General features: G+C 34.0%; 44 protein-coding genes, 1 other RNA gene and 2 pseudogenes (1 of these 47 running past the window's edge). 37 read left to right on the forward strand and 10 right to left on the reverse strand.

Annotation, left to right across the window (positions count from 1 at the left end; all coding sequences use genetic code 11):
• Positions 1 to 251, forward strand: a transfer-messenger RNA (tmRNA) gene (gene ssrA, locus B6K90_RS19530); the annotation flags it as partial.
• A gap of 213 nt (positions 252 to 464) precedes the next feature.
• Here ssrA and B6K90_RS19535 read toward each other — a convergent pair.
• A complete protein-coding gene (locus B6K90_RS19535; RefSeq protein ID WP_167555438.1) occupies positions 465 to 1685 on the reverse strand; it encodes a helix-turn-helix domain-containing protein in 1221 nt (406 codons plus the stop codon).
• 304 nt (positions 1686 to 1989) lie between these two features.
• On the reverse strand, positions 1990 to 2571 hold the full coding sequence (locus B6K90_RS19540) for a TetR/AcrR family transcriptional regulator (RefSeq protein ID WP_088014439.1): 582 nt from the start codon (positions 2569 to 2571) through the stop codon (positions 1990 to 1992).
• 272 nt (positions 2572 to 2843) lie between these two features.
• Between B6K90_RS19540 and B6K90_RS19545 the strand changes: the two genes are divergently transcribed.
• Positions 2844 to 4286, forward strand: coding sequence for a DHA2 family efflux MFS transporter permease subunit (locus tag B6K90_RS19545; protein ID WP_407920543.1), 1443 nt, complete (start codon positions 2844 to 2846; stop codon positions 4284 to 4286).
• Between the two features lie 31 nt (positions 4287 to 4317).
• Positions 4318 to 5074, forward strand: a pseudogene (locus B6K90_RS19550) (SDR family oxidoreductase).
• A 193-nt stretch (positions 5075 to 5267) separates the two neighbouring features.
• Here B6K90_RS19550 and B6K90_RS19555 read toward each other — a convergent pair.
• Positions 5268 to 6698 carry an alanine/glycine:cation symporter family protein gene (locus tag B6K90_RS19555; RefSeq protein WP_088014441.1) on the reverse strand — a complete coding sequence of 477 codons (1431 nt, stop codon included), beginning with the start codon at positions 6696 to 6698 and terminating at the stop codon, positions 5268 to 5270.
• Positions 6699 to 6987: 289 nt separating this feature from the next.
• Between B6K90_RS19555 and B6K90_RS19560 the strand changes: the two genes are divergently transcribed.
• The 21 genes and pseudogenes from B6K90_RS19560 to B6K90_RS19665 form a co-directional block, all read left to right on the forward strand.
• Complete coding sequence (locus B6K90_RS19560; RefSeq protein WP_088014442.1) at positions 6988 to 7578, forward strand: TetR/AcrR family transcriptional regulator; 591 nt, start codon at positions 6988 to 6990, stop codon at positions 7576 to 7578.
• Positions 7579 to 7717: 139 nt separating this feature from the next.
• Positions 7718 to 9898, forward strand: a complete 2181-nt coding sequence (locus B6K90_RS19565; protein ID WP_088014443.1) for a YhgE/Pip domain-containing protein — start codon at positions 7718 to 7720, stop codon at positions 9896 to 9898.
• 296 nt (positions 9899 to 10194) lie between these two features.
• Positions 10195 to 10644, forward strand: a complete 450-nt coding sequence (locus B6K90_RS19570) for an Lrp/AsnC family transcriptional regulator (RefSeq protein ID WP_088014444.1) — start codon at positions 10195 to 10197, stop codon at positions 10642 to 10644.
• Positions 10645 to 10842: 198 nt separating this feature from the next.
• The gene (gene nikB / locus B6K90_RS19575; protein WP_088014445.1) at positions 10843 to 11784 is read left to right on the forward strand and encodes a nickel ABC transporter permease; all 942 of its coding nucleotides are present in this window, start codon (positions 10843 to 10845) and stop codon (positions 11782 to 11784) included.
• Between the two features lie 23 nt (positions 11785 to 11807).
• Complete coding sequence (locus tag B6K90_RS19580) at positions 11808 to 12713, forward strand: ABC transporter permease (RefSeq protein WP_235821856.1); 906 nt, start codon at positions 11808 to 11810, stop codon at positions 12711 to 12713.
• Positions 12714 to 12725: 12 nt separating this feature from the next.
• On the forward strand, positions 12726 to 14246 hold the full coding sequence (locus tag B6K90_RS19585; RefSeq protein WP_088014446.1) for a glutathione ABC transporter substrate-binding protein: 1521 nt from the start codon (positions 12726 to 12728) through the stop codon (positions 14244 to 14246).
• An 8-nt stretch (positions 14247 to 14254) separates the two neighbouring features.
• Positions 14255 to 15232: an ABC transporter ATP-binding protein gene (locus tag B6K90_RS19590; RefSeq protein WP_088014447.1), complete on the forward strand. Its 978-nt coding sequence runs from the start codon at positions 14255 to 14257 to the stop codon at positions 15230 to 15232.
• On the forward strand, positions 15229 to 16215 hold the full coding sequence (locus B6K90_RS19595; RefSeq protein WP_088014448.1) for an ABC transporter ATP-binding protein: 987 nt from the start codon (positions 15229 to 15231) through the stop codon (positions 16213 to 16215). The genes B6K90_RS19590 and B6K90_RS19595 overlap by 4 nt, the downstream gene beginning before the upstream one ends.
• 14 nt (positions 16216 to 16229) lie before the next feature.
• Positions 16230 to 17840, forward strand: coding sequence for a gamma-glutamyltransferase (gene ggt, locus B6K90_RS19600; protein WP_088014449.1), 1611 nt, complete (start codon positions 16230 to 16232; stop codon positions 17838 to 17840).
• Positions 17841 to 17852: 12 nt separating this feature from the next.
• Positions 17853 to 18419, forward strand: coding sequence for a chromate transporter (locus B6K90_RS19605; RefSeq protein WP_088014450.1), 567 nt, complete (start codon positions 17853 to 17855; stop codon positions 18417 to 18419).
• Entirely contained in the window at positions 18416 to 18946 is a 531-nt protein-coding gene (locus B6K90_RS19610; RefSeq protein WP_088014451.1) for a chromate transporter, read from the forward strand. The genes B6K90_RS19605 and B6K90_RS19610 overlap by 4 nt, the downstream gene beginning before the upstream one ends.
• 504 nt (positions 18947 to 19450) lie before the next feature.
• Positions 19451 to 20845, forward strand: coding sequence for a cytochrome ubiquinol oxidase subunit I (locus B6K90_RS19615; RefSeq protein WP_088014452.1), 1395 nt, complete (start codon positions 19451 to 19453; stop codon positions 20843 to 20845).
• The gene (cydB, locus tag B6K90_RS19620; protein ID WP_088014453.1) at positions 20842 to 21855 is read left to right on the forward strand and encodes a cytochrome d ubiquinol oxidase subunit II; all 1014 of its coding nucleotides are present in this window, start codon (positions 20842 to 20844) and stop codon (positions 21853 to 21855) included. The genes B6K90_RS19615 and cydB overlap by 4 nt, the downstream gene beginning before the upstream one ends.
• Positions 21855 to 23558 carry a thiol reductant ABC exporter subunit CydD gene (cydD, locus tag B6K90_RS19625; RefSeq protein ID WP_088014454.1) on the forward strand — a complete coding sequence of 568 codons (1704 nt, stop codon included), beginning with the start codon at positions 21855 to 21857 and terminating at the stop codon, positions 23556 to 23558. The genes cydB and cydD overlap by 1 nt, the downstream gene beginning before the upstream one ends.
• Positions 23559 to 23572: 14 nt before the next feature.
• Positions 23573 to 25306, forward strand: coding sequence for a thiol reductant ABC exporter subunit CydC (gene cydC, locus B6K90_RS19630; protein WP_088014511.1), 1734 nt, complete (start codon positions 23573 to 23575; stop codon positions 25304 to 25306).
• Positions 25307 to 25519: 213 nt separating this feature from the next.
• On the forward strand, positions 25520 to 26497 hold the full coding sequence (locus B6K90_RS19635) for a ring-cleaving dioxygenase (RefSeq protein ID WP_088014455.1): 978 nt from the start codon (positions 25520 to 25522) through the stop codon (positions 26495 to 26497).
• A gap of 270 nt (positions 26498 to 26767) precedes the next feature.
• Positions 26768 to 28249 (forward strand): flavin monoamine oxidase family protein, encoded by a 1482-nt coding sequence (locus tag B6K90_RS19640; RefSeq protein ID WP_088014456.1) that lies wholly within the window; start codon positions 26768 to 26770, stop codon positions 28247 to 28249.
• A 73-nt stretch (positions 28250 to 28322) separates the two neighbouring features.
• Positions 28323 to 28565 (forward strand): spore coat associated protein CotJA, encoded by a 243-nt coding sequence (locus B6K90_RS19645; protein ID WP_235821857.1) that lies wholly within the window; start codon positions 28323 to 28325, stop codon positions 28563 to 28565.
• Positions 28566 to 28567: 2 nt separating this feature from the next.
• On the forward strand, positions 28568 to 28831 hold the full coding sequence (locus B6K90_RS19650) for a spore coat protein CotJB (RefSeq protein WP_088014458.1): 264 nt from the start codon (positions 28568 to 28570) through the stop codon (positions 28829 to 28831).
• A 15-nt stretch (positions 28832 to 28846) separates the two neighbouring features.
• The gene (locus B6K90_RS19655; protein WP_088014459.1) at positions 28847 to 29416 is read left to right on the forward strand and encodes a manganese catalase family protein; all 570 of its coding nucleotides are present in this window, start codon (positions 28847 to 28849) and stop codon (positions 29414 to 29416) included.
• 621 nt (positions 29417 to 30037) lie between these two features.
• Positions 30038 to 30265 (forward strand): annotated as a pseudogene (locus tag B6K90_RS19665) (manganese catalase family protein); the annotation flags it as partial.
• Positions 30266 to 30348: 83 nt separating this feature from the next.
• On the opposite strand, the gene B6K90_RS19670 reads toward B6K90_RS19665, so the two are convergent.
• The 6 genes from B6K90_RS19670 to B6K90_RS19695 form a co-directional block, all read right to left on the reverse strand.
• A complete protein-coding gene (locus tag B6K90_RS19670) occupies positions 30349 to 30981 on the reverse strand; it encodes a YcnI family copper-binding membrane protein (RefSeq protein WP_088014461.1) in 633 nt (210 codons plus the stop codon).
• Between the two features lie 29 nt (positions 30982 to 31010).
• The gene (locus B6K90_RS19675) at positions 31011 to 32651 is read right to left on the reverse strand and encodes a copper resistance protein CopC (protein WP_088014462.1); all 1641 of its coding nucleotides are present in this window, start codon (positions 32649 to 32651) and stop codon (positions 31011 to 31013) included.
• Between the two features lie 381 nt (positions 32652 to 33032).
• Positions 33033 to 33884 carry a hypothetical protein gene (locus tag B6K90_RS19680; RefSeq protein ID WP_088014463.1) on the reverse strand — a complete coding sequence of 284 codons (852 nt, stop codon included), beginning with the start codon at positions 33882 to 33884 and terminating at the stop codon, positions 33033 to 33035.
• Positions 33885 to 33911: 27 nt separating this feature from the next.
• Positions 33912 to 34844, reverse strand: coding sequence for a TIGR03943 family putative permease subunit (locus B6K90_RS19685; protein WP_088014464.1), 933 nt, complete (start codon positions 34842 to 34844; stop codon positions 33912 to 33914).
• Between the two features lie 15 nt (positions 34845 to 34859).
• On the reverse strand, positions 34860 to 35897 hold the full coding sequence (locus tag B6K90_RS19690) for a permease (protein ID WP_235821858.1): 1038 nt from the start codon (positions 35895 to 35897) through the stop codon (positions 34860 to 34862).
• Between the two features lie 18 nt (positions 35898 to 35915).
• Positions 35916 to 37127: a HupE/UreJ family protein gene (locus B6K90_RS19695; protein WP_088014465.1), complete on the reverse strand. Its 1212-nt coding sequence runs from the start codon at positions 37125 to 37127 to the stop codon at positions 35916 to 35918.
• Between the two features lie 268 nt (positions 37128 to 37395).
• Here B6K90_RS19695 and B6K90_RS19700 point away from each other — a divergent pair, with 268 nt between their 5' ends.
• The 12 genes from B6K90_RS19700 to ytaF all read left to right on the forward strand — a co-directional run bounded on the left by B6K90_RS19700 (position 37396) and on the right by ytaF (position 55864).
• Positions 37396 to 44481, forward strand: a complete 7086-nt coding sequence (locus B6K90_RS19700) for an Ig-like domain-containing protein (protein WP_088014466.1) — start codon at positions 37396 to 37398, stop codon at positions 44479 to 44481.
• A gap of 729 nt (positions 44482 to 45210) precedes the next feature.
• On the forward strand, positions 45211 to 45804 hold the full coding sequence (locus tag B6K90_RS19705; RefSeq protein ID WP_088014467.1) for a TerD family protein: 594 nt from the start codon (positions 45211 to 45213) through the stop codon (positions 45802 to 45804).
• A 34-nt stretch (positions 45805 to 45838) separates the two neighbouring features.
• Positions 45839 to 46417 (forward strand): TerD family protein, encoded by a 579-nt coding sequence (locus B6K90_RS19710; protein ID WP_088014468.1) that lies wholly within the window; start codon positions 45839 to 45841, stop codon positions 46415 to 46417.
• 177 nt (positions 46418 to 46594) lie between these two features.
• Positions 46595 to 46801, forward strand: coding sequence for a helix-turn-helix domain-containing protein (locus tag B6K90_RS19715; protein ID WP_025671239.1), 207 nt, complete (start codon positions 46595 to 46597; stop codon positions 46799 to 46801).
• Between the two features lie 23 nt (positions 46802 to 46824).
• Positions 46825 to 48444, forward strand: coding sequence for a YceG family protein (locus B6K90_RS19720; protein WP_088014469.1), 1620 nt, complete (start codon positions 46825 to 46827; stop codon positions 48442 to 48444).
• A 13-nt stretch (positions 48445 to 48457) separates the two neighbouring features.
• Positions 48458 to 49543, forward strand: a complete 1086-nt coding sequence (locus tag B6K90_RS19725) for a toxic anion resistance protein (RefSeq protein WP_088014470.1) — start codon at positions 48458 to 48460, stop codon at positions 49541 to 49543.
• Between the two features lie 410 nt (positions 49544 to 49953).
• A complete protein-coding gene (locus tag B6K90_RS19730) occupies positions 49954 to 50949 on the forward strand; it encodes an iron-siderophore ABC transporter substrate-binding protein (RefSeq protein WP_088014471.1) in 996 nt (331 codons plus the stop codon).
• A gap of 13 nt (positions 50950 to 50962) precedes the next feature.
• Positions 50963 to 52024, forward strand: coding sequence for a FecCD family ABC transporter permease (locus tag B6K90_RS19735; RefSeq protein ID WP_235821861.1), 1062 nt, complete (start codon positions 50963 to 50965; stop codon positions 52022 to 52024).
• A 125-nt stretch (positions 52025 to 52149) separates the two neighbouring features.
• Complete coding sequence (locus tag B6K90_RS19740; protein ID WP_235821862.1) at positions 52150 to 53121, forward strand: FecCD family ABC transporter permease; 972 nt, start codon at positions 52150 to 52152, stop codon at positions 53119 to 53121.
• 93 nt (positions 53122 to 53214) lie between these two features.
• Entirely contained in the window at positions 53215 to 54045 is an 831-nt protein-coding gene (locus B6K90_RS19745) for an ABC transporter ATP-binding protein (protein ID WP_088014474.1), read from the forward strand.
• Between the two features lie 276 nt (positions 54046 to 54321).
• Entirely contained in the window at positions 54322 to 55032 is a 711-nt protein-coding gene (tatC, locus tag B6K90_RS19750; RefSeq protein ID WP_235821859.1) for a twin-arginine translocase subunit TatC, read from the forward strand.
• A gap of 190 nt (positions 55033 to 55222) precedes the next feature.
• Complete coding sequence (gene ytaF, locus B6K90_RS19755) at positions 55223 to 55864, forward strand: sporulation membrane protein YtaF (RefSeq protein ID WP_088014475.1); 642 nt, start codon at positions 55223 to 55225, stop codon at positions 55862 to 55864.
• 40 nt (positions 55865 to 55904) lie between these two features.
• Here the strand turns inward: ytaF and B6K90_RS19760 are convergent, their stop codons facing one another.
• On the reverse strand, positions 55905 to 56738 hold the full coding sequence (locus B6K90_RS19760) for a COG4705 family protein (protein WP_088014476.1): 834 nt from the start codon (positions 56736 to 56738) through the stop codon (positions 55905 to 55907).
• Positions 56739 to 56897: 159 nt separating this feature from the next.
• Here B6K90_RS19760 and B6K90_RS19765 point away from each other — a divergent pair, with 159 nt between their 5' ends.
• A protein-coding gene (locus B6K90_RS19765; protein WP_088014477.1) for a S66 family peptidase crosses the window boundary here: on the forward strand, positions 56898 to 57671 show its 5' portion. Its footprint extends 240 nt past the window's final position; the window shows 774 of its 1014 coding nt (coding positions 1-774); the start codon lies at positions 56898 to 56900; its stop codon lies off the right edge, out of view.

Here is a 57671-nt window from a genome sequence, read left to right on the forward strand (position 1 = left end):
TTTAGCTGCTTAATTGCACTAAAGGCTCCTCCTATGTATCGCCCATGTGCATAGCTTAGAGGGGTTCACTCATTAGTGGGCTACGCCGGACCTCGCCGTCTGAGGGGAAAGGAAGAGATCAATCAGACTAGTTATCAGGAAGCCTGTCATTGGGCCAAATGGTATGCGAAGTTCTAATACAGTGACTACGCTCGTAGAAGCTTAAGTGCCGATATTCTTGGACGTGGGTTCGACTCCCACCGTCTCCACCAATACATATTGTTTGGTGGTTTTTTTATGGTTAAAAATACGAAAAATTAGTACCTCATAAAGCGTATATAGGTTTTAAAAATAAAAAAGAAGACAAGAATACATAGTTCGTATTCTTGTCTTTTTTAGTACTTGAAAAAATCAATAAGCTGGCTCCCAAGTGGTTACCAGCAATCTATCTGCAAATAGTAAGAACTATTAAATATATATATGTTTTAAGCATTAATGATTAATTGGGCAATCTCCATCGCCTGTTCATTTAAATTCATCTTTTTATAATAATTAAATAATTCCTTCTTAGAACGCTCAACTAAAAAAGTAAAACCATTTTTAATAAACATTGGTAACGCTTTATTATTTAAATAATTATAGTACTCTTTTTCTTTGGATTTTAATAAATACAGTAAAAGTTTAAATAAATGGATATATAAATTATAATTATTCTTTTTCGCTATGAACAATCCAGTTTCAGCATCTTGTATTAACTCTTCTATGTTAGAATAACTGCCTTCAAAAGCGCTTCGAATATAGCCCCATAATGATAATAAATAGGGTAAACTTTCTGGATCTTTTAGTGACATAGAATCTTTATAATATTTACTTGCTTCTTTAAAGTTTTTACCTCTGTAATATTCATATGCTAAATTATGCAAAATTTTAGCCTTACGATCAGGTGCATTACATAATTCGCAGCTTCTGATCAAATTTTTAAAGCGATTGATAATCTCTTCATCTAAAGTTTCACATTGAACTTGGATAATCATTAACATTTCAGCATCAATCACTCTAAGATAGTTATTGATTTGTTTAAAAAAATGATGAGATTTTTCAGCATAGTAATAAGCTAACACAGGTGAATTTAAAGTGTGGTAAGCCGATGCTAAATGGTAATAAAATTCAGGGTTTTTATAAACTGTATTATCGATCGATTTTAAAATTTGGATTACTTTACCATATTCTTGCTTTGTTAAATAATAGATTCCTAAAATATGCTTCAATAAATTTCTTTCATATGAAGCTAATTTGTCTTCTTTTTTTTGTAGCTTTTTAATAATTTTAAATGCTTCATTGCATTTACTATGTGCAAGAAAATATTTGGCTCTTAGTAACTGATACATATCATTATACTCTGAGATTTGGATTAATTCTTCCATTTCAAATTCATAGTATATTTGATCCATCTCTTCAAATAACTGCATGATGATTACATCATGCCAGTGAAGTAAGCGATATTTTATATTCATAAAATTGGCTATTTCTAAATCCATATCAATGCCTAATCTTTTTGATAATAAATTAATAATTTCGGGGGCGTACTTTGTTTGTCCACATTCTATTTTACTTATATGGGTAACGGAGCAAATATTTTTTCCTAGTTGTTCTTGTGTTAGTTTGTATTTTTCTCGATAAAACTTAATAATTTTTCCTTCATACATAACTAAGTCCTCCTCCCACTCTAGGATGTTAAAAATAGTACCTAATACTAAAATTCTACATTTAACAACAAGAATAGTATATTTAGAAAACTGGTGTAGCATGTGAAGTAATACTTAAAGATATGTTAAGGAAAAATAAAAATACGATAAGAATTAAAGTGGAATAGGGGTTAAGACTAGAGCTAATTAATCAACTTTTTTTACATATTTTTCCAGTTCATTACAGATTTTTTCTAAAAAACCCACACTAAAAACTGTAAGCAAAATCGCTTACAGCTTTTTTAGGTTATTTAGTTTGTTCAAATTATTCCATCCGATTACCAATTCTAAAAAGTAAAGATAATTGTTTAGCAAGATACTGAGGTGTATAAGGCATATCATTTCTTAACCAAGATACAATAGTACCAATCAGAGCTGATGACCCGTACCAGATAATAATATCCTTTTGAATATCCGTCTTAATGTGTAAAGAATCAACTTCTCTTCTTTTCGTTATTGTTTCGGTAATGATTTTTAATAATTGCTCTGTAAATATTGGAGTTTTAGTAGATGCAAGAACTACTTTATAAAATTTTGCATTCTCAGCTATATGTTCAAGCAAGTTTAAAAGCTTCACCGAGTCAGTTTCTTCTATAGAATGATAGGTCTTTGAATCCTTCATAATTTGTCCAAGCTTCTCACCCATTTCCAAAGCCATGTTCTCCATCATATCTTGTATGTCACGATAATGTAGATAAAATGTAACACGATTAACTGTTGCGCGTTCAGCTATACTGTTAACTGTAATTTTGTTAATGTCCATCTCCTGAAGCAAATCAATAAAAGCGTCTTTAATTAATTGGCGCGTACGAATGATCCTAGGATCTACTTTTGTTTTATCCTTCATATCAAATCACCTTTTCCATGAAATTTACACTTTAATCAGATGTGTTTATTATGTTTAGTTTTAACTACAGAACTAAAAAGAGTGATAACTACAATACATTTCTAGAAATATTGTTGGTTGTAAGAATTAGATATCTAATTATAATGTAATTTATATCATGTTAATTATTAAACACATTGTAAATTATGTCCATGATAAAGAGAGAAAGGATTGATGGGGGATTGAGTAAAATTTCTGTATCAGACACAAATTCGATAAAAAAAGGTCCTATTATGTTTATTTTGATATTAGGTGCCTTTCTTGCAACACTAAACCAAACGCTTATGAGTGTTGCCATTCCTGAGCTAATGGTTGATTTTCATATCAAGGCAGCAACAGCACAATGGTTAACAACAGGTTACATGCTTGTAAATGGTGTATTAATTCCAATTACAGCTTATTTAATGTTACGTTTCACTACGCGTGAACTTTTCCAAGCTTCAATGATTATCTTTTTAGCGGGAACAATTGTTTCGGCTATTGCGACCGATTTTCCTGTACTGTTAACGGGACGCTTAATTCAGGCAGCAGGTGCAGGGATTATTATGCCATTGCTTACAAACGTTATTTTGACACTATTTCCTCCAGAAAAACGAGGAGGAGCAATGGGGATGGTTGGGCTTGCGATTATCTTCGCCCCAGCAATTGGCCCTACACTTGCAGGCTACGTTATGGAAAATTACAAATGGGAAACGATGTTTTATGGAATGATTCCATTTGCAATTATTGTTATCGTACTAGGGTTCATTTATTTACGTAACGTATCAGATCGAATCGTAACAAAATTTGATACTCTTAGTGTTACTTTATCTACTATTGGATTTGGAGCATTACTTTATGGTTTCAGCCGTGCTGGGACATTAGGGTGGTCAGATTCAGAAGTAATTAGCACGATTACTGCTGGGGTTGTTGCATTAGTGCTATTCGCATGGAGACAAATAATCTCGCAAAATCCTTTACTTGACCTACATGCATTCAAGTTTAATGTGTTCACATTAACGACAGTTATTAATATCGCAGTAACGATGGTTATGTATGCTGATATGATGCTACTACCACTTTATCTACAGAATGTTCGTGGCTACACACCAGTAGAGTCTGGACTTCTTCTACTACCAGGTGCCTTGGTAATGGGCTTTTTGATGCCAGTTACTGGAAAGCTATTCGATCGTATTGGTGCAAAATGGTTAGCGATTATTGGAATGATCATTACGATTGCTACAACCCTTGGTTTTACAAACTTAACTGACTCAACTAGCTACACTTATCTAGTTTTGATGTCTACGGGACGCCGAATCGGTATGGCTTTAATGATGATGCCGATTCAGACAGCTGGATTAAATCAATTGCCAAAAGAATTAAATGCACATGGAACAGCAATAACAAATACAATACGTCAAGTTGCCGGAGCTGTTGGTACGTCACTGCTTGTTACAGTTATGACAGACCGTACTAAAACTCATCTGCAGGATTTAATTCCCACAGCAGCTACAAAAGGCTTAACGCAAGCTCAACTAATTAAAGAGGCTTCAATTCAAGGAATTAACGACGCTTATTTTGTAATCGTCGGAATAGGTATCATCGGCTTACTACTGTCTTTCTTTATAAAGAAAGGCAAACAAGTAGTTTCGGATCAGGTGACAAACCATCTAAAAAAGGTAACAGTAAAAGCCTAAGTACAAAGCAGAACTAATTGGAGGAATTGATATAAGACTTCAAACAAAAGTAGCAATAGTAACTGGAGCTGGTTCAGGAATGGGGAAAGCCATTGCTGTCCTATATGCAAACGAAGGTGCAAAAGTAGTCGTGTCAGATATTAATTTAGAAACAGCAAATGTTACAGTAGAAGAAATAAGATCAAATGCGGGGATGCCATCGCCGTAATGGCAAATATTGCTCACGAATATGATGTTCAAAACTTAATTGATACTGCCGTAAATGCTTTTGGTACAGTGGATATTCTAGTTAATAATGCAGGAATCATTGATAATTTTGAACCTGCTGGCGACATTGAAGATGAGAAATGGGAAAGAATTTTTGCTGTCAATACTACGAGTGTAATGCGCGCAACTCGAAAAGTCTTACCGATTTTCTTAGTGAAACAAAGTGGGGTTATTGTTAATGTAGCTTCCGCAGGAGGACTTCAAGGAGCTAGAGCAGGAGCGGCTTATACAGCTTCTAAGCATGCAGATGTTGGTTTTACTAAAAATACTGGTTTCATGTCACAACTAATGGTATACGTTGCAATGCGATTGCCCCAGGTAGAGTCGAAACAAATATCGGTTCTTCCATGACAAATATTAACCATTTTGGTATGGAACGTATTCAAGTAGGTTTAGGAGTAAATCTACGTGTGGGTAAACCAGAAGAAATTGCAGCCATTGCTCTATTTCTTGCTTCCGATGAATCAAGCTTTGTGAATGGAACTGATATTACTGGAGATGCAGGTTGGACTGCTTTCTAATTTAAGATAATGAAGTGTAAAGACCGTCTGGATACTTCAGACGGTTTTTTATTGTTGTAAAATAATTATTGAGTAGATTAATCATTGCGCTATGTGAGAAAAATATGGAAATAAAGTGAATAAAACTTTTTGTGTCCTTACTATGAAAAAAATAGATACCCCTCATCTTAGAATGAAGGGTAGCAGATTAGTTTTATCCAATTTGTTTATTAGCTTCTTTATCGTCAACCCATGCCTCTAACTGATCACGACCCGGTAAGTTATCGATTTTATCAGCAGAGAAAACTGGATCCAATCCTTGTTTCTTTTGAGAAACATAATCTTTTAATAAAGCTTTTACAATTTTTGCTAAACGCGTAATAGCGTAAAGATTAACTAGTACCATTAATCCCATGAAGATATCTGCTAAAGACCAAATTAATTCAGCGCTATATAATGCTCCGAATAAAACCATTCCAATCACAGAAAAACGGTATACATAAATTGATTTTTTCGAATGCTTCATGAAGCTAATATTTGATTCACCGTAGTAATAGTTACCCATAATTGTACTTAATGCAAATAAGAAAACTGAAATAGCAACGAATGTTGCAGCGAAGTCTCCAATACTTACACGTAAAGATTCCTGTGTTAAAGGAATACCAGATAGCTCAGATGTTTTATAAACGCCTGAAACTAATACGATCATTGCTGTAGACGAACAGATGATAAATGTATCAACAATTACACCTAATGCTTGAATAAAACCTTGTTTTACTGGGTGAGTTACGTCAGCCGTTGCAGCTGCATTTGGAGCAGAACCCATACCAGCTTCGTTAGAGAATAATCCACGACGAATTCCGTGAAGTACTGCAGCACCCATTACACCGCCAAACATTTGTTTAAACGTAAAAATACCTTCAGAGAAAATTGCACCAAAAACATTTGGTAAAATATCGAAATTTGAAATCATAACCCATAAAGCTAAAATAATATAAACCCCAGCTTTAATTGGTACTAAAACAGTTGAGAATTTTGCAACTCGATGTACGCCACCAAAAATAATTAGTGCTGTAATAATAGCTAGTACAATCGCAGTTGTTTTTGTATTTACACCAAATTCATTATTGATAGAAGCAGCAATCGTGTTTGCTTGTACTGCGTTAAAAATAAGACCAAAAGATAAAGTAATTAAAATACTAAAAATAACTCCAAGCTTTCGATTACCTAAAGCTTTTTCCATATAATAAGCAGGTCCGCCACGCCATGAAGAACCATCTCTCACTTTATATAGCTGAGCTAATGTACTTTCTACAAATGCTGAAGCTGAACCAATTAAAGCCATTAACCACATCCAAAAAACTGCACCAGGTCCACCTAATGCCACTGCTGTTGCAACACCGGCAATATTCCCCGTACCTATACGAGCAGCCATTCCGATCATAAATGCTTGTAATGATGAAACAGTTTTTTTGCTTTTGTCTCTGTTTCGGCCATCAACTAATAATAATCGAATCATTTCAGGAAAGAATTTAAACTGAATAAATCCTAAATAAACCGTTAAAAATAGGCCGATTGCTACTAATAAAATAACAAGTAATTTAGCCCATAGATAGTCGTTGAGTAATGTAACCAATTCCGTCATGAATCCCTCTCCTTTGTAAGAATATTCGCGAAATTATTCGATAATTTCGACTACAAAATGTAATAATAAATTATTCTGTTAACAAAGGCAACAATTTTTTAGTTTTTGTTGATTAAAAAAAGTTAATATTAAAAAAAGATTAAAAAAGTAAGTGTTCACTTACTTTTTTGTTGACGAAATTCATTTCGGTTAATATACTAGAAAAGTGAATAAACACTAACTTTTTTGTAGCGCGATAAATACTAAGATTTAATGCCTTTTTAACAACGACTTTTTAAGGAGGTAAAAAGTGAATAAGGGAGAAAGAACAAAACATCATATCTTAGAGAAGTCTATCCAACTTTTTGCAAAAAATGGTTATGATGGTACGACAATTAATCAAATTGCAAAGGAAAGTAAAATTTCCGAAGCGACGATTTATAAGTATTTTAAAAGCAAACTGGATGTATTGATTACTTGTGTAAAACCTGATATTCAAGACGTTTGGATAGAAGAGGACTTTAGTAAACTTTCAATTGAGGAATTGCTTAGGTTATATGTTGAGAAAAGGATTAAATGGGTGGAAAAAAATCGAAATCAAATTGAGATCTTGATCAGTGAAACTTTACGACACCCTGAGTTATCAGAAATTTTCTTCCAACAGATCTATCGAAAAACACCAATTGAAGAAGAAATAGAATCGAGAATGCTTGCAAAAGAAACAAATTTCCATTTAGAAATTCCTATTCTAAGTTTAAGTATGATTACGACGATTATATCGATTCTTAATCTACAAAAGAGTGTTCTGGATAAAGATCCACTGCATATTACAGATGACGCTATTAATAAAATGGTGCAATTAATTTTATTTGGATTAATAGGAAATAAAAGTCCTGAATAAACATGAAAATGAGTTTAACGAGAGAATGGTTTAGTATTACCTTTTATTTTTTTTATAGAAGGAAGTATTAAACTATTTAAATGTAATAAATTGACCGTAATACAAATTTGGTCAATTGGTCTAAAAGGGGAGTGAGAATGTGTTTAAACAAGAATGGAAAAATATTTTAAAGAAACCTATGACAATTGCAACAATCATTGCGATTGGTCTAGTGCCAATGCTTTACTCATTAATTTTCTTATCTGCTTATTGGAATCCTTATAATAAAACAGAAAAACTATCTGTTGCAATTGTTAATAATGACAAGGGTACTGAGTTTAATGATAAAAAGCTTAATGTAGGGAAAGATTTTGTAGAAGGTTTGAAAGATAATAAGTCATTCAAATGGAAAATTACAAGTAAAAAACAGGCGATGGAAGGTTTAAATAATGAAAAATATTATTTAGTCATCGAATTACCTTCTAATTTCTCTAAAAATGCAGCTACGTTATTAGACGAAAAACCGCAGAAAATGAAATTAAATTATTACACGAATGCGGGTAAAAACTATGTAGGTGCACAAATTGGTACAAATGCGATCAAAGAAGTAAATGCTACTATCTCAAAAGAAATTACAGAACAATATGCTAAAACAGTTTTCGATAATTTCAAGGATATTGGAGATGGCATGACAAAAGCATCTGATGGTGCAGGTAAAATCAATGATGGCGCAGCAAAAATAACAGATGGAACAGATGTTTTAAATAAAAATTTAAAAAAATTAAATGACAGCATGATCACATTTGAAAATGGAAGTACAAAACTGAAAAGTGGAGCGACACAATTATCAGATGGTATTAAACAATCAAAAGATGGTGCAAATAAATTAAATACTGGTTTAAACGCTCTTCTAGAAGGAACTGGTACATTAAAAGCTGGTTCTAGTGATTTAAATAATGGACTATCGCAACTAGCTGAAGGTGGTAATAAAATCGAAGCTGGGTCTTCTAAGCTAGAAGTTGGAAGTAACCAATTAAATGCAGGAATAAAACAATCTTATGCTGGTGCAACCCAATTGCAAAAAAATGAAGCAGGATTTAATGAGAATCTTGGTGCTACTAATGATGCTCTTAAATCAATTGTTAAGGGATTGCAAGATGGTTCATTAAGTAAAGAAGATTTACAAAAATTACAAGCAATCTCAAATAGCTTAGATCAACTTTCAAAAGGAAGTCATCAAATTAAAACTGGTGTTGATCAAATTGCTGCAGCACAAGCTCAATTATATGAAGGTTCAAATAATCTAGTTGCTGGACAAAAAGAATTAAATACAAATTTAAGTTTATTTAATAGTAAATTGAAAGAAGCATCTAATGGAGCAAGTCAATTAGCTCAAGGAAGTAATGATTTATACAATGGTACAAAGGAATTAAGTGAAGGAAGTTCGTTACTTTCATTTGGCCTAGGTAAATTAAATACAGGTGGGGACCAATTAGTCCAAGGGATCAATCAATTAACTGATGGTTCTAAACAACTATCTGATGGAACGAATAAGTTATATAGTGGGTCTGGAGACTTATTAAAAGGAGCAACAGATCTAACAAAAGGAACAACTGAACTTCATAAATCCCTGAAAGATGGTGGAGATGAAGTCAATAAAGTTAAAACAAGTGATGAAACTGATAAATTCTTTGCAGAGCCAACAGAGCTAGTTTCTCATAAATTAAATAATGTAAAAGAATATGGTGTTGGATTAACACCTTATATATTATCTATTGGACTATTTGCAGGTGGGTTAATGTTCACTTCAGTTTATCCAATGAGAAAGAACTCTATTGCTCTGACTACTGGTTTAGCTTGGTTCTTTAGTAAATATAGTGTTCTTATTTTCGTGGGGATCATGCAATCGATCGTGGCAGATATGGTTTTAATTTATGGTATGGGCCTTGATGTGAAAAACGTGTGGTTGTTTGTAGTGTTTACAATTATCACTAGCTTGACCTTCTATTCATTAATACAATTTTTAACTGTTACATTAGGAAATATAGGACAATATTTAGTATTTGTCATGATGTTATTACAAATTGGTGGAACTTCGGGTACTTTCCCAATTTCATTAACACCAACATTTTTCCAAAAGATTCATCCGTATTTACCTATGACGTATGCTATAAAAGGATTCAGAGAATTAATCTCTAGTTCTGTTAGCAAAGGGTTTGTATGGAATCAAGTCTATTATTTATGTGGATTCGCAGTATTATTCATTATCTTAACAAATGTAACATTTGCAGTTCGTGTTAAACTATCAAAGAAAAACCAATTAAGCGAAATCGAAGCTTAAAAAGATAAAACAAAAAAAGGATTGAAGTCTAATAAAAAAAGATTTCAATCCTTTTTTACTATTAGTGAAATAAAAATCCAGTATCTTTAGGTCAATCTTTTATTGTAAAATTAGTAATGGAATATGGTAATAATGAAGGAAATAGTAGAGAATCCCTTTACATTGTAAGGAACTTATCGTTAAAATTTTAACGAGGTTAATCTAATATTTTTACATCATGAGCGCTTAACATTCGCTATTGCAAATAAAACAAAAACTAAGAAAGCGTTTTCATTTGATAGAAAAGTGGTGAATAAATGAAACTAACTGACATCGATAAAAAAATTCTAGAGATGCTCACTAAAAATGGTCGGATGTCATACGCCGATATTGGAAAAGAACTTAATTTATCAAGGGTTTCAATCCGTGAACGTGTGAATCAATTAATAAAAAACGGGGTTATTGAGAGGTTCTCAGTAGTTATTAATTCAGAAAAAGTAGGCAAAGGCGTATCTGCATTCTTTGAAGTAGATTGTGAACCAGCTTATTTAGTAGTCGTAGCCGAAACACTTGCAGATAATCCTGTTGTTGCGAGTTGTTATCAAATGACAGGTCCAAGCACTTTACATATGCATGTATTAGTTGATGATTTTGTCAGATTAGAACAATTTATAAATAATGAATTATATGCTTTAGAAGGAATAACAAGGGTAGAAAGTCATATTTTATTACGAAGATTTAAGAGTAGAAATGGCTTAAAATTATAGTTGTCATGGCGAGGGATTGGTAATCCCTCGTCTTTTTTTACTATTTTTTGTAAAAATTAATAAAAATATAGAATATTCTGTCTACCGGGGGTATAATCGAAAATAATTAAAATTTACATTGTTAGGTTATACGGTGAATAAAGTTAACAAACGTATGTGATTTTAGTTAATATACTTACAAATGGAGTAGGTGGAAAGATGGCGTCACTCATATTAAGAAGGTTGTTTCAATTGTTTTTATTATTGCTAGGTATCTCCTTTTTAGTCTTTGCTTCTATGCATTTAGCACCTGGTGACCCAGCTGCAATCATTGGCGGACCTACAGCAACAAAGGCTGATTTAAATGCCATTCGAGAAAGTTTGGGACTGAATGACTCGTTTTTTGTCCAATATTGGCATTATTTATCAGGTGTATTCCATGGGGATTTAGGATATTCCTTTCAAACGAAACAGTCGGTTGCAGAGGCAATTTCAATCCGTTTTCCTAATACTTTAAGTTTAGCAATCGCGAGTATGGTTGTTGCAGTAGTAATCGGTGTTATAACAGGGATTGTTTCTGCACTTAAGCAAAACTCGTGGATGGATGTAACAAGTACAATAATAGCCCTTGCAGGTATTTCAGTACCTAATTTTTGGCTAGGGGCCATCCTTATTCTTATTTTTGGAGTTAACTTACAAATTCTGCCTGTTGGGGGACTCGATTCACCAATTTGGACAGTAGAAGGATTTAAGCAAATCATTTTACCGGCCATTGCGTTGGGAACAGCCTCGGCGGCAATGATTGCAAGAATGAGTCGTTCATCTATGTTAGAGGTAATTCGAGCAGATTACATACGAACTGCAAGAGCGAAAGGTGTAAAAGAAAAATCAATTGTTTGGATTCATGCCCTAAAAAACTCGATGATTCCAGTTATAACTGTTATTGGTTTAAACTTCGGATTTCTTCTTGGAGGAACAATTATTACAGAACAAGTATTTGCGATAAATGGTGTTGGCAGACTAATGATTGATGCTATTGCTGCTAGAGATTTTCCAATGGTACAAGGAGCAGTATTACTTGTGGCATCTATGTTTGTAATCGTGAACTTACTTGTTGATATTTTATACGTATTTATCGATCCGAGAATTAGCTACGATTAATCGGCTAGAAGGGAGGAACAATTTTGTCTACAGAAGTTGTTATTAATAACATAAGTACTAAGCAAGCTACGATTAAAAAGAAAGAAAAATTTATTGTTCAAACGTTTAAAAGATTAATCAAAAATAAATTAGCCGTTTTTGGATTAATCATTATTATTTTACAAATTTTAATGGCCGTTTTTGCACCATTTATTACGATTCACGATCCGATAAAACAAAATTTAGCATCAACAGAGCTGCCATTATTCTCAAGAGGACATTGGTTAGGTACTGATAATTATGGTCGAGATATGTGGAGCCGAATTGTGTTTGGATCTCGAGTATCACTAGTTGTTGGATTTAGTGCTGTGGTTCTCGGTTTAATTGGTGGTATTACAATAGGTATGCTAGCCGGCTATTTTTCAAAACTAGATGGCTTACTTATGAGATTAGTAGATTTATTATTTGCTTTTCCAGGTATTCTACTAGCTATGCTAATTATCGCAATTCTTGGGACAAGTTTAGTGAATGTAGCAGTAGCGATTAGTATATGGTCAATTCCTTCATGTGCAAGAATCGTTCGTGGTTCAGTTTTATCGATTAAAAAGCAAGAATACATACAAGCAATGAAGACGTTAGGTGCAAGTAATTTACGTATTATGGTGAAGCATATTTTACCAAACTGTATGGCGCCAATCATTGTTTTTGCGACAATGAGGATGGCTACTGCTATTTTATCAACAGCTTCACTAAGTTATTTAGGTCTTGGAGCACAACCTCCAACAGCTGAATGGGGATCAATGATTTCCGGGGGGCAAGATTATATGTTTTCTTCCCCACATATGACAATCGTACCAGGAATCGCAATTATGCTGATTGTGTTCTCTTTTAATGTTGTAGGTGATGGGTTAAGGGATGCTTTAGATCCAAATATGAATATTAATGATTGAGGAGATGGGTTTATGAAAAAATGGATGTTTATCGTAATTAGTGCAATTTTTCTTCTTGCTGGATGCTCTAGTAAAACTTCTGGATCAAATAGCGCTAATGTTTCGCAAGAACTTACATATGCTTCAACATCAGATGTAGTAGGACTATCACCAATCTTAACAAATGATTCTGTATCAGCTAATGTCATTATGCAGGTTTATGAAACTTTATTTAAAAGAAATCCTAAAACAATGGAAATCGAACCTTTATTAGCAGAATCTTATACTAATCCTGATAATAAAACATGGGATATTACATTAAAAAAAGGAATTAAATTTCAAGACGGAACAGATTTTAACGCAGAAGCAGTAAAATACACGTTTGATAAATTTCGTGATCCAAAAACTGCTGCTCCACGTGCTTCATTATTAGAACCAATTCAATCAGTTAATGTAATTGATGATTACAAAGTAGAAATTAAAACGAAATATCCATATGGGCCACTTTTAGCTGCACTTGCTCATACTGCTGCATCAATCGTAAGCCCTGAAGCAGATAAAAATAGTGATTTAATGAAAACACCTGTTGGAACTGGGCCGTTTAAGTTTGTTAGCTGGACACCTGGTGACCAGATTGTACTTGAGGCAAACAAAGACTATTGGAATGGTGCACCTAAACTGAAAAAAGTTACGTTTAAAGTAGTACCTGAAGTTTCAACAGCTATTTCAATGTTACAAACAGGAAAAGTACAATTTATTGATGCTCTTCCAGCTGAACAAATTAAGCGTCTAGAATCAATTAAAAATGTAAAGGTTACAAAAGCAGAAGGAACACCTGTTTATTATTTAGGATTTAATATGAAAAAAGCTCCAATGAACAACTTAGCATTCCGTCAAGCTGTTGCTTATGGATTAGATCGTAAAGCGTATATTAATCAGTTAAACGGATTAGGTATTGAAGGTAATAGTGTTATTGGTCCAAAAGTTTTCGGATATGATCAATCTGAAGAAAAAGTTGGTTATTCTTATGATGTAGAAAAAGCTAAAAAACTGATTAAAGATAATGGATTTGAAGGAAAAGAAGTAAAGATGCTAGTACCAAATCGAGATATGTACATGAAAATGGCTGAAATTGCTCAATCTCAAATGACGGAAATTGGCTTGAAGGTTAAGCTTGAAACAATGGAATGGGGAACTTTCTTAGATGCAGCAACGAAAGGTCAATACGATGTAACATTCTTAGGATGGGCAAATAGTACAGCTGATGGTAGTGAGTTATTGTATCCAAACTTCCACTCTGACAATGTTGGATCATCAAATCGAATTTCATATAGTAATAAACAATTTGATCAGTTAGTTAATGAATCTCGTCAAACGATTGACCAAAATACACGAAAAGAAAAACTAAAAGAAGCAAATGAATTATTAGTAAAAGATGCTCCTATTATCGTTATGAATCAAGGTGTAGTGACATCTGCAGTTGATGAATCGGTGAAAGGCATTGAAATTGATCCTACTGGCCAATGGTCATTATACAACGTACACAGAGAGTAGGTAATAGTATGTCAACAGAGCTTCTATCTGTAAATAATTTAGTAACAACGTTCCGAACAGCTGATGGAGAAATCCCAGCTGTTCGAAACGTATCCTTTTCAGTTAATAAAAGTGAAACTTTATGTATAGTTGGCGAATCAGGTTGCGGAAAAAGTATTACTTCTTTGTCTATTATGGGATTGTTGCCAAGTAATGGATCAATAAAAAGCGGTTCAATTCATTTAGAAGGAACTGATTTAACTAAATTAACAACAGATGAATTAAGAAAAATAAGAGGCAATAAAATATCGATGATTTTTCAAGAGCCGATGACTGCGTTAAACCCTGTTATCACAATTGGTTATCAGCTGCGTGAGCCACTTATGATCCACCAAAAGCTATCTAAACAAGAAGCAAATCAAAAGGGAATTGAACTTTTAAAGCAAGTAGGAATACCATATCCTGAAAAAAGAATGACTCAATATCCTCATGAGTTAAGTGGAGGTATGAGGCAAAGGGTTATGATTGCTATTTCATTAGCGTGTACCCCTGGGCTTTTAATTGCAGATGAGCCAACGACTGCACTTGATGTTACGATTCAATCTCAAATATTAGATTTAATCCATGAGTTACAAGAACAACTTGGAATGGGTGTTATCATGGTTACACATGATATGGGAGTCGTAGCTGAAATTGCTGATAAAGTGATGGTCATGTATGCAGGAGAAAAAATAGAGGAAGGCCCGGTTGAAGAGATTTTTAATCATCCTAGTCATCCATATACCAGGGGATTATTAAGCTCTGTACCAAATGTAGATGATCCTGATTTTGAATTAGAAGCGATTCCAGGCTCTACACCAAACTTAAATGAACAAATAACTGGCTGCCGTTTTCATCCACGTTGTGAACATGCATTAGCACGTTGCAGAGTTGAAGTCCCAAAAGAATTTACAATAAAGGATGGACACACAGTTAAATGTTGGCTGAGTGAGGAGGATGCGATATGACTCTAACAAAAAGTAAATCTACTCTATTAGAGCTTCGAAATGTTAAAAAATATTATCCGATTCGCGGAGGATTACTAAAAAAAGTTCAAGGTCATGTCAAGGCAGTTGAAGAAGTGAGTTTAACATTATTAGAAGGTGAAAGCTTAGGAGTTGTAGGTGAATCTGGTTGTGGTAAATCTACATTAGGAAAAACGATTTTAGGTCTTGAAGATATTACTGACGGAAAAGTATTTTTTAAAAATACGGAAATCCAACATTTATCGAATAAAAGTCGAAATGATTTTAAGAAACAAATGCAAATGATTTTCCAAGATCCATATGCTTCATTAAATCCAAGACAACGAATTGGAGATGCGTTGGAAGAAGTTTTTGTCATCCATACGAATCTATCAAAACAAGAGAGAAAAGAGAGAGTACTCGGTTTGCTTCGTGAGGTAGGTTTAAATGAAAATCATTATGATCGATATCCTCATGAATTTAGTGGTGGACAACGTCAACGTATTGGAATTGCAAGAGCGATTGCCCTTAATCCATCGTTAATTATTTGTGACGAGGCAGTGTCGGCACTTGATGTGTCGGTACAAGCACAAGTATTAAAACTTTTAAAATCACTACAAGCAAAATATAACTTAACTTATTTATTTATCTCTCATGATTTAGGAGTCGTACGATATTTCTGTGATCGAGTTTTAGTAATGTATTTAGGGAATACAGTTGAGTTAGCACCAGCAGACAAGCTATATAATAACCCACTACATCCTTATACAAAGGCCTTACTATCTGCGATTCCACGGCCAAAGGTAGGAAAAAGACCTGAGAAAATTCGTTTGACAGGTGAAATTCCAAATCCAGCTAACCCACCATCAGGTTGTACATTCCGTACACGTTGTCCACTAGCAACAGAACTTTGTGGGCAAGTAAAACCAGAGTGGAAGGAAATTGAAGAAAATCATTTTGTTGCATGTCACCATGTAGATGCTTAAAGGAGAAGATACAAATGCAGTTTGATCATTTAAACAATCCATATTCAGCACAACGCCATACGACTTTTGGAAAAAATGGAATGGTAGCAACTTCACAACCTTTAGCGGCACAAGCGGGGTTAGATATATTAAAAAAAGGTGGTAACGCAATCGATGCTGCAATTGCCACAGCTGCTGCTTTAACGGTAGTTGAACCAACTTCAAACGGAATTGGTGGAGACGCATTCGCACTAGTTTGGGTAAACGGGGAGTTACATGGTTTAAACGGTAGTGGTCCTGCCCCAAAATCAATTTCGATTGAAAAGTTAAAAGAACAAGGTCTTGAGAAGATGCCAACTTACGGAGTTATTCCAGTTACAGTACCTGGAGTACCTGCTGCATGGGCTGCATTATCAAAACGTTTTGGTAAATTACCATTAGAAGAAGTTTTACAACCGGCTATTAATCTAGCAGAAGAAGGCTTCCCACTTTCACCTATTTTAGGTAAGTTTTGGAGTATAGCATACGAAAAGTTCAAAAAGCAATTTACTACACCAGAATTTGCTGAGTGGTTCAAAATATTTGCACCTAATGAACGTGCACCAGAGATTGGCGAGCTATGGTCATCTAAAGCACATGCAGAAACTTTACGCGAAATCGGAGCAACGTATGCTGAGAGTTTTTATCGTGGTAACTTAGCAGAAAAAATCGTTTCCTTTATGAAAGAACACAACGGATATCTTAGTTCAGAAGACTTAAGTGAATATAAAGTAGAATGGGTTAAACCAATCTCGACAAATTATCGTGGATACGATGTTTGGGAAATTCCACCGAATGGACAAGGGTTGGTCGCGTTAATGGCATTAAACATTGCCAAAGGTTTTAACTTTTCTACAAAAGATGACGTTGATACATATCATAAGCAAATAGAAGCTATGAAACTAGCTTTTACAGATGGAAAAGCGTTTATTACGGATTCAGAGCATATGGATATTGATGTAGACGAATTATTATCAGAAGAATATGCCGGGTCACGTCGAGAACTGATTTGTGAGAAAGCGATAGAGCCAGAAAACTATACGCCGCCTAAAGGTGGTACTGTTTATTTAGCGACTGCTGATGGAGAAGGGAATATGGTTTCCTTTATTCAAAGTAACTATATGGGATTTGGTTCAGGGATCGTAATTCCTGATACAGGTATTGCTCTTCAAAATAGAGGCCATGATTTTACTTTAAATCCGGAACACGCTAATGCACTTAAGCCAGGTAAAAGAACATATCACACAATAATCCCAGGGTTTTTAACAAAAAATGGTGAAGCGGTAGGGCCATTTGGAGTTATGGGAGGATATATGCAGCCACAAGGTCATGCACAAGTTGTCATGAATACTGTGGATTTTGGGCTGAACCCTCAAAGTGCATTAGATGCACCTAGATGGCAGTGGATGGAAGGGAAAAAAGTGGTCGTAGAACCGCATTTTCCTAATCACCTTGCCCAGGCACTAGCAAGAAAAGGCCATCAAATTCAAGTGGCTACAGATTGTAGCAGTTTCGGAAGGGGTCAAATTATTTGGCGCAATCCTAGGACCGGGGTGCTAATGGGAGGAACAGAATCTAGAACAGATGGCGCAATTGCAGTTTGGTAAAGGAATGGTTCAATGTTAAATCAATGGAGACTTTTTTTAGCTTTTTTTAGAGTAGGAATGTTAGGTTACGGAGGAGGTCCCTCTTCTATACCACTGATCCATACAGAGGTTGTTGATAAGAATAAATGGTTGGATAAGGATGACTTTTCAGATGTACTAGCAATTGCAAATGCTCTTCCAGGGCCAATCGCAACAAAACTTGCAGGATACATGGGTTGGAGAATAGGTGGCATAGTTGGTATGTTAAATGCTGTTATCGCAACAACTTTACCGACTGTTATATTACTTATGCTACTATTATCAACACTAAATCACTTTAAAGGTGTTGCCTGGGTACAAGGCATGTCGAATGCAGTTGTTCCAGTAGTGGGAGTTATGCTAGCAACTTTAACATGGGAATTTATTGAGAAATCGAAAGAATCTCTTGGCTGGAAAATCACTAGTTTGATCGTGATCGTTAGCTTTATACTTTTATATTTTTTAAATGTACACCCTGCTATTTTAATTGGATGCTTAGTTGGATATGCCTTTTTCTCAAAAAGTAAAAATGAAAAGAAAAAGAAGGTGAAGGCATCTTGATTTATTGGAAAATATTTTTAGCATTTTTCTTACCCGGAATTTTCGGATACGGAGGAGGACCTGCCTCGATCCCTCTTATTGAGAATGAAGTTGTTGATAAGTACGGATGGCTGACTTCAGTTGAATTTAGTAATGTACTTGCACTAGGAAATGCCCTTCCAGGTCCAATTGCTACAAAAATGGCCGGTTATATCGGATATGTTGAGGGAGGCGTATTTGGTTCCTTTGTAGGATTATTTGCATCAATCGCACCCTCTCTAATTTTGATGATTGCCTTATTAAGTATCTTAATGAAGCATAAAAATTCACCAAAAGTTAAAAAAATGACTTCACTAGTTAGACCTTTAATCGCTGTATTACTTGGCATTATGGCCTTTGACTTTTTTAACGATTCATATAATGGGGTAGGTGTAACGCAAACAATTATTATTAGTGTTCTTTCCTTATTATTTTTAGAACGTTGGAAAATTCACCCCGCTTATGTAATCGGGGGAGCTCTTGTTTATGGAGCGGTATTTTTAGCTTAAGAAATGAACAACTTTTACTTATAATCAATCGAACATTATTGAAGCAATGCCAATATGGGGTTGCTTTCAGTAATGTTTTTTTCATTTAATCAGCTCTTGGCAAAAGAAGTAAAAAGTGGCGATTATTTTGCACGTTAAGTATAAATTGGCAACCAAGAAGAATACTCGGCTTAATTGCTAATTTTAGGAATTAAGTATAATTACAACTACGTCTCTGTCTTCGACTAAAGGCTCGTCAATTAGCGAGTTTTCTTTATCATGAAAATATAACTTTAACTGAAAATGTGAACTTTGTCACAAAATAGACAATTTATAGACACGATTTAGACAAATAAGATTAAGTCAAAAACCCCTTTGAAAAAGTAAACTAGTAGTAACAAGAGGTACCATTAAATGGTTCTCTGAAATTTACTTAATGAATTATTTGTGAAAAAATGTTCAAAGTTTTGCTCGAGCTGAATGAAAATTTTTTTGAAATGATCTTTATCCTAAGGGGGATGCACTGTGAGTGTGTTAGAGCTTGCAAGATTACAATTTGGTTCAACTACGATTTTCCATTTTTTATTTGTACCACTTTCAATAGGTTTAGTATTTATGGTAGCAATTATGGAAACATTATACGTTTTTAAAAATAATGAGGAATATAAAAAGTTAACAAAATTCTTTGGGCATTTATTTTTAATTAATTTCGCAGTTGGTGTTGTGACAGGTATTATTCAAGAGTTTCAATTTGGTATGAACTGGTCTGAATACTCTCGATTTGTAGGAGATGTATTTGGTGCACCACTTGCAATTGAAGCACTTTTAGCATTTTTTATGGAATCTACATTTTTAGGAATTTGGATATTTGGATGGGAACGACTGAATAAAAAAATTCATTTAATGTGTATTTGGTTAGTTGCTTTCGGAACTTTAATGTCTGCATTTTGGATTTTAGCAGCCAATTCTTTCATGCAAGAGCCAGTAGGATTTGCGATTAAAAATGGCCGTGCAGAAATGACGGACTTCTTAGCGATCATAACAAATCCACAACTTAAAGTTGAGTTTCCTCACACGATTGCTGGAGCATTAGCAACTGGAGCGTTATTTGTTGCCGGTGTAAGTGCGTATAAAATCTTAAAAAAACAAGAAACAGAACTTTTCAAAAAGGCGTTTAATCTTGCAATGGTGTTCGCGCTAATAGCTGGAATTGGAGTTGCATTTAGCGGACATTCTCAAGCGAAGCATTTAATGAAAACACAGCCGATGAAAATGGCTGCAAGTGAAGGGCTATGGGATGATAGTGGCGACCCTGCAAGCTGGATGGTCTTTGGTCTGATTGATTCGAAAAAGAAAGAAAATAAACTTGAAGTAGAAGTACCATATTTATTGAGTTATCTAGCTTATGAAAAGTTTGAAGGTAAAGTACCTGGTATGAATACATTACAAAAGCAGTACGAGAAACTATATGGTCCTGGAAACTATATTCCACCAGTCAATACAACTTTCTGGAGCTTTAGAATTATGGCAGGAGCAGGAATGGTTATGATTTTAATGTCGATGCTAGGTTTATATTTTAGCTATCGTAAGAAATTAGAATCAAAAAATCTATTCTTAAAGGCATCAATTTTATTAATTTCTTTACCATTTATTGCAAATACATCTGGATGGATTATGACAGAAATAGGTCGCCAACCATGGACAGTATTCGGCTTAATGACTACTGCTGCATCTGTATCACCGAATGTTTCAAAAGGATCACTCATTTTTTCAATCACAACTTTTACAACTATGTATGCAATTTTAGCAGCTGTTTTAGTTTACTTGTTTGTGAAAGAAATTAAAAAAGGAACACACCATGTTGAAACTGAAAAAGCTCCTACTGTTGATCCGTTTGAAAGGGAGGTTACGATCGTATGATTGAGTTAAATGAATTATGGTTTTTACTCGTAGCAGTTTTATTTATAGGGTTCTTCTTCTTAGAAGGTTTCGACTTTGGGGTAGGTATATCTACAAAGCTACTAGCTAAAAATGATACTGAAAGAAGAATATTAATAAATACTATTGGACCGTTTTGGGACGCGAATGAAGTGTGGTTATTAACTGCAGGTGGAGCAATTTTTGCAGCATTCCCAAATTGGTATGCAACGATGTTTAGTGGATACTATATTCCGTTTGTATTTGTATTAATGGCATTAATCGGACGTGGTGTTGCTTTTGAATTTAGAGGGAAAGTTGAAAGTCGTAAATGGGCTAAAGCCTGGGATTGGGTAATTTTCTTCGGTAGTTTATTACCACCATTTTTATTCGGTGTATTATTTTCAAGCATCCTTAAAGGTATGCCAATTGATAAAAATATGAATATATCTGCAGGATTTACAGATTATGTTAATTTGTTCACAGTAGTCGGCGGTGTTACTGTTACACTATTATGCCTCTTACACGGATTAATGTTTTTAACATTAAAAACCGTAGGAGAATTAAGAGACCGTGCACGTTCTCTAGCGCGTATGGTGATCATACCAGTATTCCTATTCTTAGTTGCATTCACTGGTATGGCATATTTTGAAACTGATATGTTTAAAGTAAAAGCACATATAACAGTTCCACTTATTGTATTAATCGTAGTAGCTTATATTCTTGCTACAATATTCATCTTTAAAAAACGAGATGGCTGGGCATTCGCTTTGTCAGGAATTGGAATAGTACTAACAGTCGGAACATTGTTTACGTCTCTGTTCCCAAGAGTCATGATTAGTTCGATTAAAAATACGTATGACTTAACTGTTTATAATGCATCATCTGGTCCTTATTCATTAAAAGTAATGACAATTGTTGCATGTACATTATTACCATTCGTACTAGGCTACCAAATTTGGAGCTATTATGTGTTTAGAAAAAGAGTGGATGAAAAGGATTTGACTTATTAATGGGAAGAGATCTTATTAAATATAAAGGGATAAATCGTTTATTAATTATCCTATCTTTTTTAACAATTATACAAGTAACGGCAATTATTATTCAGGCATATATGCTTTCACAAGCTATTGTCAAATTGTTCAATGGAAAAAATAGTAGCGATATTATATACGCTACTATTTTCTTCATCCTCGCATTTATCTGTCGTTATATTATTTCGACTATAAAACAGAAATGTTCAGAGCATTTTGCAGACATTGCTTCAACCGAAATGAAAATGAAAGTATTAGAGAAGCTTTTTAAACTTGGTCCTAGATTTGCAAGAAAATCAGGAACAGGTAATATTGTAACGCTTATTATGGAAGGAACTACACAATTAAGACAATTTTTAGAAATCGTTCCATTGAAAATGATTAACTTAGCAATTGTCTCACCAGTAATCGTAATCTATATTTTCTTTGTTGATAAAGTTTCTGCACTTATACTAATCGTAACATTTCCAATCATTATTATTTTTATGATTTTACTCGGTTTGGCAGCTAAAAAGAAATCCAACAAACAATGGAAGGTTTACCGAATATTATCGAACCATTTTACTGATTCATTACGTGGTTTGGAAACATTAAAATTTCTTGGATTAAGTAGAAAACATATAAAGAAAATTGAAAGTGTAAGTGAAAGATACAGAGACGCAACGATGGGGACATTAAAAGTAGCTTTTTTATCATCATTTGCACTAGATTTATTTACGATGTTGTCAATCGCTACAGTTGCTGTTTTTTTAGGACTTCGTTTAATTGACGGAGTAATTTTATTAGGCCCAGCATTAACGATTTTAATTCTAGCACCTGAATATTTTTTACCAGTTCGTGAAGTAGGCGCTGATTATCATGCTACGTTAAATGGTCAAGAAGCTGGAAAAGCAATGCAAGATATTTTAGATGAGCAGGAGTTTAATGTACAAGAAAATACTCATCTACCAGATTGGAATCGAGTTAGCAGTATTAATTTAAAAGATGTATCAGTAAAACCCGAAAAAGATGGTCAAACGATTTTAACTAATATAAATCTGAGTATTAAAGGGTTTCAAAAAATTGGGATTGTTGGTGAAAGTGGCTCTGGAAAATCAACACTTATAGACTTAATCGGAGGATTTTTAGAGCCATCGACTGGAACTATTCATATTTCAGGGAAAGAGGTATCGCATCTACAAATTCAAGATTGGCATAAACAGTTAATCTACATTCCACAAAATCCTTACATCTTTTCAAAATCTTTAAACGATAATATATGCTTCTATAAACCTAATGCTTCTACTGAAGAAATTGAAAATGCAGCTTTTCAAGCTGGTTTAGCTTCTTTAATGGAAGAATTACCAAAAGGATTAGAAGAAAAAATCGGAGAAGGTGGTAGAGCTTTAAGTGGGGGGCAAGGTCAACGAGTCGCGCTTGCTAGAGCATTTCTGGAAAATCGGCCAATTCTTTTATTAGACGAACCCACAAGCCATCTTGATATTGAAACAGAGTTTGAATTAAAACAAACAATGCTTCAGCTATTTTCTAATAAATTAGTGTTCTTAGCTACTCATCGCTTACATTGGATGAAAGAAATGGATCAAATTATTGTGATGAATGAAGGTAACATAATTGAAGTTGGTACTCACGAAGAATTATTAATGAAAAAAGGTCATTATTATCAATTAATTCATAGTTAGAAGGTAAATATATGTTGAATAAAAATGGATGGATTTTACCATATATAAAGGAAAATCGTCGTTTATTTATAGTCGTGATTTTCTTAAGTTCACTGACTATATTTGCAGCGGCTTCTCTTATGTACACTTCCGGCTATTTAATCTCTAAAGCAGCAACTAGACCTGAAAATATTTTAATGATTTATGTACCAATCGTCGCTGTACGCACATTTGGTATTTTCAGGTCAGCTTCTAAATATGTTGAAAGACTAGTCGGACACAATACAATTTTAAAAATCCTATCTAGAATGAGAACAAGATTATTTAGTAATCTTGAACCGTATGCACTTAGTATCAATTCGAATTTTAAAACAGGGGATATTTTAGGACTTTTAGCAAATGACATTGAATATTTACAGGATATTTATTTAAAAACTATTTTCCCTGGAATTGCTTCATTGTTTATTTATGTTATTTCGGTAGTAGCACTTGGATTCTTTTCCGTTCCTTTTGCATTATTAACGGGTATTGTATCTTTTGTCTTAATAGGGATTTTACCACTTTTATCATTATTAGTTGAAAAAGCACGTACTCAGCAAATGAAAAAGGAAAAGAGTCATTTATATGAGAATCTTACTGATGCAGTTATGGGCATTAGTGATTGGCTTTTTAGTGGTAAACAAAATAGCTTTATTAATAGTTATAGAGAAATGGATGAATCGTTAAGAAATATCCAAAGCAAGGAAAAAAGATTTAGAAGATGGCGCGATTTAATAGCACAATTTATTGTAGCAATTTTAGTTTTAATGATGCTATATTGGGCAGGGAATGAAAGTATGGCTGGAGAAATTCCAAAAACTTTTATCGCTGCATTTGTTTTAATTTTATTTCCTTTAACAGAAGCTTTTATTCCATTATCAAATTCTCTTGGAAGCGTGCCTTTATATGCGGACTCAGTCAATCGTTTAGAAGGAGTAAAAGAGGTGAATCGCAATCACATATCGCCTATTTTAGAAGGGAATATTGATGATTATCGAAAAATCGATTTTGAAAATGTAACTTTTTATTACTCGGAAAGCGAAAATATATTAAATAATATTTCATTTAGTATTGAAGAAAACAAAAAAACTGCTTTATTAGGACCAAGTGGTTCAGGAAAATCGACAATTCTTAAACTGATCGAAGGAGTAGAGACTCCTATTGATGGAAGCGTTAAATTAAATGGTATCGAAAGTGTATCTTTAGGAGATCAAGTTTCGAAAGTTGTGTCTGTACTTAATCAAAAGCCATATTTATTTGATACTACAGTTTTAAATAATATTCGTTTAGGAAATCCAGGAGCAAGTGATGAAGAGGTAATAAAGGTTACAAAGATGGTCGAACTGCATGATTATATAGCCTCACTTCCAGAAGGCTATAATACACCTATGCAAGAAACAGGTGTAAGATTCTCTGGTGGGGAACGACAAAGAATAGCCCTTGCCAGAATACTTCTGCAAAATACACCAATTGTTATTTTAGATGAACCAACTGTCGGATTAGATTCAATAACAGAAAGAAAACTACTTCAAACAATCTTTAAAGTATTAGAAGGAAAAACAGTATTGTGGATTACACACCATTTAATTGGTGCAGAAATGGCGGATCAAATTCTTTTCTTAGATAAAGGTAAAATCGCTATGAAAGGCTCACATAATGAACTTTTCAAAACAGAGGACCGATATCGCAATCTTTTTGAACTAGATCGACCATTTAGAGTAAGTGAATAGATGTTAATCAGGAGACTCTGGCAAATTTGCCAGAGTTTTTTTCTAATAATAAATACAGTTTGACGGAAAAAGAATTACATGATATATTTATCTCGAATTCGAGATATATTGAATTCAAAATAAATTTAAATTAATTTTTTCAGTATTCTTCAGCAATAGATTCACAAAATAAAAAAGCTTATATATATAAATAATTTATATGGAGGAATTACAATGAACGGATTAAAGGGTATACACCACGTAACAGCAATAACTAGTAGTGCAGAAAAGAATTATGAATTTTTCACTTACGTTTTAGGAATGCGTTTAGTAAAGAAAACGGTCAATCAAGATGATATTCAAACGTACCATTTATTTTTTGCGGATGATAAGGGAAACGCTGGAACGGACATGACATTTTTCGATTTCCCTGGTATTCAAAAAGGAGCACATGGAACAAATGAAATTTCAAAAACATCCTTCCGAGTACCAACTGATACTGCATTAGATTATTGGGTGAAGCGATTCGATCGTTTAAATGTAAAGCATACAGGAATCAAAACACAGTTTGGTAAGAAAACATTATCTTTTGTTGATTTCGACGACCAGCAATATCAATTAATTTCAGATGAACATAATAAAGGAATTGCTTCAGGTACACCATGGCAAAAAGGACCCGTTCCTTTAGAATATGCAATTACAGGACTAGGACCAATTTTTATTCGTGTAGCTAATTTCGCATTCTTTAAAGAAGTAGTTGAAAAAGTACTTTTATTTAAAGAGATTGATAAAGAAGGTTCATTCCATTTATTCGAAGTTGGTGAAGGTGGAAACGGGGCACAAATTATCGCTGAACATAACGAAATACTACCACAAGCTTACCAAGGCTTCGGTACTGTTCACCATGTAGCATTCCGTGTAGAAGATACATCTGTATTAAAAGAATGGATTAAACGTCTGGATTCATTTAGATTACCAAACTCTGGCTATGTAGATCGACATTTCTTTGAATCTTTATACGCTAGAGTTGCTCCACAAATTTTATTCGAATTTGCTACAGACGGCCCAGGATTTATGGGAGACGAACCTTATGAAACACTTGGTGAAAAACTATCTTTACCTCCTTTCTTAGAACCAAAACGTGATGAAATTGAACGAATGGTTCGTCAGATTGATACTGTTAGAAGTACGAAGGAATTTATAAAAGAATAGAACTTAAATTAAAAACAACACTCACAGCGAAAGTGAGTGTTGTTTTGTTATTTCTGATTATAAATCAAGAATTTGTTAACCCTTTCTATTATTTCAACTGGAAGCTCTAATACAGAAACTGGTGCAACATATCTCCAAAAATTAAAACTCATAATTAAAATGTTAAAAATTCCCAAAAAATTTCATGCATATTACGATTTGTTATTCTAATGAAATATTTCACTGAATAAAAATCTTATGAACTAAAATAATTTTTTTAGGAGAGGGAACATGAATAGTACATCTGGTAGGCGTCTATCGAAGGATGAAATGGTTACTTTAATACAAAATGGACTAGAGAAGACAAATAATCCGAAAAAGATTGTTATAGTAGGAGCGGGAATTTCAGGATTAGTAGCGGGCTCTTTATTAAAGGAAGCAGGACATGAAGTGACGATTTTAGAAGCAAATGGTCGAGTAGGTGGACGAATTTTTACGAAAAGAGCACCTTTTATTAATGATCAATACTTGGAATTGGGCGCAATGCGTATTGCTTCGGATCATAAGCTTGTACTTGAATATATTCGTAAATTTAATTTAAAGATAAACGAATTTATAAATGGGAAGTCAGAGGATATTATCTATGTTAACGGGATAAAGACAACACAAAAGCAATATGAACAAAATCCAGATATTTTAGGTTATCCCGTAGCGGATAATGAAAAAGGGGTAAATGTTGATCAGTTAATTGAGATATCGTTAAAATCTGCAATGGATTTTATTCATCAAAATCCTGATGAAAACTGGAAAAACATTATTGAAAATTATGATCATCATTCGATGGAGTCATTTTTAAGATATAACCCAATTGGAACTCCTTTATCACCTGGTGCTGTTGAAAAAGTAAAAGTACTTCAAGGGATGGAAGGATTTCCTGAGCTTGCCTTTACTGCTATTTTAAGAGAGTTCATTGTATTATTTTCAAAGGAAATTAAGTTTTACGAGATTACTGGTGGAAATGATCAACTACCTAAAAAGTTTTTAACACAATTAAAGGATAATCTATTCTTTGGTCAAAAAATGAATAAAATAGTGCAAGAGAATAATCAAGTAACAATTCACTCAGATCATTATACAAGCCATCTGCCTTATCAAACTACCGCTGACTATGCCATTATTACTATCCCCTTTTCGTTATTAAACTTTATTGAAGTGGTTCCAAGAAATTCATTTTCTTATGATAAATGGAAAGCTATACGTGAATTACACTATGTTCCGTCTACTAAAATAGGACTTCAGTTTAAAACTAGATTTTGGGAGAAAGATGGGACATTAGGTGGGAAATTAACCACAGATTTACCAATCCGATTTGCATATTACCCAAGTAATCATAATGGTAAAAATGGATCGGGAATCGTTTTAGCTAGTTATACTTGGGAAGATGATGCATTGATTTGGGATAGTATGTCTGAAAATGATCGGATAATGAATGCTTTAAGTAATTTGGCCACTATCTATGGTAACCAAGTTTATACAGAATTTATTACAGGTTACACTCATAGTTGGGCTCTTTATCCATACTCTGGGGGAGCGTTTTCTATGTTCAAGCCAGAACAAAATAGAGAGCTCACACCGTTTATTTCCACTCCTGAAGGGAGAGTTCATTTTGCCGGTGAACATACGTCTTCTGCACCCGCATGGATTGAAGGCGCAGTTGAATCAGGCATTCGATCGGCATTTGAAGTAAATAGACGAACTTTCGTTGAACGATAAAATTCATTTTTTATATTTCTTTCGAATATAGTGGAAATAGTGGATGTCTTTTTTATTTGAGGGAGTGATCAGTTTGAACGAAAATAATCAAGGACTTCAATTTACCCCTGTTAAATCATGGAATGTTTTTCATGGTCCGAATGACCCGTGTCCACCAATTGGTACAAAATATTACTCAACACCTCCACATTTATATTTAGGATTTCAGCCACCAGGACTAGAGCAATTTTCGTACAAAGAGGCATTAAAAAAAGGTACTTTATGGAAAGTGTTTTATGACTTTTACGACAATCCATATAAGGCTAGGAGGGATTAATAATGACTGAGCAATTTCCTCCAGAGTATTACCAGTATTTAGAGGAACTGCAAGCTGTTGATTTCGTACTTGTAGAACTAACTTTATATTTAGATACTCATCCAGATGATCAAAATACAATTAACCAATTTAATCAATATGTTCAATACAAAAAACAAATTGAAGCTAATTTCGAGTCAAAATATGGACCATTATATCAATTTGGTGGCAGTTATTCAGATCAAAACTGGAACTGGCATAAAGGCCCGTGGCCATGGCAGGTATAGAAGGAGGGAATATTCATGTGGATTTATCAAAAAAAATTACAATATCCAGTTAAAGTAAGTACCTGCAACCCAATGCTTGCTAAATTTTTAGTTGAACAATATGGGGGAGCAGATGGTGAGTTAGCAGCTGCTTTAAGATACTTAAATCAGCGTTATTCAATTCCAGATAAAGTTATAGGACTATTAACAGATATCGGAACAGAGGAATTTGCTCATTTAGAAATGATTGCGACGATGATCTATAAGCTAACAAAAGACGCAACTCCAGACCAAATGAAAGCTGCCGGACTAGATACACACTATGCATCTCATGATAGTGCACTGTTCTACCATAATTCAGACGGCGTACCGTTCACTACTGCATATATCCAAGCAAAAGGAGATCCAATTGCGGATTTATATGAAGATATTGCAGCTGAAGAAAAGGCAAGGGCAACGTATCAATGGATCATTGACCTTTCTGATGATCCGGATTTAAATGATAGTTTGAGATTTTTAAGAGAACGTGAGATTGTTCATTCACAGAGATTTAGAGAAGCTGTAGAAATTTTGAAAGATGATCGACAACAGAGGAAGATTTTTTAAATTGGTTCTTCCTGAATAATAGTTTTTCAAACCTGTTCCTTGTATTTTATCGGGAACAGGTTTTTATTTTAGTAAATTTTTTTTCTTCACTTCTAACATGAAGCATATAATAAATCAATTAACATTTACTAAAATATAGTTAAATTTTCATTAAATTACTAAAATATAAAAATGTGGTAAAATTTTACTGGAGATAAAAATGTGGTAAAAAATGTAAAAGTATATTCTGTGGACGAAGAGTTAATATGAATAATAAAATATCACGCTGAAAGTACTAGATTAGATAGTATAATACAGGTTCATATTTTGATTAATCAATAAACACAGAGTATGCAAATGTTTATTCTCAAGAATAGTTAGTGCTTATTTTTATTTGAAAAATCAAGAGGAAGTTATGGGGAAAATATTCATCAGCAGGAGGTAATTTAATTGAAAGTTTTTATTACACTACTTGAAATAATATTTGTAGTTTGCGTAGCATGTGTTTTTGTAAGTAATTTTGGAGTGGAACGGTTAAAAGAAATAAAGATATATCTATATATATTAGGTGGATTAAGTTTTGTACTTAGTTATTTTCTGAAAAAACAATTAAAAATTAACACCAAAAGTACTCTATAGCTGAGCTACCTTTTCCAAGCAAAGGGAGACACGATTGCAGATTTATATGAAGATATTGCAGCTGAAGAAAAGGCAAGGGCAACGTATCAATGGATCATTGACCTTTCTGATGATCCGGATTTGAATGATAGTTTGAGATTTTTAAGAGAACGTGAGATTGTTCATTCACAGAGATTTAGAGAAGCTGTAGAAATTTTGAAAGATGATCGACAACAGCGGAAGATATTTTAAATTGGTTTATAGTAAATAAAAAAAACGAGGGTGCCAAGACTTTGGGCACCCTCATTTTATGATTTTATCTATATAAATTAATCTTATTTCTTCTTAAGAATCGCAATCAGTAAAGCGATCACCGAAAGGATAGCTGCCCCAATCGACATAACTAAAGAAGTATTACTTGAATTTGATTTCTCATTATCTTCCTTAACAGTTGTATCATTTGTTGTTTTAGCAGGCGCTTCTTTTACCGTTGTGTCTTTTACGATACTCGTAATCGAGTGCGGTGCATCTGATTTTTCGTCACCAGTCCATTCTACAATACTACCATCTTTATAATATTGGTAAGCATCCCAAGCACCATTTACTTCAGATTCTGGATTTTTTGCCATAAATACGAACTGTTGGAATTGTCCTGGTAAAATCCCGCCATTTTGTGCACTCCAAGTTACGGATGTAACGACTCCGTTCGCGTCTTTTGTTTCTGTAAAATTCCATCCTGGAACGGCTTGATATGAAACAAATTCAAATTTTGAAGGAATTTTAAGTGTAACTTTTGTTGTAGGTACTTCTTTTTCAGTTGGTACTTTCATCGTATATGTTTCCCAAGCACCAGGAGTTGAAGTTTTAGGAATTACGACAACATGTGCACTTGCAATTCCAGTAAAGAACATTGTCATAGCGAAAGCTGAAGCAATAATTTTAGTTGTTTTTGAAATGAATTTTTTCATTTTTGTTAGTCTCCTTTGAATGTAATAAATCATTTACTACCCACTATATAGTTAAATTCTACATCTACCGAATCAAGAGAATTAGTTAAAATATGGACTTTCACCTTCCAATGACCTGCCATATTTGTATAAAACCCTTGCGTTTCATAAACACCTGATGAAGCTTTTTTTGCTTGTGTTGTATTACTACCCATGCTCATGTCAGTGTTAGTAAAGGTAAGTGTAACTTGTTGAATAGAATCTACATTATGATGATTTTTGTCTGTTATCTTTATTTTAAAAGTGTTTTTACCGACTATATTCGGAGTAGTGTTTAGTGAAATTGAATATCCTTTATTTTGCTTTATGTCACTATATGGACCAGGAGATTCCATTGCAGTAGGCAGATTAGTAAGTATGGATGATAGTGCAAGAACGATTATTCCGATACTTAGTTCAAACCAAACTGATTTACCTAATCTATTTTTACTTCGTTTCCCCTTGATCAAATGAATTAGCCCTAATACGAGCATGACAAGAAATAAAATAATTTTTCCGCATAAAACCTTACCATAGGTTGTGTGTAATAGTGAGTAATAGTTAGGAATATACTTTAAGCTTGCATAAATACCAGTTGCTAAAAGTAGTGCGACTGATATCGTTGCTGAAATTGAATATCGTTGTACGGTTTTCCAGTAATTTTCAGTATTCCCTTCTTCCTTTTTGATTTTAGGAAGTAAATAACTTATTCCTATTAATCCTCCTAGCCAAATGGAAACAGCAAGTAAATGAATGAAATCAAATAGAATTGGTAATCGATCATTTTGCATTGAAGCATGACCAATAAATGCTTTTGCAAGTAGTAAGAAAATGCCAATGAAAAAAGCACTTAGCCACCAATAGAATGAATTTTTTTGCTCTTTTCTATAAGCCATATACAATGAATTAGCCAGAACGATTAGTAATAGAAGTTGGATCACCCAAACGCTTCCAAACTTTGTATTGTTTATTGTTTCCATTAGTAAGTTCTTGTGAAAAACAGATGGCCATGTTCCATTTGTATAATTCTTCGTTTCAACAAAAAGGCTAATTAAAACACTAAATAATATCCCAAAATAGAAGAATAGCAATAAACCTTTTGTGTTTTTAAAAGCAACAGTTCGATTGTTCTTATCGATTTTGTAAACAAATAAACTGAAAAATAATAGTCCAACAAATAAAAGTAAACTAATATATTCGATCCAATAAGTTCCCATTACGTTTGCATTTGATAACGATTGAGTAGGTTTACTCGAAATAGTAGATTTACTGTCAACTTTGCCTACACTAAACGGAATTACACCATTTACTGAATGGCCATCACTGGAAATCACTTTCCAAACAATATGATAATTTCCATCTGGCAAATTAGGTTTTAAGCTTCCTTCTAAAATTGAATGATTTTCCTTATTTATATTGCCATTTCGCAAATCAACACGATTACCTAATTCATCTAAAACCTGTAAAGAATGAAATGCAGATTGTACTGATTCATCAAATTGTATTTGAATACGTTGAGGAGAATTTTTAAAAACTTGATTCTCGGCAGGTGTAGATTTGATGATATAAGCATGTGCTGAAGCTAAGGACGGAAAAAAAGCGGCAGCAATCAATAATATTAAGAAAGAAAACCCCATAATTCGGATTTTCATTTTTTTTGCGTCACCTCATATCTATTGGAGTATATTAAAAAATAATCCAACTTTTAAATTCTAAATTAAAATTGTGATAGAAATGTGATAAACTAAAAAAATTATTAATCCACCTTAATTAGTTGTAATGATGGATTAGATAGTAAGATTATTTAACGGTGCTTGTCTATTTATACAAAAAAAATCCACAAGTAAAATCAATTACTTATGGATTTCAGTGTGTGGACAAAGTACTAAAAACTTGATTTTCAGACTGATTGCAAGCGCTTGTCTTTCGAGGCGCGAAGCCTGGTGAGGAGCGGAGTTACCCTAGACGGTAATGAGCACCGCAGACAGGCGAAGCAACGAAGAAAGCGAGCGTTTGTCAACAGTCTGAAATATTTATTTAACAAGCAACTTACCAACAGATTTAGAGGGCTCTAAAGAGATTTCGTATTCTCCTTTTAATGGATTATTTAATAAGAGAATATTTTTTCCAGTTTTCAATGGCATGTTAATACCTAAGTCTGCGGACGCCAATCTTGAATTTTTTCCAGCATCTTGGTCAACATCAACAATAATTTTAGTCATAGTCTCAGGTTTAAAGATTGTATTTTTCGGACTAAATCCTGATGGTGTTACGTGAATTGTTGCGTATTGAAGATCATTTTGATCATCTTGTTTTGCAGCTTGCTTTTGTGGTTGCCCAATTACACCAACTTTTACTTTATTCAAATTAACGGTAAATATGATGACAAATATAAGTAGAATAGAAGTTAATATTACAGTACTGTTTGATGATTCGTTATGAACTTTCGTATTCTTATTTTTTTGATTTGAATTTGAGACTAACTTTCGATCAACGAAAAATAATAATAGATAAATAAAAATAATAAACAGGATATCCACAATAACAATCGTTTTACTTGAAAAGAATGTCATATAGCCGATGACAAACCCGATAAATGCCCCGAGTAGAGATGCTAAAGTTTCTGTAACGCCTTTATCAATTAGTTTCTTCGATAAAACAAAAATTAAAAAGACTAATAATAAGTTCAGAATGAAAGCCAATAGTAAATTGTAATTTGTTGTTAACATGATTAAGAAACTAATTGTAGCTGAGGATACACCTAGTAATAAAGAGATCGTTGATTTTAAAGTACTAGGAAATCTCTCTTTATTTCGATAAAAATGATTAAAACTATAACACGTAAGAAGGAGTACTAAAAATAGACTTCCATACTTTAATCCCATATAAACACCTCTAAACTAGTTTTAAAGCTATAGCTTTGACCCAAAGTTCCAATCTGGATACACGTATTGAACACTTGGAGATATAGCTGGCTCTGATTTTTCAACATTTATTTTGATGACGGTTTGCCCGTTAAAACTGGTTTTACCGATTGAACCAGTTATTGTTACCCATGAATCATTAGCAAATTGCTGTGAATTAGTTGATTCTGCAATAATACCGAATGGAGAAATATCAGCGATACAGTGAGTCATTCCCATCCTTGCAATGATAAATTGATTACCCGCTAATTTAGGATCTCTATAAATAAACCCCTTAATTTTAATTTGTTTATTTTGGAAATTGTCGACAAATGTATTCATTGATTGTAGTTTTTCAATAAACCACTTGTCCTTCATCTCGATTGTACTCTGTTTGTACAGTAACATTCCAAGTTTAGCGTAATCTTGATCATACACATTTGTTTTGAATATTTTTTTTAATGCAGGATCCTCATGACCTTCCACCTCAACAACCTGTCCATTAGAAGAAGCTTGAACAGCTAGTCCTTTAAAATTCATTTCTTTGTTATTAGCAAGTGAACTAGAACTCGCATGGTTTGGCAAAATATACCCGAGCAATAGAGGGAATAAAAACAGACTGTAAATAAAAATATCTTTTACGATTGATTTTTTTAAAAGATGATGATGCTCATGGCTAAAAACTTGGTCGTGACTATGATCATGACCACAATCACAAATAATAACATGTCTTTTTAATGAAAGAACGGCTATATAGATTTGAACAATTGCGACAATCAAAAGAATACCAGTTGCAATTTTTACATAAATGACAAGCTCCGGTACGATAAATTGCAGGATCTCGTCTGTAAGTGTCAATTGAAAAATATAGATAGCGAGCCCTAAGAGAATAGCAGCTTTTATAAAATGATGAATCGAAGTGGAGTTGATTTTATTTTTCAAAGTATCTCACTGCCTTTATAAATTAATAGACTGTAAAACAAGCGTTCCAATAAAAACAAAAATGAAAACTAGCGTACTAAGTAATAAAACAAATCGAGATCGGAAAACAGCAAGCATCATAAAAATCCCTTTAATATTGATCATTGGTCCAAAAACCATGAATCCAATTAACGAGCTTTTTGTAAAAATCGTTTGAAGTGATTGAGCCACAAAGGCGTCTGATGTTGAACAAAGAGATAAAATAAAGCCTAATCCCATCATAAGGAAATTTGATGTTGGACCATTTTTTCCTATTTCTATTAAACTACTCTGAGAAATGATAATTTGAAGTAGAGCAACAATAATCGAACCGAAAACTAAGTATTTCCCCATATCAAAAAATTCATTTACTGCATGCCCAACAATCATAATGAATTTATTTTTATCGGTATGTAGTGCGGTATTGTGTTTATGATTGTGATCATGATTTTCCTTTGTTTGATCGACCTGTTCTCGTAATTGATTTGACTTAACGAATTGAAAAACAATCAGTCCCACGATTAGTGCAACTACAAAAGCAAGTCCCATACGATAATATGCAACAGTTGGTTGATTACGAAAAGCTGTTATTGTTGATAAAAACACAATTGGATTTAAAATCGGTCCGACTAATATAAAAGTGACAGCAACATACAATGGCATGCCTTTCTTAATCAGTTTACGAATAGCAGGTACCATTCCACACTCGCAAATTGGAAAAATGATGCCTAAAACACTTGCTGCGATTATACCTAATAAAGGATTTTTTGGTATAAATCTTTGGACCATTTGGTCTGTAACGAAAACCTGAAGGATTGCTGAAACGAATACACCGATTAAAATAAAAGGCAAAGCTTCGATAATAATACTAATAAAGATCATCTTAAAGACTTGTAGTTTAGTAGTCGAAAAAACTGAGCTTAGTCCTGTCGTAGATGAAATATATAATAGGAATACAAATAGTAAGCAAATAATGATCAGAACATGTCGATTTGAATTGACTGGCGATCTTTTCTCGGTAGCAATACTTCGCAAAGGATTCACTCTTTCTGTTTAAGATATGATGCGTTCAAATAACCAAATTCCACCTAAAATAAAGGCAATAGTAGAGGTAGATATAATTGCTTTCCCCGAATATTTCGAGCGATGTAATTGTGTTAATAGTGGTAATAATAAAAGTACAATTGAAAGCTGAACCACTTCAATTCCAAGGTTAAAGCTAACTAAATCAGCTGCTAATTCACTTTTTGAAAGATGCATTTCTGTTAATAAATCTGCAAAACCCATTCCATGAATTAATCCAAAAATAAAAGTTAATAACCAACGATGATTAATGTTTTTACGGAAGATGTTTTCAATTGCTACGTAACAAATACTAAGCGCAATTGCAGGCTCAACAATATAAGAAGGAATTGAAATGATTCCTAAAACAGTAAGTGTCAAAGTCAAACTATGTGCGATTGTAAAAGCTGTAATTACTTTAGCAAACTGCTTAAAGTTTTGTCTTGCAATCAGAAGTGAAAGTAAAAATAGCAAATGATCATAACCAGTAAGAATATGGTTCATACCAAGCTTTAAAAACGTAACCCATCCTTTATTTGTAGTTGAGTCCGAATGGGATTCTTTTTTTATTACGGCCTGTTGCTCTTGCTTTGCAGGTTGAATTGTATTTGCATCAGTGCTTAATCCCTCATAAGCACTATCACTTACAATCATTGACCATACGCGGCTTTGATCTGATAGAGCAGCAGTACTGCTTTCGTTTCCATAATTCACTTTCAATAAATCAACATAAGTCGTACTAGTATTTGTATCTTTTTCGTATAAATGATCAGCAAGAGTAATAGATTGCGAGGGTAAAATAGCAGGAAAATCAACCTCAAGTACGAGTTGAGTTGCATCTCCTTTACGATTAAGCTCCAATTTATTTACTTTTGTCCAATTTTGTTTTTCCCCATTCATTTTAAGAATAAGGTTGCTCTGGATTGTGGATTCTATTTTATTCTTTATTGCCTCAAATTCACTTGGATCTAACATTCCGTTCTTATTGACATCCCCACCTGTTAATTCCATGACAGAAACTTCATCTAAAGCAAAGTTCATTGTAGTTTTTGATTTTAAGAGATTCAGTGTAGTGTAACTAGCACTTAATGAATGAGCTTCGGCAGTTCGATAAGATGTACTAAATAAAATGAGAAAGCAGATAATTAGGGTAAAAGAACGACTGAATCGTTTTGTTTTTAAGAGAAAAATACTATTTTTCATTTGTTTCCTCCGGGAAATAAAAGTAGAAAGATATAGTTATCGTACAAATTAAACATTACAGAATTGTTAAATATTTGTAAAGAGTTTGTAAATTTTGAATTTTCATAGTAGAATTGCTTGGTTATTCATAATATAGTTAATTGGCGTTAACTAAATTTTAGTGAGGAGAGGAGCGGAACTGTAATTATTTCCCAATGGTAAAATAGTCTTATTTTTTTAAGAAGGTTTTGGTTAATTAGAAATAATAAATTAAAGTGGGGAAATTTTCATGCACAAAATAATGCATAAGTACAAAAGGTATTTTGGTCTTTTTGCAACGATACTATTGCTATTATCAACAATTAGTCCACAAATGGCTAAGGCAGCCACTTCAACTACTTTAGCAAAATGGGATTTTAGTAATGGACAAGTTACAACGCCTTCTGCTGGAATACCAGAAAATATGAATAGTAATATAACAACAACTGGTTCTAAGGTTACTGGTTATAATGCCGGCCCTTCTGGGAATACAGTTATTAACGCAAATACATGGTCTAATAATAGTTCTTATTGGGAAGTTTCGTTATCAACAAAAAACTATGAAAATATAACTCTTTCATCTAAACAATATAGTTCTTCAACGGGGCCAAAAGATTTCAAACTTCAATACAGTTTGGATGAAAATTCATGGGTTGATGTACCGGATGGTTCTGTTTCTACGGGAAGTGCTACATGGTCAAGTGGGGGACAATTAAATAATGTAGCGTTGCCAAGTGAGGTAAATGACAAGAATTTAGTTTATTTAAGATGGATTGTCAATTCACCATTAGCTGCAAAAAATGACGGTACTAATTTTAGTACGACAACTGGTACAAGTCGTATTGCTGATATTGTTATTAATGGTGAGGCAAATGGAACTCAAGCTTTAGAAAAAACCTCTACACCTGACGCAACAAAAATCAATTATTCTACAAATTCAACAGTAACTGGAAATGCTGGAGCAGTTGCAAGTAATTCCATTGTAAAGGTTTATAATGATAATAATAAACTAGCTGGTACAACTACGGCTTCAGCGGATGGTGCATTTACGGCTACTGTTACCAATTCACAATCGGTTGTATATGTTACTGCACAAGAAAATGGAAAAGCTGAAAGTGATAAAGTTTCAGTAAATTTCTCAGGTTCTGTCGTTCAGAAAACAGCCGCTCCAATAGCTACAAAAATTACTTTTAACTCGTATACAAATGTATCAGGTACTGCAGGAGCAGTTACTGGTAATGCAATCGTATATGTATATTTCGATGACAATACAATCGTAGCAACTACAACAGCTGCAGCAGATGGTTCATTTAACGTAACATTTGCTAATCCTGGGTCGAAATCAGTAGTTAATCTAGTTGCTCAAGAAGCAGAAAAGACTCCGAGTGATCGAACTGCTGTAAACTATACTGGCCCAACTGAAAACCCAAAAGTAATTTCACCAGGTGACGTAGTATTTAGCCAAATCTATGTAAATGGTGGTAATGGTGGAGCATTCTACAAAACAAAGTTTTTTGAACTTTATAATAATACAGATAAAGATATTAATTTAACAGGCTGGTCTATTGCTTATACTTCAGCATCAACAATGAACTTTGGAGCAGGGCAAGCATTATCAGGCGTTATTAAAGCGCATAGTTATTTCTTAGTAGCAGGTAGTACGGGTACGACAGGACAAGCACTTCCTGTGACTCCGGATAGTACAACTACTTTAAACCCAAGTGGTTCAACTGGTGGAGCATTAGTACTTGCAAAGAAAACGACGGCTGTTACCGGAGTAGATGACCCAGACGCAATTGATTTATTAGCGTATACGAATGGTACAGCAGTTTATAAAAATCCTTTATATTGGGGAAGTCCAATTTCAGACTCTACAATTGGTGGGGGTACGATTCAACGTAAAACAAATATTGGCACAGACCCACGTTCAGCATATGGAATTGGAAACGGTTGGTTTACAAAAGATCCTTCAAAAGATTTTGTCCTGAATAAACCATCAAGTGCGAACTATTCTGATGAAATGGTCGTACATAACTCAAAATTTATGCTTTCTCTAGATGGATCTAAAATAACTTATATAAAATCTAATGGTACATCTACTGTTACGGGGCAAGCTGCATCAGTACCTGGTTCTTCTACTGTTAAAGCTTATTTTGAGAGTGAAGGTAAAATAACAAAAGAGCAACAAGTAACTGCAGAAGCTGATGGTTCTTTTACATTAAGTTTCACAGATTCTAGTGATCAGAAATCTATCTACTTAACAGAAACTGATTCCACGCAACCTACTCCAAAGGAAAGTTACTATGCAAGAGTAGATGTGGCTGGTAAGGATAAATCAGTTACTTCAATTAATGAATTAAGAAAAAATGATGAAATAGGATTTCCGATCAACAATGGCTACTCTACTACAATTGAAGGAGTAGCAACAACGGATAATCAGCCTAATGGCAATGTAAGTACAAATTTCTTTATTCAAGATCAGGCAGGGGCAATTAATGTTATTAATCATATGAATCCTTCTATTACGATTCAAGCAGGAAATAAATATAGTATTGATGGACGCGTAGTATTTACTGCAGGGATGACTCAGTTTATTCCAACAGCAATTCGCTTCATTGGAAATGATCATTTACCAGCAACTACAAATATTACTGTTGGTGAGCTAAATGAGGCAACTGAAGGAAAACTAGTATCATTTACTGGAAAAGTAACAAACATTCCTACTGAAGGTCCAAATTATGATATTACAGTAAGTGACGAATCTGGTGAAAAGCTAGCAATCGTCCGTATTCAAGGATCTGTAGATAATATTGAACAAGGTCAAACATACACCTTTACAGGCATTGTCAACCAATATAAAAAAGCTGCACCTTTTACGAGTGGATATCTACTTTTACCAAGAAACGCGAGTGATGTAAAAGGTCAATTAGTTTTAAATCATACTCCGATTACAAAAGCTTATACGGGAATGGATGCTGCTTTTAATGCCGTTGCAAAGAATGCAGATTCAGTTACGCTTTATTATAAAGGAGAAAGTGACACTACTTATCATTCAGTAATTATGGACACTGCAGACCATATTAATTACAACGGTAAAATTTTAGAAGCAGATGTTCCAAAAGTGAAATTCTACTATTATATCGAAGCGGAAAATGCAGACGGCAAACAAGCTGTAGGTAGTTCTTCCAAGCCTTTAACTGTAGAAGTAGTAGATGATCAAGATGGTCCTAGATTTTTTAACGAGTTACCTGCAAATGGTGATAAAACTGATTCAAGACATCCTGAAATAATTGTGAAAATGGATGATCCAAGTGGAATCAATCTTTCATCAGCAGCTATTTCAATCGATGGTCAAGATAAAACTTCAATCGCAACAATTAATGACACAGAAATTAAAGTAAATCTTACAACTGCAAATGAGTTAACTGAAGGTGACCATACTATAACGGTGTCTGCAAAGGATAAATTAAATAATCCTTCTAGCTTTACATGGAAATTCACAGTTACAGAAAGATTTACTGGTGGAAATCATTATCGTGGAACGACACATAACCATACGAATATTTCACATGATGCGGCAGGTAGCCCTGAAGAAGCATTAAAAGCTGCACAAAAGTATCATTATGATTTCTTTGCATTCTCTGATCACTCTCACGATATCGATGCAGATCTTGTTAATAAAGATACTGTTGATCATAAAGGTTTTAAAGAGAGAACAGGTGGTTCTGATTGGCAATTAACAAAGGATTTGGCAAAACAATATACGAAAGATGGTCAATTCGTTGTTTTCCCTGCATTTGAAATGACTTCGACTACATGGGGTCACTCAAATGTATTCGGAACTGAAAATTTCATTGATCGCGTAGTAGATGGTGGCGCTTATCAAAATTTACAAAAGTATTATGGTTGGGTATTAACATATGACAATATCGTTGCACAATTCAACCATCCAAAAATGTCTGCAAATGCATTTGATAACTTCATCCCTTATAACAAAAATTTAGACAAGCTATTCACAATGCTTGAAGTAGGGAATGGATCAGGAAAGTATTCTTATGCGAACGCAGAAGATAAATACTATAGTGCTCTTGATATCGGCTGGCATGTTGCACCAACTTATGGTGAAGATAACCATGATGCAACATGGGGTGAAACGAAGAAGCGTACTGTAATCGTAGCAAAAGATTTGAGTCAAGATTCTCTACTTGATGCAATGAAAAACAAACGCGTTTATATGACAGAGGATCCAAACTTTTCATTGGATGTATCTGCAAGTGGTTTTTACATGGGATCAACGGTAGATACTGATACGTTAGATTTTAATATATCAGGTAAAGACCCTGTTTTAGAGCAAGCTAGCGATCCAGATTATAGCTATATAAAAACTGCTTCTAACGATGCAATCGCAAAAGTAGAATTAATTACAAATCATGGAACAGTGATTGATAAGTATGTTCCAACTGATGATTCAACTTCATTTAATTGGAAGCCTAGCTTTACTGTTGTAGGCGGGCAACAATGGTTTGTTGTTAAAGTTACACAAAAAGATGGAGACCAAATATACTCTGCACCAATTTGGTCACAACAGAAAGACTTAGCGGTAAAAGTCAGTGATGTTACGACGAAAGATGGAGCGATTATTGGTGGACTTTCAGCTAATTTAACAGCGGGTATCAGTAACCAAGGAACTTTAGATGTTAAACAAGTAACTGCTCATTTCTATTATGACAGTATTGATGCGAATCATTTTATTGCAGATGCTTCAATCGATTCGTTACCATCTAACACATCAGCTAGTGCTAGTGTTACATGGACGAATCCAGTTCCAGGTACACATAATATTATTGTTGTTTTATCAGCAGCTGATGGGCATGATCTTGGTAATAATAAATACGAGCAATCATTTACAATTAAAGCTCCATTAAACAAAGTGGTTATGATTGACGGTTCTCACAACAATGAGAATTCAAAACAAGACACTGGCACATATAAAGATAACTTTAAATTATTTACAACTTTAATGAAGCAACAAGGTTATACTGTTGCAGAAAATTCTTCACCACTAACAGAACAAATATTAAAAAATGTTAGCGTATTAGTCGTTACACACCCAGCTTCAGCATATTCTGCTAGTGAAATTTCAGAGATTAATAATTTCTTGAAAAATGGCGGTTCTTTATTACTAACAGAAAAGAGTAACTTTGGTGCTTCAAATCAAAACATAAATAGTATTTTATCCGGTGTAGGTTCAAGTATTTTAGTAAATAATGATGGTATTTTTGATGAAACACATGACGGTAACTTCTGGGGAACACCACTGACAGCTAATTATGCGGTTAGATTACACCCAACACCGAATCAAAAAACAACATTAACAGATTTCGTTCCAACGATTGAGTATTATAGTGGATCAAGTCTTGCTAAAAATGATGGTTCAGGGAATAAAGTTCCATTATCGGACAGCGATACTGTCACAGTTCTAGTCCAAGGAAATGAATCAACATTCCAAGATTCAACTACCGTCAAATCTGATACGGTAAAATATAATGTTCAGACGTCAAATGGGAAAAATGGTCCAGCATTAGATCAAGTTACTGGTGGATCTAGCATTCCGGTAATTGCTTCTGAACAAGTTGGAAATGGTAGAGTTTTTGTTTCAGGTATGAATATCTTTAATGATAAACAAATGGATCAAACATATAATCCAAAAGGAAATGACCCGTTTGCAGTAAACGTTGTAAACTGGTTGTCTCATCTTGATTCCGAAGTAAAATCGATTGGTGATGCTCGTAAGCTTACAGAAGGAACGAACGCTATCGTTGAAGGAACTGTAACAGCTACTTCATTCTTTGATGCTGCTTACATCCAGGATGATACTGGTGGAATTATGGCCTTTAATGATGTGCCAGCAGGAAGTTTACAAGTTGGCGATAAAGTACGCATATATGGTCATATAAAAATATTTGAAAATAACTTCGAATTAGAGTTTGGTAGTTTCACAGAAAGTGTTGTAAAACTAGGTAAAGGAACGCCAATCGAAGCGAAGGTTGTTAGTACAAAGGATTCAAATAATGAAGAGAATCAAGGGCAATTAATTAAAGTAAAAGGTAAAGTTGTATCTAAATATGACGATAACTCTTATATAATTGATGATGGTTCAGGACCAACATTAGTATTCACAGATGGATATGTTGTGAACCAAAGCGGACCAGTACCAAGTCTGAAAATTGGAGATACATTAGAAGCAACAGGTCTAGCAGGTGAATTCTCAGAAGGAAATCGTATACGAGTAAGAGATACGAAAGAATTAATTGGAACTCATACTGCTGTTCCGAAAGCTCCAGTAGTGAATGCTATTTCTGATCAAGATGAGAAAATTACAGGTACAGCTGAAGCAGGAACTAAAGTGATTGCAAAAGTAAATGGAAATGAAATCGCTAATGCAATAGCGGACAATAATGGAAACTTTGAAATGGAAATTACAAAACAAGCAACTGTTACGAAAATTGTAGTAACAGCAGTTGACTCAGCAAATAATGAAAGTGACGGAGTAGAAGTAATTGTAAGTGATATGACTGCGCCAAACGCGCCTTTTGTAAATGAAGTACAAGATAATAGTACTTATGTAACAGGTAAAGCAGAGCCAGAGTCAACAATCACAGTTTCAAAGGGCATCGTAATTCTAGGTCAAGTAGTAACAAATCAAGATGGTAACTTCAGCGTTTTATTAGCTACAAAACAAAGTGCAGGAACAAAATTATCAGTTGTTTCAACAGACAACGTAGGTAATAAAAGTTCAGCGACTGAAGTAATTGTAGTAGATAAAACAGCTCCTATAAAACCAGTTGTAAATGAAGTAATGAATACTGACACACATGTGACTGGAACGGCTGAAGAAGGATCTACAATTATCGTTTCCACGGAGAATCAAACTCTCGGTTCAGGACATACAAATAGTGATGGAAGTTTTGACGTTTTAATTCCAAAACAATTAGCTGGAACTGTATTAACAATTGAATCGACTGATTCAGCGGGAAATAGTAGTGCAACAGTTCAAGTAACAGTTGCAGGTACACCTCCGATGAAACCTGTTGTCGATCTAATATATGATACTGATCCAAAAGTAACTGGAAAAGGCGAAACAGGAACAACCATTAAGGTCTATGTAGGAAAAACAATTGTTGGTCAAGATGTAGTGGACAAACATGGAAAATTCAAAGTTCAATTAAGTTCAAAGCAAAAAGCAGGTACAGTATTGTCTGTTGTATCAATCGATAAAGCAGGAAATAGTAGTGCAACAGTTCAAGTAACAGTAATAGACAAAAAATCTCATTAAAATTAAATCTCAATTAAAGACTGGAACGACTTTAATAAAAATAGTTACGGATACTTTTATTAGGAAATTAAATTTTAGTAGGTAACATTTATCAGTAATAAATATTGGGCAATGTATTGGGGCTGTCTCAAAAGTCAGGATAACTGACATTGAGGCGGCTCTTTTTAATTTAAATTAATAAGAACGCCTTGGTAAGCGGGGGTATCTCAGTTACAATTTTTAATTGTAGCTGAAATAATCGCTCTTTTTATGAATATTTAGCAGGTTTTTAATCGTTTTAGTAAGAATTAGAACATATTTGCTAGTTTTCTATTTGAAAGTATCTACTATTTTATAATTTTCAGGTCATAATACCTCAACTGGTATGGGTAATATTTAATTTTAATTGCGATTTTCAGATTTTATTTGCAGTCCACTCTTTATATGCAACTTTTAAACGTTTATTAGCACGAATAGAATCCTTTTTACAATCCACTAAGACTTATTTGCAGATCAGTTTAATTCGCCACGAACCTTAGGGCACTCTCATTTGAACTTGAACTCTATTTATATAAATAGTTGATCTACAAGGTTACTCAAGAAAAGCCGCCAAATGTTTTTATGACAAGAAATTGTAACATATTCCACAAAACACCAAGATGTTGATAGTATTTCTAAAATTTATATGATAATATGAAACTATAAATCACGCAAGCGTGATTAATACATGGTAAGGAGTGTTAATAGCATATGGCAATTTCTTTACAAAAAGGTCAAAAAGTCGACCTTACAAAAGGAAGAGCGGGACTTTCCTCTTTAATTGTAGGTCTAGGTTGGGATCCAGTGAAAAAAAGTGGCGGTTTTTTCGGATTTGGTAAACAAGAAAACATTGACTGTGACGCTTCTGTTTTAATGTTAGATGAAAATGATAAGTTAAGAAGTGCAAGTGATGTAATCTATTTTGGAAACAAAAAAAGCTTATGCGGTAGCGTAGTTCATTCTGGAGATAATCTAACAGGTGATGGTAACGGTGACGATGAGCAAGTATTTGTTAATTTGAATAAGGTTCCATCTTATGTACATAAACTTGTATTTGTTGTAAATATCTATGCTTGTTTACAACGTAAGCAAGATTTCGGTATGATTAAAAACGCTTTTATTCGTGTAGTAGACAAGTCAGCAAACTCTGAGTTAGTAAACTACAATATTACTGATAATTATTCAGGATTAACGGCGTTATTCCCTGGTGAAATTTATCGCCATAATGGGGAGTGGAAGTTCTCTGCAGTTGGAGAGGGAACAAAAGACGTAGCATTAGATAAAATTGTTCACCGTTTTCAATAAATAATTAACAATATGAAAAAGGAGTGTATTTAAAATGACAGTAAATTTATTAAAAGGGCAAAAAGTAGATTTAACGAAAACAAATCCTGGTTTAACGAACATTGTTGTTGGATTAGGTTGGGACACTAATAAGTACAGTGGCGGCAATGACTTTGACTTAGACTCATCAGTATTTTTATTAAATGGAGCTAGTAAATGTGCTACTGAAAAAGATTTCGTATTTTACAACAATACAGTAGGTGGAAATGGATCAGTTGAACACCACGGCGATAACAGAACTGGCGCTGGCGATGGTGACGATGAGCAAGTTACAGTTAATCTAGCAAACGTTCCTGCTACAGTTGAAAGGATCGCATTTGCTATTACGATTCATGAAGCTGATGCACGTAACCAAAATTTTGGACAAGTCAGCAACTCTTATGTTCGTATTTTAAATGAAACGAATGGTGAAGAATTAATTCGTTATGATCTAGGTGAAGATTTCTCAATTGAAACTTCAGTGGTAGTTGGTGAATTATATCGTCATAACGGCGAATGGAAATTCAATGCGATTGGTAGCGGCTACCAAGGCGGTTTAATTTCACTAGTGAGAGATTACGGCTTAGACGCTTAATTTTACTTAACAAAAAAGTAGGTTAATAGTTAAAAGGGGAAAGTGTTTATATTTCCCCTTTATTATTGTTTAGTACATCTTTAGAAAGTGGTTTCTAAAGATGTACTAGATTGTAATTTTAGTTTAAAAAGTTTTCCTAATGTAATGTTGCATTATTTAGAAGTTCGGGGTGGGATTTTGAATAAACAAAGTAATACGATAAATTTAAATGATCCAAGTTTACTTAGTTCACGTCAGGCGTGTCAAGAATGGGGGATCAATGACTCAACATTACGGAAACGAATAAATGATTTTCCAGATGGTACGATACGTAAATTTGGTTCCTCTTGGGTAGTAACTCGGGAAGGTATGTTAGCAGTTTTCGGACAACCAAAAATGAAATAATAACATCGGAAAGGAGTATCTATATGTCTGCGATCAACCCAAAAGCCATGGATATTAATCAACATGAGTGGTTGAGTATCTTGAAACAAACTTCTAATTTAAGACAATCTTTTCAAGTAGAAGGAGAAACCATACAGTTTAATCAAATCGCATGGCGAATTTTAGGAACAAACATTGATGAAGATGAGTATTTTGAAAACTTATATGAGCTAGTACATGACGAGTCTTTAAATGTCATTCTATTAAGCGAAGATTTAAACAAGACAATTTCGAATGATATGTTACAAGCAGTACAAAGAATAGTAACAATAAACACTGCTGAAAATGGATTGTCAGTGAACAGACTAATTGCATTCCTTGAAGGTGAGCGATTAATTCCAAAGCACGAAAATCAGAACATACACAGACATATTCGAGAGCAAATTAAATCTGTATTATCTACTTTTAAAGATTCACATAAAAATGGATTCCTTGAGAGTAATTTTAGAAGGATACTAGTTGATCTTGTGAAATGGTTACATAACCATGTAAATAAATGGGTTGAGAGTTTTCCTAATAGTTCTCCACTCATATTATGGTACGGAGACATAACGTTAAGTGAAAGCTATTTCCTTTACTTACTAATCCTTTTAGGTTTTGATGTTGCTATATTTCATCCAGAAGGAAAAGATTCATTATCTCATTTATTAGGTCATAAGAGCGACGGCATTAAAATACTACCTTCTACGACATCTTTAGTACCTTTTCCATTAGAAAAGCCAGTTAGGAAGAGTACAGTTGCCCATAGAGCAACAAAGGAGATTGAGAAATTATTACATACTGAGGATTCATTATTATATAAACCATGGCAATTTAGAAATTATGCTCCAAGATCAATTACGTTAAAAACTACCTTTGACGAATTATTCATTTTACATAAAGAAAGAGCAATGTTACGTCCAAATTTTCAAGTAAAGGACAATAGTGTTGAAATACCGGTTTTCTTTATGAAGATTTTAGGAGTGACGAAAAATCACCGCGAATATTGGGAAAAGATTGGCCAATTAACTGAAAACAATTTAACACTTAAAATAGATAAATTCCCATTTACCCAATCAGTTAAAGGAAACCAACAATATCATTATCAAAATGCTTTAGGACGTGACGGACTACTTGACCCCCATAAGATGGTAGCTAGTAACTGGTGGAGATATAAAGAACTTCCAAGCGGATTACAGTTTGGACTAGCTTCTGCTATTTCTAGATATGTTGAGCGAGCAAGTATTAAGGCACTACCAAATGAAACTAAGGCTCAGACACAACTATATTTATTTAGTCAATCTATGAATATTCCAAATGAAGTATTGAGATTGCTACAACAGTTTGATTATACACAACAAGTTCCAAAATTAATTATTTATAATACGGAAAGAGATGGTGAACTAAATAGAAATGATGCAGCATTACTTCTATTATTAAATGAGTTTGGGATGGATCTAGTTTTACTCAATCCGACAGGTCAGAACGATATCGAATTATTCGTAGATGACAAATTATTCGATTCTCATTGGCTAGATGAAGTTACTTTTGATACTGAATTTCAAGTGTTGCGAGCATCAGGACAGTCACTAATTAAAAATCTATTTAGAAAAATAGTTAAATAAAGGGGAACTTAAAATGTCTATAAATACACTTACAAGTTTAGAAAAACAAGATGAGATTTTAAATGCGAATGCAAATGAAATGAAATTGCAATTAAGAAACGAGCCCGAAGTACATCGTTTAGCGGGTTCAATAGACCACAAAAATCAAATAGCTTTATTAGAGTATGGAAAAGAACCAGCAAATGAAATTTCAACCTTTTCTGGAAAAATATTAAATACCATTAAGGCATCAAGTATGGAAGAATCTAGTGTTCTATTAAAACAATTAGGGAAAATTATGGACCGTTTTGATGCGAAGGATTTTGCAGAAGAAAAAGGGTTTCTTTCAAAAATTTTTAATCGTGGTCAAAAGTTAATTGATAAATTATTTGATAAATATCAATCAATGGGTACTGAAATTGATAAAGTCTATGTAGAAATTACAAAGTATGAACACGAAATGAAAACATCTACAAATACATTAGAACAACTTTACGAGCAAAACGTAGCATATTATATGGATTTAGAAAAATATATTGTAGCTGCAGAAATGAAAGCAGAGGAGTTAAAAGCACAGCTTCCTGCTTTAACAGAAAGAGCTGGATCTGGTAATCAGCTTGCTATGATGGAGTTAGATTCCTTAAAAAATGCGATTGAGTTACTTGAACAACGTACTTACGATTTAGAAATGGCCAAACAAGTTGCGTATCAATCAGCTCCGCAAATTCGTTTATTGCAACGTGGTAATACTAAACTGATTGGTAAAATTAACTCAGCATTTGTAACGACAATTCCAATTTTTAAAACTGCATTAATTAATGCAATAGCAGCTAAGAGACAAAATTTAGTAGCCCAATCAATGAATGAATTAGATAAGAGAACAAACGAATTATTATTACGTAATGCCAATACAATATCACAGCAAAGTGTGGATATAGCTAGATTATCAGGATCTCCTAGCATTAAGATAGAGACAATGGAAGAAACTTGGAATATCATCATGAAGGGTATGCAAGAAACGAAAGCGATTGAAGAGGAAAATAAAATTCAACGTGAACAAGGTAAATTGCGTTTAGAGCAACTTCAAGAAAACTTCATTAAACTTAAGCAAGGAAAGTAATGATCTTAAGAGTTATTTAATAGATTATAAAAGTCAGTGGCAGGTAAGCTACTGACTTTTGTTTGTATTGCGTTTTTACTGAACGATCTTTAACAATTTACGTAATACTGAATTAAAATAGGTTTCTCTTTTAGATAATCAGGAGCACTTTTGGTAAATTATAATTCATTTATAACAATAAAATGTTATTATAATATAATGAGATGAAAAGTTAATGCTAAAATACATAGCGCTGTAAAAAGATAGAAGATTAGAATAGTGGCACTTAATACAATGATTAAATTTGATAAATAAATAATTCTGAAAGTTCTGTAACAATAGCTGAAATATATTGACAATAAAAGTCGGTTTAGTATAATTAATGATTGAAAATGATTATCAACTTCAATGTTAATTAAGGAGAGAACGAAATGATTAACAATATTAAAATGCCCAAATTGCTTGGGATTGTAATGTCTTTATTTTTATTGATTGGTCTAGTTGGCTGTTCATCAGATTCAAGTAAAAAGTCTGATAAAAAGTCTTCAAATGAATCAGGTGTCACAGTTGACACGAAGTTCGGAAAAGTAGAAATCAAAGGGCATCCAAAACGTGTTGTTGCTCTAGGTTGGGGAGATGCAGAGACTGCACTTAGTCTAGGAGTTGAACCAATTGGCGCAAGTGACTGGCTTGCTTTTGGTGGTGATGGTGTAGGACCTTGGTTAAAAGGTGCATATAAAAAATCACCAACTATTCTCGGAACGATGGAACTTGATTATGAGAAAATAGCTTCTCTTAAACCAGATTTAATTCTTGATGTAAAATCTTCAGGTGATGAAGAACGATACAAACGCCTTTCAGAAATCGCTCCAACGGTTGGGGTTCCTAAAGGTGGAGATAATTATTTAACTACTACTACAGACCAAGTGCGAATGATTGCACAAGCTCTAGGAAAAGTTGATAAAGGTGAAGAACTACTTAAGGATGTAGATGTGGCATTTGATAAAGCTGCTAAAGCAAATCCTGAATTTGCAGGTAAAACGGTTGCAGTTGGTGCTTACGATTCTTCAGGTTTTGGTGCATATGTAAAAGGCGATTCTCGTGTTGATTTTGTAACGCGACTTGGATTCAAAAACAAGGAAGAGATTGAAAAATTAGCTAAAGGTAATTTCTTTATTAAAGTTGCTGACGAAAAGTTAGATCTATTAAATGCTGATCTTACGATTGTTTTACCTATTTTTGTTGATCCAAAAGAGATAACAAATAATAAACTTTATCAGAAGATTCCTTCTGTAGCGGATGGAAGATCAATTATTCTTGATACAAATTCATCAAATGCATTCTCAACAGGAACGGTTCCTGCATTATTATGGGCAATTGATAATTTACCACAACAGTTTAAAAAAGCATTAGAAGGCGGGGAGTAATACAGTGACAGCGATGAAGCAACCAAAAAACAAAACGACTCAAGTAGTTGGGAATAATAATAAGACAATTACTTCAATGCGGTTGCAACGATTTTTGGGCTTCATCGTAGCACTATTACTATTGGTAGCCGTAGTGTTCTTGAGTTTAATGATCGGTGCTAAATCAATTCCTTTTGGAGTTGTATGGGATGCGTTGTTTTCACCAAACAATAGCTACAACCACACGATTATTCATAATACAAGGATACCACGAACACTAATTGCACTTATCGTTGGACCTGCGTTTGGACTAGCTGGAGCATTAATCCAGGTACTGACTAGAAATCCACTAGCTGACCCTGGTATTCTTGGTGTAAATGCTGGGGCGGCATTCGCAGTTGCTATAGGAGTTGGTGTATTTTCTGTTACGTCGATGTCTGCTTATATGTGGTTTGCACTAGCCGGTGCATTAATAGCGACAATTGCTGTGTATGTTATAAGTGGAGGAGCCGGTAAAAAAGCTCCTACACCTGTACAAATTACACTTGCTGGGGTAGCACTTGGTGCCACTTTAAGTGGGATTACTACATCATTGACATTAATAAATAGCAAGGCATTTGCACGAATGTTGAACTGGAGTGTTGGGACATTAGCTAGGAGAAGTCTTGATGACCTTTGGCTTGTTCTACCCATTTTAATCATTGGTGCATTATTAGCTTTTGTCATTACTCCTGCATTAAATGCGATTGCCTTCGGAGATGATCGTGCATCCTCTTTAGGAGTAAATGTTGGTGTGACTCGTGCAATAGGTTTGATTGCAATCACACTATTAGCTGGTGGGGCAACTGCGATAGCTGGACCAATTGGTTTTATAGGTTTAATGGTGCCACATTGTGTGCGATGGTTCGTCGGTCCAGACCAATTCTGGATTTTTCTATACTCAATAGTAGCAGCACCGATCATACTCATCCTTTCAGATATTATTGGTAGAGTTGTATTGTTACCTTCAGAAGTTCCAGTAGGAATCATTACGGGACTAGTTGGTGCACCGATTCTACTGATTCTTGTTCGTAGACGTAAAGCGAGTGGATTATAAAATGAAAATGATTTGTGGCAAAGGTTTGAATGTAAGAAGGAGTGAATATTATGCGCCCCATTAATTATGGCAGGCACTATCTACAACTGAAATGGCCTGTAAAGGCGCGAATTGATGTGAGGAGCATGATTGTTACGGCAATCCTTCTTATAGCCACGATTGCAATTGCAATGTTTGCATTAATGGTAGGCACACTGAAATTGAGTGTTCATGAAGTTTTTTCTGCTTTAATTGGTCAAGCGACAGGGATGACGAGAACAGTTGTGGTCGAATGGCGGTTACCACGGGTGGTGGCTGCAATTGTTTTTGGAGCAGGTTTAGCAATAAGTGGCATGATTTTTCAATCAATCACTCGGAATCCATTAGGGTCTCCTGATATCATTGGTTTTACCTCAGGCTCTTATACTGGAGCACTTATTGTGCTTCTTGTCTCTAAGTCTACTTCTAACACTAGTGTAGCTGGTGGGGCTTTGATTGGTGGATTCGCAACGGCTCTCATTATCTATTTGCTTGCTTTTCGAAAAGGCACGCAGAACTTTCGCCTTATTATCGTCGGAATAGCAGTTTCGGCGATCTTAGGAAGTATCAATTCGATGCTCCTTATTAAAAGTGATGCAGAGGTTGCGTTAACTGCAGCGGCTTGGGGAGTTGGGTCATTAAATGGGATTGATTGGAAACAAGTAGTTCCTCCAGCAATTGCTGTTATTATTCTCATTATTTGTGCTGGGATCATGAACAGACCATTGCGTGAAATGGAGTTTGGCATGGATGCTGCGAAATCTCATGGTGTCCGAATTGAACGATCCCAACTATTACTGATTCTTATTGCAGTTGCATTGACGGCTGCTCCGACAGCGGTTATTGGGCCAGTTAGTTTTGTGGCGCTTGTTGCACCACAAATTGCTAAACGTATCACCAAATCAGAGGAGAGTATTTTACCAGCAGCAATGATGGGAGGGTTTCTTTTACTTGGAGCGGATGTTCTTGCGCAAAGAGTAATTCCAGGAACAATTTTTCCGGTAGGTGTGGTAACTCTATCATTAGGTGGAATATACTTAGTGTGGCTATTATTTCGTCAAGCACGATCAGCAACTTAAACGAAATAAAAATGTACAAGGTTTAGTAGGACCTTTCTCACAAGGGGTTTCAAGTATTACGATATTCTGATTGAAAGAAGTTGAAAATGAATTATGAAGTTAACAGCGGCAGAAATTCAAAGTCAAAAGACAATACAAATAGAGTCTAGGCTTTGGACAGAAAACATTACAATCAAATACGATAATCGGGTAATATCCAGAAACCTTTCAGTACAAATTCCAGATAGATCATTTACAGTAATTGTTGGTCCAAATGGATGTGGGAAATCAACCTTACTTCGAACACTTTCAAATTTGTTAAAGCCATCTGAAGGGCAAATTTTACTAGATGGAAAAGCAATTACATCTTATAAGTCAAAGGAAGTAGCCCGTAAACTAGGTCTGTTACCTCAATCTTCAACTGCTCCTGACGGAATAACGGTAGCGAATTTGATAGCACATGGTCGATATCCATATCAGAGTCTTATAAGACAATGGACTGATGAAGATGAAGCAGCAGTAATGTCTGCGATGGAGCTTACAAATACGAGCGATTTGTCACATCGATACGTAGACGAGCTATCCGGAGGACAAAGACAAAGAGTTTGGGTCGCAATGGTACTTGCCCAACAAACACCAATGCTTCTACTTGATGAACCAACGACTTACCTTGATATTGCTCATCAAATTGAGTTGTTAGAATTATTTAAAGATCTAAATCAACAAGGGAATACATTAGTTGCTATTTTACATGATTTGAACCATGCTGCGAGATATGCAGATAATATTATCGCTATGAAGGATGGCCAAGTGATTGCACAAGGAGATCCTAGGGAGATTATCACTGCAAAACTAGTCGAAGAAGTCTTCGGATTAAAGTGCATAATAATAGATGATCCGATTGCTAATACGCCACTAGTCGTTCCATTAGGTAAAGATAGTTAACTTGTGATTCTAGTTTAATATCACTAATAAAAAAATAAGTGAAAATAAATACATTACACTTATTTTTTTATTAGTGATTTTTGTTTAGTTAATTTTCCTAGCTAACATACACTTATTTAAAAATCAATTTACTGTCATTGATTCATCTATTTTTATATCATGTTTTTTATTAAGAAATTTTAATTTGAACTAATTGTATTTGTTTGAAATAATCATAGTGGGATAAAAAAGTATTTAATACGATTGCTCTAGTAAATGACAAAGCGGAGAATTCATATGAATAAAGAAATGGAAGTAGTCGATCATCTTGAGGAACTGCGTAAAAGAATTATCATTACAGCAGTTACTTTTATTGTTCTATTTATAATTGGGCTCGTTTATGTAGAACCAATTTATAAATTCTTAACAAAGGATTTAACATATAAACTAGTCGTGCTAAGTCCTGGAGATGTATTATGGGTATATTTTTCGATATCTGCAGTTTTTGCGGCCGTTTTTACGATACCGGTTGCAACTTGGCAAACTTGGTTATTTGTTAAACCGGGTTTACATCCTTCTGAACAAAAAGGGATAGGGTTTTATATACCCGCGTTATTTTTTCTGTTTGTTTTTGGATTAGTTATTGGCTATTATTTTGTTTTTCCTAATATCCTTAGATTCCTAACGATAATGGGACAAGGTATGCTTGAACAAAACTACACTGTTGATAAGTATTTCTCTTTTCTTTTTAATCTAGTCGTTCCATTTGCTGCATTTTTTGATATGCCAGTCGTGATTATGTTCTTAACAAAAATCGGCATAGTGAAGCCTAGTTATTTACAGAAAGTGAGAAAATATGCTTATTTTATCTTAGTAATCGTGGCGTGTTGTATTTCACCACCAGACTTTATATCACATATTTCTGTCTCGATTCCGTTAATTTTATTATATGAACTAAGTATATTAACATCTAAATCGGTATATAGAAAAAAAGAGGTAAATGAGTAAAAGCTCATTTACCTCTTTTTGTTTCCAAGCATTTGTATAAGGTTTATTAAAAAATCTATACTCTCATAATCTTATTATTAGTAAATTTTTAAACTTTGAACAAGTTGAATAATCATAAATTCTTCATAGGTTATAAAAAGCTAGGCAAAAAACTTTTGTCGGAAAAAGGATGAAGTAAGGAGCATAAACTATGCATTATTCTATTTGGATTACTGTTATATTTCTTGCCTTTTCATCTAGTATTGATAATTTTGGAGTAGGAATAACTTATGGGATTCGAGGTATAAAGGTTGGTTTATTAGCGAATTTAATCATTTCAATCATAGCGTTTATTTTCAGTGAAGCAGGTATTGTTTCAGGTCAATATATTTCAAAAGTGTTCCCAGGAACGCTGTCCAATGTAATCGGTGCATTTTTTTTATTAGTAATTGGACTTAGAATTGTACTACTTACTTTTCCAAGAAAAGATAAACAGATCATAATAAATAATGATGAAAAATCAGTTTCAAATATCGTTACAAATTATTTAAGTTCACCGGAGAAAGCGGATGTTGACCATTCAGGAGACATAAGTAGTTTTGAAGCAATCATACTAGGTACTGCCGTTTCAATGAATGCACTTACGAACGGCTTAGGTGTTGGATTAATTGGACTTTCACCATTTGCAATATCGATAGCAGCTAGTATTTTTAGTTTATTAGCCATTTGGTTAGGCGTCCTTTTAGGAAAAAAAGTCGCGAATGTGAAAATTGGTGGATGGTCGCTTGGACAATTTAGTTCCATTATTAGTGGAATTATATTGGTGTTGATTGCGATACACAATCTTGTTTAATAATAGATAAAAGAAAAGAGCTGATGGCAGTATTTCAACATCAGCTCTTTTTTTTGTATGTTATTAAGCGATTGTCAACATCAACCTCATTTTGTACATCCTTCTTTGAAAAAGAAAGATATGCAACTAGAATAATGATGATAATCGACAATACTAGTGTGACTGGCCCGCCGCCGAATCCAAGTCCACCGTGCTTTTGAGAGACAGAGCTCCAATCAGAAAATGATGCTCCGACTGGTCTAGTCATAATGTAAGCAAACCAAAATGAGAAAACTTCATTTAGCTTAAAGAATTTTCTTCCTATAACCGGTATTGCTAATAAAGCTGTGAACAGTAGACCTGATGAAAAATAGCCTAAATGCATTGTTGATGCAGTCATGTCACCAGCAGCAGTTCCTAAAGCGAAAGTCCCCATAACGACCGACCAATATAATATCTCACGGCGTCGTGTGTATATACTGTGGATAGAAAGAGTTTTCTCCATCTTATACCAAATCATAAAAATAATTACCAACGAAACTGCAAAAAACACCGTTGATATTACGTATGGAACTCCAAGACCAACGTGTACCACGTCTGCGGCTACTGTACCAAATACACTAATCATTACAACAACTAACCAATAAATAATAGGTACATATTTACGGACTTTAAATTGTAAGATTAAAGACAGAATTAGGACGAACAAAGCTACTGCAACACCTATTACTGGTGTTAAAGTTTTTACAATATAATCGGAAAACACTTCGCCCATACCAGTCGTTACCAATTTAGTAAGCCAGAAAAAGATTGTTACCTCTGGAACTTTTTTTAATATATTTTGTATTGGTGCACTTGTTGTCTTATTTGTTTGCTTTTGTTCAATAGATTCCATTTCATAATCCTCCTTACTGGATTTAAATCTAATGTAAACAAGTTTTATGAAAGTAAAATGAAAATGGTATGTAATTTAGTAAAATCCATAATTTAGAAACTATTGTTGTATATCCAAACACATTCTATTAGAATCAATTAAAAGAAATTAGGTGATAAAATGATTAAGTATCCAGTTTTAAAAAGTGGTGCAACGGTAGGGGTGACAGCACCATCATCAGGCTTAAAAGAACAATTCCACGTATTGATGAAGCAGTCCATTAACCGCATGGAAAAAGACGGATATAAAGTAGAGTGTGGTGATGTTGTTTGGAAGCAGGACAAAGCAAAATCAGCGAATGCTAACAAACGTGCAAATGAATTAAATGCAATGATGAATGATGAGAAAATAGATTTAATCTTTCCACCGTGGGGTGGAGAGCTTGCAATCGAGATTCTTGATCAATTGGCATTTGAAAGCTACAAAGAAAAATGGATTTTAGGATATTCTGATACAAGTATCATTTTATTAGCAGTTACTTTAACAACAGGGATTGCCACTGCACACGGAACGAATCTAATCGATTTAAGAGGAGAATACTCTGATGACACAACAGCTATGTGGCAGAAGGTGTTAGCAACTAAATCCGGTAGTTCCATCACTCAAACTTCTTCGGAATTATTCCAAGCAAAATGGCAGCATGAAAATCCAACACCATATGTATTTCATTTGACCGAAAAAACAAAGTGGAAAACAATATCGAATAAAGATGAGAAAATCAAAGGAAGATTGCTAGGTGGATGTATTGATGTGATTAGACATCTTGTCGGAACTCCTTATGGAGATGTACGTTCATTTAGAAGTAAATACATTGAAGAGGAACCAATTATTTGGTATTTCGAGAATTGTGAATTGAATACAACAGATTTAAGAAGATCCTTAGTACAAATGAAA

Origin of the sequence: Gottfriedia acidiceleris, from assembly GCF_002128425.1 — a bacterium.
Classification (GTDB): domain Bacteria; phylum Bacillota; class Bacilli; order Bacillales; family Bacillaceae_G; genus Gottfriedia; species Gottfriedia acidiceleris.

Bases quoted from the DNA above. Each gene is read 5' to 3' on its own strand.
- B6K90_RS19535 (WP_167555438.1), bottom strand. From the start codon at position 1,685: ATGTATGAAGGAAAAATTATTAAGTTTTATCGAGAAAAATACAAACTA.
- B6K90_RS19540 (WP_088014439.1), bottom strand. From the start codon at position 2,571: ATGAAGGATAAAACAAAAGTAGATCCTAGGATCATTCGTACGCGCCAA.
- B6K90_RS19545 (WP_407920543.1), top strand. From the start codon at position 2,844: ATGTTTATTTTGATATTAGGTGCCTTTCTTGCAACACTAAACCAAACG.
- B6K90_RS19555 (WP_088014441.1), bottom strand. From the start codon at position 6,698: ATGACGGAATTGGTTACATTACTCAACGACTATCTATGGGCTAAATTA.
- B6K90_RS19570 (WP_088014444.1), top strand. From the start codon at position 10,195: ATGAAACTAACTGACATCGATAAAAAAATTCTAGAGATGCTCACTAAA.
- nikB (WP_088014445.1), top strand. From the start codon at position 10,843: ATGGCGTCACTCATATTAAGAAGGTTGTTTCAATTGTTTTTATTATTG.
- B6K90_RS19585 (WP_088014446.1), top strand. From the start codon at position 12,726: ATGAAAAAATGGATGTTTATCGTAATTAGTGCAATTTTTCTTCTTGCT.
- B6K90_RS19590 (WP_088014447.1), top strand. From the start codon at position 14,255: ATGTCAACAGAGCTTCTATCTGTAAATAATTTAGTAACAACGTTCCGA.
- B6K90_RS19595 (WP_088014448.1), top strand. From the start codon at position 15,229: ATGACTCTAACAAAAAGTAAATCTACTCTATTAGAGCTTCGAAATGTT.
- ggt (WP_088014449.1), top strand. From the start codon at position 16,230: ATGCAGTTTGATCATTTAAACAATCCATATTCAGCACAACGCCATACG.
- B6K90_RS19605 (WP_088014450.1), top strand. From the start codon at position 17,853: ATGTTAAATCAATGGAGACTTTTTTTAGCTTTTTTTAGAGTAGGAATG.
- cydB (WP_088014453.1), top strand. From the start codon at position 20,842: ATGATTGAGTTAAATGAATTATGGTTTTTACTCGTAGCAGTTTTATTT.
- cydD (WP_088014454.1), top strand. From the start codon at position 21,855: ATGGGAAGAGATCTTATTAAATATAAAGGGATAAATCGTTTATTAATT.
- B6K90_RS19635 (WP_088014455.1), top strand. From the start codon at position 25,520: ATGAACGGATTAAAGGGTATACACCACGTAACAGCAATAACTAGTAGT.
- B6K90_RS19640 (WP_088014456.1), top strand. From the start codon at position 26,768: ATGAATAGTACATCTGGTAGGCGTCTATCGAAGGATGAAATGGTTACT.
- B6K90_RS19650 (WP_088014458.1), top strand. From the start codon at position 28,568: ATGACTGAGCAATTTCCTCCAGAGTATTACCAGTATTTAGAGGAACTG.
- B6K90_RS19655 (WP_088014459.1), top strand. From the start codon at position 28,847: ATGTGGATTTATCAAAAAAAATTACAATATCCAGTTAAAGTAAGTACC.
- B6K90_RS19670 (WP_088014461.1), bottom strand. From the start codon at position 30,981: ATGAAAAAATTCATTTCAAAAACAACTAAAATTATTGCTTCAGCTTTC.
- B6K90_RS19675 (WP_088014462.1), bottom strand. From the start codon at position 32,651: ATGAAAATCCGAATTATGGGGTTTTCTTTCTTAATATTATTGATTGCT.
- B6K90_RS19680 (WP_088014463.1), bottom strand. From the start codon at position 33,884: ATGGGATTAAAGTATGGAAGTCTATTTTTAGTACTCCTTCTTACGTGT.
- B6K90_RS19695 (WP_088014465.1), bottom strand. From the start codon at position 37,127: ATGAAAAATAGTATTTTTCTCTTAAAAACAAAACGATTCAGTCGTTCT.
- B6K90_RS19700 (WP_088014466.1), top strand. From the start codon at position 37,396: ATGCACAAAATAATGCATAAGTACAAAAGGTATTTTGGTCTTTTTGCA.
- B6K90_RS19705 (WP_088014467.1), top strand. From the start codon at position 45,211: ATGGCAATTTCTTTACAAAAAGGTCAAAAAGTCGACCTTACAAAAGGA.
- B6K90_RS19710 (WP_088014468.1), top strand. From the start codon at position 45,839: ATGACAGTAAATTTATTAAAAGGGCAAAAAGTAGATTTAACGAAAACA.
- B6K90_RS19720 (WP_088014469.1), top strand. From the start codon at position 46,825: ATGTCTGCGATCAACCCAAAAGCCATGGATATTAATCAACATGAGTGG.
- B6K90_RS19725 (WP_088014470.1), top strand. From the start codon at position 48,458: ATGTCTATAAATACACTTACAAGTTTAGAAAAACAAGATGAGATTTTA.
- B6K90_RS19730 (WP_088014471.1), top strand. From the start codon at position 49,954: ATGATTAACAATATTAAAATGCCCAAATTGCTTGGGATTGTAATGTCT.
- B6K90_RS19735 (WP_235821861.1), top strand. From the start codon at position 50,963: ATGAAGCAACCAAAAAACAAAACGACTCAAGTAGTTGGGAATAATAAT.
- B6K90_RS19740 (WP_235821862.1), top strand. From the start codon at position 52,150: ATGATTGTTACGGCAATCCTTCTTATAGCCACGATTGCAATTGCAATG.
- B6K90_RS19745 (WP_088014474.1), top strand. From the start codon at position 53,215: ATGAAGTTAACAGCGGCAGAAATTCAAAGTCAAAAGACAATACAAATA.
- tatC (WP_235821859.1), top strand. From the start codon at position 54,322: ATGAATAAAGAAATGGAAGTAGTCGATCATCTTGAGGAACTGCGTAAA.
- ytaF (WP_088014475.1), top strand. From the start codon at position 55,223: ATGCATTATTCTATTTGGATTACTGTTATATTTCTTGCCTTTTCATCT.
- B6K90_RS19760 (WP_088014476.1), bottom strand. From the start codon at position 56,738: ATGGAATCTATTGAACAAAAGCAAACAAATAAGACAACAAGTGCACCA.